A 56,700-nucleotide genomic window follows, 5' to 3' on the forward strand; every position below is an offset into this window, starting at 1 on the left:
GCAAAGAGGCCACACCCGTTCCCATCCCGAACACGGCAGTTAAGCTCTTTTGCGCCGATGGTAGTTGGGGGTCTCCCCCTGTGAGAGTAGGACGTTGCCAGTCTGATTAATTATTCCGAAGTAGCTCAGTGGTAGAGCACCGCACTGTTAATGCGATGGTCGTAGGTTCGAGTCCTACCTTCGGAGCCAATTTTGGAGAGCTGTCCGAGTGGCCGAAGGAGCATGATTGGAAATCATGTAGGCGGGCAACCGTCTCAAGGGTTCGAATCCCTTGCTCTCCGCCAGAAGATAAATTTTCCAAATATATATGGCCCCTTGGTCAAGCGGTTAAGACACCGCCCTTTCACGGCGGTAACACGGGTTCGAATCCCGTAGGGGTCACCAATTTCATGGAGGATTAGCTCAGCTGGGAGAGCATCTGCCTTACAAGCAGAGGGTCGGCGGTTCGATCCCGTCATCCTCCACCATTTTACTCTTACATAGAAACAATGCAGTTAAGAAAATGCAAATGCAAATGTAATTTGTGGAATTTAATAATATTATCGCGGGGTGGAGCAGTTCGGTAGCTCGTTGGGCTCATAACCCAAAGGTCGCAGGTTCAAATCCTGCCCCCGCAACCAAATGGTCCCGTGGTGTAGCGGTTAACATGCCTGCCTGTCACGCAGGAGATCGCCGGTTCGATCCCGGTCGGGACCGCCATTTTTTTCAAAGTTGTGGGTCAGTAGCTCAGTCGGTAGAGCATTAGATTGAAGCTCTAAGTGTCGGCGGTTCGATTCCGTCCTGACCCACCATTTTTTATTAATAATTATCTCCATGCCGGAGTAGCTCAACTGGTAGAGCAACTGACTTGTAATCAGTAGGTTGAGGGTTCAAGTCCTTTCTCCGGCACCATTTTTAAGGTGGGGTAGCGAAGTGGCTAAACGCGGCGGACTGTAAATCCGCTCCTTCGGGTTCGGCAGTTCGAATCTGCCCCCCACCACCAGTTTTTAGGGGCATAGTTTAACGGTAGAACAGAGGTCTCCAACACCTCCGATGTGGGTTCGATTCCTACTGCCCCTGCCATTTTTTAAAATTTTATGATGGCGGTCGTGGCGAAGTGGTTAACGCACCGGATTGTGATTCCGGCACTCGGGGGTTCAATTCCCCTCGTCCGCCCCAAGTTTTCATTCACATGATTAGTAATTATAAAATAGTAAAGTGGCGGTCGTGGCGAAGTGGTTAACGCACCGGATTGTGATTCCGGCACTCGGGGGTTCAATTCCCCTCGTCCGCCCCATCTTATTAATGGGGTATAGCCAAGCGGTAAGGCAACGGGTTTTGATCCCGTCATGCCCTGGTTCGAATCCAGGTACCCCAGCTTTATGCGGAAGTAGTTCAGTGGTAGAACGCCACCTTGCCAAGGTGGAGGTCGCGAGTTCGAACCTCGTCTTCCGCTCCAATTTTTGGCGGCATAGCCAAGTGGTAAGGCATGGGTCTGCAACACCCTTATCACCGGTTCGAGTCCGGTTGCCGCCTCCATAATGTTTTGCCGGCGTGGCGGAATTGGCAGACGCGCGGGACTCAAAATCCCGTTCCTTCACGGGAGTGTCGGTTCGACCCCGACCGCCGGTATCATCAAAGGGCCTGCCTGCCCTTTAAAACCCCTTCACTGTGAGCAATCATAGTGAAGGGGTTTTTCAATGAATAAAAACTAATTTGAGTGCCTGTTCTAGAGTAAGATAAGAAATCCGCAGCTCTTGGCTAAAGTGGAATCCAAAGATCTTGGTTTTAAATTAATAACTGCAAATGCTGCAAAACAATTTTATAGTAATAAAGTATTGGCGAGTGAAATAAGATGTGCTATAATAGTTCTTGTCCGCTAAATCAATACTTGCCGGCGTGGCGGAATTGGCAGACGCGCGGGACTCAAAATCCCGTTCCTTCACCGGAGTGTCGGTTCGACCCCGACCGCCGGTATACGCAATACGCCAGAAAGAAAGGCCTTGACTTAAATGTCAGGGCCTTTTTCTTTTGCTTCATATATTGGAACTGAAGAAAAAACTGTATGCCAGGAAAGGGTGCCTTGTAATTCTGTTTATCAGGCACTTGCTAGCATTCTGAACTAGACAGCTCAGCAGAATAGCCGATGCCGGAAATTTACATTGAATTGGCTTTTAATAAAATAGTCAAAGGCAATAAAAAAACCGGTGTAAAGCGAACTTTACACCGGTGCATTTGTTATCTCATAACATTAAAATCTATTTTGTTATTCAGCATACTGGCAGCTTACACGCTTGTTCTCCGGTGAGAACATTCCGTCTGGATTCTTTTTAAATAACCATGCGTGCAGGTCGTAGTGCTGGCCTGGGGTGCCGTCATGATTATCCATTGGTCCCTGGAATTCCTCCTTGAATAATTTTGGCGTTTTATCAGTTTCTTCTGCTGGTACATACCATTCAGCTGCGACTAGCTTGTAGCTGCCATCTTTCAATGGCTCATAAACCAAGATTTCTGGTTTTTTAATGCGAAGTTTCGCGTCATCTGCTCGGCTCGGTTTGACTAGATGAATTCCCATATTTGGCACACAGGCTCCAGGTACTAATCCAACAAATCCTTCGTCTAATGCAACATCAATGTCCCGGTACTTCTTCAGTGCTTTTTTGCTGATGGCTAACTCCTCCCGTACACTGAACTCATGATCATCTCTGTCGTCATGGTGTGGATGGGCTGCAACACTGGACATGGTGGACAAACTGAGAAATGCGACCATGGTAGCGACGATAAACTTCTTCATTGTAATTCCTCGTTGATATATATTTGATATATGTATCAATAAAATGTTATTTTCGTCATCAATTATAAACCTTTATTTGTAAAATATAATAGATAAAATGAAAAAACAGTCCAATTATTATTTTATATAACTAGACTGCGTTAGTTCAAACTTAATAAATTGACAGCAAGTTCTTTGAAAAAGTCTTTACTCACGAAAGAATCTGCTGAAAGGAACGGGGTTCTTTTAATGAATATTATGTACGCTTCCATAAAAAAAGACATTAAAAGGCAGGCGCAAAGTTAAACTTTGCGTCTGCCTTTTAGTGGATTTAAATGATTCCTTGAAAGCGAAGAATGACTTCGGCAATAACAGCTGACCCGAGGAATGTGCCTAGCAGGACGAACATGCCGATGACAATGGTTTTCCAACCCAATTGCACAAAGTCGAACCACGAACGTCCAATGGATACACCCGCATAGGCTAAGATCGGGGTGGCAATGGCCAATAGGTTAACCTCAGTCGTATACATGACAATCTGCTCGGCTCCCGGCATGCCGGGAATCGTCAAAATTAGGCCGATAATGCCGATATAAGCGATACTGGGCAGCTGGAAGGGAAGCAGGCGGTGAACTATCAATCCGGCAAGGCTGATGCCGATCAGGATGGCTATTCCGGGGAGCGCATTCCAAGGCAGCACATCATAGCCTATCCAATTTCCCGTCAGCATGATGGCACCGATGATTATGAATACCAAAACCCATTCCTTAAGGCTTTTTAACATAGTCTACGCCCCCTTTCGCCGCTTTTTCTTTTTTCTCTTTATTTTTTGAGAGGATTTCATACATCTTGACGGTCAATGGCAAACCGACAAAAATACTCATATATAAGCCGGTCACTGAAGAAATCAAGTTGCTGACTCCTGAAAAGGCGGTTAACGTTTCACTCATCTCAGGAAATGCAGCGACTAGGGGACCAAGGGAAGCGGCCGCCATACTGCCGCTGCCGACGCCTGTCGCCATGGCAAACGAAATCGGATGCAAAGGTGTTACAGTCGCCAAAAATCCTGAAATCAATCCGATGAAAATCGATCCGAAGACGGTCCCGAAAATATACATGGCCATTACGCCGCGCCCTTCAGGAGAAGACAACCCGTATTTATCGGTGATCAAGGCAAGGTTGGCTTCTCGGCCGATGGAATGTGTCATGCCGATGCTTTCTCTTTTAAGCCCAAGAAATACGGCTAAAGGCAATGCCAGGAAAATGGTGCCGAGATTTCCAAATTCCTGAAGCAATAAAGCAGGTCCCGCTTCAATAATCTGTGGCAGTGCAGGTCCGGCCTGGACACCAAACTTGGCGATCAATACAGAAACTGAGAGGAATACCAAGGGTTCGGCATTGATTGATTGTTTATCGTTTACCAATGGAGTGAAATACAAAGCCAAGCCGATTACGACCGCATAAAGCATCGGCAGCAAAAGGATGGTTCCAGGTCCAACGGGAATAGCGAATGTACCAATCGATTCAGTTAATGCAACAATCGCCAAAACGATGACATGCAGGCGCCAATCTTTCCATAACTTAAGAGCTTGTTCGCCCATTTAGCATCTACTCCTTCTGTGTGGAAGAACTGCTCTCCATTAGTAATCAGCTTGCGTTGACAGCAGGCTGGTCTTTTTTCGTGTAGCTTAATGCAGCTGCTCCTAAAACTTTCGCTGCAATCAACAGGGCTCGTTCATCGATATTGAATTTAGGGTGGTGATGCGGATAGGCTTCACTATCTTCGGGGCTTTTAGCGCCGGTAAAGAAAAATGTTCCCTTTTTATGTTGGAGGTAATAGGAAAAATCTTCGCCTCCCATGATCGGTTCTGTTTCTCTGACGTTCTCTACACCAGGAACAGAAGGTGCGAGAGCCGCTACAAACTTTGTTTCTTCTTCATGATTGACCGTGGTCGGGTAGCCGCGAGTATAGGTGTATTCATAATCTGCACCTGAAACAAGGCAAGTTCCTTTAATGATACGGTTGATTTCCTCCTCGATAAAATTGCGGATATCCTCTTTGAATGTCCTCACGGTTCCGACCATTTCAGCGGTGTCTGCGATGACGTTGTAAGGATTTTTTGCTTCAAAACTGCAGATTGAAACGACAGCCGATTCTAAAGGATCGATTCGGCGGCTGACAATCTGCTGAAGGTTGTTGATCAGCTGTCCGCCAATTACAATGCTGTCTTTCGTATCATGCGGACTTGCGCCATGTCCGCCTTTCCCCAGGATTTTGATATCGAAGCGGTCAGGAGCGGCTTGAAGCGGACCTGATCGATACCCAATTTCCCCAAGAGGCATCTGTGCTTGCAGATGCGTGCCAAAAATGACGTCAACACCTTCGAGACAGCCGTCTTCGATCATGGCATTCGCGCCGCCTGGCGGCAATTCTTCTGCGTGCTGGTGCAAAAACACTATCGTACCTTCAATGTCCGCTTGCATGCTGTTCAGTGCTTTTGCCAACCCGAGCAAGCTGGCAGTGTGGCCATCATGTCCGCAGGCATGCATAACGCCTTCATTTTTAGATTTATAAGGGACATCGGTTTGTTCTTGAATGGGCAATGCATCAAAATCTGCCCGCAAAGCGATAGTGGGGCCGGGTTTGCCGCCTTTCAAATAGGCAAGTACACCGTTTCCGCCAACATTTGTTCGAACTTCATGACCTAACTTTTCATGGAAAAGGGCAATGTACTTAGCAGTTTCCACTTCTTCAAAAGACAACTCTGGGTATTCATGAAGATAACGTCGAATATCTACAATCTCTTCATACAATTCATCAAGCTTTTCGAATAGCTGATTCACTGAAATCCCTCCTATGAATTAATATTCTCATACTATCATAAGTATTCAGAATGAACTATAAGAAATATATGGAAAACTAGAAAAATTCAATTAGATTCAGTTGCTGTTGTTTCTATAAAAGAGAACTATTCTCTAATAGGCAGCGCAGAAGATGTTATAGTAATCTGGATACCAAATGCATCCACCATCATTCCATCAGTTGAAAAGAGGGACAATCATGCACGAAAAAAATTGGTATGGAATTGATATGGCTCATCTTCTGGAGATTCTTGATACGGACCCTAGAGACGGACTGAGTGAAGAAGAAGCAATAAAACGGCAGCAGAAATTTGGACCGAACGAGCTGCCAGAACCCAAGAAAGATCCGGCGCTCATCAAGTTTTTCAAGCATTTCAATGACGTCTTGATCTATGTTCTGTTAGCGGCTGGAGTGATCACTTTATTATTGGGACATTATATTGACACGGCCGTGATTTTAATGGTGGTTGTCATCAATGCGATTATCGGTTATATCCAGCAAAGCAAAGCGGAAAAGGCATTGGACAGCATTAGAAAAATGCTGTCATTGAAAGCGACCGCCCTGCGGAGTGGGGTTAGGAGAGAAGTGCTGTCATCTGAATTGGTGCCTGGAGATATTGCGGTGCTTACGGCAGGTGACAGGATTCCTGCTGATATACGGATTCTGGAAGCGGACAATTTGAATGTAGAGGAATCTTCACTGACAGGTGAATCAACAGCGGTCGAAAAAAATTCGGCAGTGCTGCCGGATGATACCGGATTGGGTGACCGTCTGAATATGCTGTTTGCGGGTACGACGGTATCCTCTGGTTCAGGAACGGGTATTGTTGTTGCGATTGGGGCAAATACCGAACTCGGGAAAATCAGCTCTTCAATGGAAGAAGTCGATCAGCTGCAGACGCCGCTATTAAAGCAGACGGCGGCTTTTGGAAAAGTAATTTCCCTGATCATTGTCATCAGTGCAGCTGTAATGTTCGGCATCGGTTATGTGTTCCATGATTACGAAACAGCCGATTTGCTGTTGGCAATTATCGGATTGACTGTAGCAGCGATTCCCGAAGGTCTGCCGGCTGTATTGTCAATAATTTTGGCGCTTGGTGTACAGCGCATGGCGGGAAAAAATGCCATTGTCCGCAATCTGCCATCTGTTGAGACTCTTGGAGCTGTCACCGTAATTTGTTCGGATAAAACAGGGACATTGACGAAAAATGAAATGACTGTCACTTCGGTGATGCTAAAAGATAAAGAATTTTCCGTAACTGGAACCGGTTATTCACCAAAAGGAACGATTCTTCACGACAAAAAATCAGCAATTCTGGAAGATCATCCAGATTTGCTGGAATTTCTAACGGCTGTTAAAACGGTGAATGAAGCACATTTAAGATGTGATGAAGATGGCCATTGGGTGATCAGCGGAGATGCGACAGAAGGATGTCTCATCACACTCGCAGAAAAAGCGGAGGATGATATTGAGCGACTTCCAATTCTGTCGAAGATCCCATTTGATTCAAGCTATAAATACATGGCAGCCTTGGTTGAAAATGGAAATAGCAAATGGATATATGTAAAAGGGGCGCCAGAGCGTTTATTGAAAATGGCCGATTTGGAATCCTCTTCTGGAGAAGGCGCGTTGTGGCATGAAAAGATGTATCAGCATGCTAATAAAGGAGAGCGGCTGATGGGGGCTGCTGTCAAAGGAGTCAGCACTTCCAAACTCTCCATTGATCAGGAAGACATGGAATCCGGATTCAGTTTGATCGGACTGGCGGGAATCATTGATCCGCCGAGGGAAGAAGTTATCGAAGCAATTCAGCAATGCAAGAAGGCTGGGATCATCGTGAAAATGATCACTGGCGATCACAAGGATACAGCGGTGGCAATTGGGGCTCAGATGGGCATAGGTGACGGCAAACGTGTACTTGAGGGCAGAGAGCTGGACCGGATGGATGACCAGCAATTGACGCATGCAGCATTGAATTACGATGTCTTTGCGCGTACCAGCCCCCAAAATAAGCTGCAGTTGGTTAAAGCGCTGCAGGCTGAAAATCATGTTTGTGCGATGACTGGTGATGGCGTCAACGATGCACCGGCTTTAAAACGCGCGGACATTGGTGTGGCAATGGGGATAAAAGGGACGGAAGTATCGAAGGAAGCAGCCGGAATGGTGCTGGTGGATGACAATTTCAGTACGATTGTCAATGCGGTGAAAGAAGGCAGACGTGTCTACGACAATCTGAAAAAGACCATCCTATTCATTCTGCCGACGAATGTTTCGGAAGGCGCCTTAATTTTTGTCAGTATTTTGTTCGGAACCGCTTTGCCATTGACCGCGGTGCAGATTTTATGGATAAATATGATTTCTGCGATTACCATCTCGCTGGCAATTGCCTTTGAAAAATTGGAATCGGGTGCCATGGAGCGGTCGCCAAGAAAAGCAAATGCTAAATTGTTGGGACCCTATTATATTTTCCGTGTCGCTTTTGTTTCATTCGTCATCTGTGGTGGAATCCTATTAATGAATATGCTTTTGGCCGACCAGCAGGTGGATCCGGCGATCATCAATACGATGACGCTGCAGGCATTGGTGATGTCGCAATTGATGTATTTATTCAATTGCCGGAGCGAAACAGAGTTTGCGTTAAACCGAGATTTTTTCTCGAATAAAATTGCGTTCTTGGTGTCGGGAATCTTAGTTGCTGTGCAGCTGGCTGTTACCTATGTGCCATTTATGAATATCCTGCTTGGGACAGTTCCGTTGGAAGCTCAGTATTGGATCTGGCCGATTGTAATCGGAATTTCAGTATTTATCATCGTGGAACTGGAAAAATGGATTGTCCGTCAGTACAGAAAATCTGAAAAAACCCTTAAAACTGATACATAGCCACTGCAGTTATAAACAGAAAGAAGGAGAAGAATGTGGACAGCAAAATTCAAAAAATCACACCGAATTTATGGTTTGATATGAATGCTGAGGGAGCGGTCAATTTTTACACAAGGGTCTTCAAAAATTCAAAAGTCGGGCGCACGGCCTACTACACCCATGCGGGCAAGGAAATTCATGGCATAGACGCAGGGAAAGTTTTGACAATCGAGTTTCAGATTGAAGGACAGGACTTTCTGGCGTTAAACGGCAGTCCGGCGTTTCCATATACCGAAGCGGTTTCGTTCATCGTCAATTGTGAGTCTCAGGACGAAATAGATTATTACTGGGGCAAACTGACTGAAGGCGGGGACGAAAAAGCGCAAGTCTGCGGCTGGCTGAAGGATCAATTTGGTGTTTCCTGGCAAGTGGTGCCGACCGAATTGAATAGCATGATTGTCGATGCAGACACGGAAAAAGTAGAGCGGGTGATGGAAGCATTAATGCCAATGAAGAAGCTGGATTTGAACGTATTGCGGCGCGCCTACGAAGGATAACAACGAAGTGCAGTGGCTGTTCCTGTCTTATGAGTTCATAAGGCAGGATTTTTTGTGTTGTGGCTCCCGGGATCTTCAGAACGGAGCTTTTGAGTTTCTCCCTGGAAATGTGTATGCTGAAACATAATCGGTAATTCTGCAGAATAAAGGAGAATTTGATGAAATCTATACATAGTGACATTTTAGAGTTTCGGGGAAGCCATTACGATTTTGGGTTTAGGCAAGGGGAACTGTTAAAAGACAGCATCACCCTGGACAATCGCACAAAGCAATGGAAGGCAAAAAGGCCGAGGTTTGAAATAAATGTACAGGATACGCAAAATGCCTACCGCAAGTTCGCGCCGGGAATCTGGGATGAACTGACGGGTCTTCAGGAAAGCCTTGAGCTGCCAATGGAAGACGTACTGCGTGATTTCGGGGGCTACCGGATCGACGCGATGCCTTCCGGCTGTTCGATTGTTACCGGAACGGATTTTATGGTCCGCAATTATGATTTTCATCCGCAAACCTACGAAGGGCGGTTTAGCCTGTTTCAGCCAAACGACCAGGGGTACGCTACCATCGGGCCAACTTCCCGCATTACCGGACGAATGGACGGCATGAATGAAAAAGGGCTGGCCATGGGCTATAACTTTACAAACCGGAAAAACCCGGGAGATGGATTTGTCTGTTACCTGATTGGGCGCATCATTCTGGAAACTTGCGCCACCATTGAGGAAGCTGTGGCATTGCTAGAAGAGATTCCTCATCGTGGATCGTTCAGCTATATTGTGACCGACCCAAGCGGTGAAACGCGCATCATTGAAGCGAGCCCCCGTTCGGTCGACGTTCGGGTCAGCAATGTATGCACTAATCATTTTGAAATTCAGCAGCACGAAAACCGCAATTACTTGAAGGACTCGTATGACCGCGAGGAAGCCATACGCAATCAGCAAAGCCAGACAGAAGATGCGATGCAGGCATTCCGTCTGTTCAACGATACGGACAAAGGCGTGTTCTCCCAGTTGTATAAAAGCTGGGCAGGGACCATACACACATCCCTTTATTTACCGAAAGAAAAGAGCGTTTGGTTCGCGCTTGGCGGAAATCAGCAGCCGACGGTTTTCAACTTCGACCGCTGGCTGCGGGGAGAAGATTTGAATATCCAAAAAATACATGGAGCAGTCGATACAGATATCGGTTTCGCACATGTAGACAAGCAATTTTTACCTAAACAAAAAAAAGGCGCCGGCATATAAATTGCTGGCGCCTTTCGTTTTACAGTTCCACCATATGGGCAAATGGCAAGTGCGTATCGATTTTTCCGTTAATGCGTTTGGCGTATAAGCGCTCGCCCTGCAACCATTTCTCGAAATCGAGCATAAGCGGCAGACGGTCCGGGCCGATGGCAAATCCGACTTCCAGGCTGTGCTGGAAATAAGACGCGGTGTGCAAGGTGCCGGATGCCGTACTGTATTTTTTTGAAAAGACGCCTTTATCGGAGTCATTCAAAAGCCGAAATGCACTGTACGCATCGATTTGGTTTTGCTGCTGCACAAGCATGGCTTGCTCTCTTCTGCGTGAGTCGTCTGTCTGGTAGCGGTTTTCCTCCACCAGCAGTTCAAAATGGTTGGTGGAAACAGCTGATTCACGAACCACCACTGAACGCGGCGAAGCTTCGACAACGACCGATTTTCCAGTGCGGTCCAATAGCACATAGCTGAAGGAACGGCGATGCGGCAGTTCTTCTAGCAACGCCACTGCATCATCAATAGTGGCACAGTTTTCCAAAATCAGGCGGCCGATCATATTGCAGATAAAACCGTCTTCAGAATTTCGGCGATTGATGAAATTATAGCCCATCACCAAGCCTTTTTCGTTCATGCCGTCGGTGCGGCCGGTGATTTGCATGGTCGGTCCGATGGTCGCAAACCCGCCGTCTGTCGGCTGATACAAGGCAAATCGCCCTTCATAGCCTTCGGGGGAACTGTCGTAGTTGCGGACCATAAAGTCGGACTCGGTGTAGATCGAACAGCCGCTCCTTGTGTATTCCAGGTAATAGCCGCCGAACTCACGAATGGCATCATGCATCGGCCAATCCAGGGCATCGGCCAGACCATTTATTTCTTCCCAAACTCGTGGTGCTAAAGTTATCAATATGTTTTGTGCGCGTTGTTCATCTATGATCAAATGGCGGCTGGAAGCTTTGCGCTGCTTTTTGCGGTTGGGGAGAATCAATGACTCTTTCAGCAATTCTCCCTGCATCCGGCCAAAATCGTAATGGCTTCCCCGAAACTGGACAATGTCGCTGTGCACTCGTTTCATGTATGGATCCCTCTTTTATTCGTCAATGTAAGAAGAGTTTACTGCATCGCAGTGGGAATAGAAAAGAATATGCCTGCAGGATGGAGTTTACTATAGCGGGCAAGTTATTAGATGGTGCTTAGCCCCTGTACGCGCCGATGCCAGGAAATTTATAGGATGAAAACGAGCTGAAATTAACTGCGAAGAGAGAGTGAAGAAATTCCATTCAAACAATACCAAAAACTGGTTGGATAAATAAAAGGCCGACGCTCTGTTTTCATAGAGCGTCAGCCATTCTATATCTTAACGTTAAACTACGTAAAACTCCGCCTCTCCACCGTTGATGCCAGTGAACATATTGGATGCAGCGGTCAGCAGCTGCAAAGCGGTATCTCTTTCCGTGGAAGGGCGCAGATAAAAGATATGTAATGCATTTTTTGTCTGTTCGGTGACAGCTGTCCGTTTGGAATCAACATAAGGACTGCCGAATGCACCTTCCGCATCTTTGGATACGAGAATACCGGTCAAGGTATTGACGCGGTTATTCAATCCTTCGTAGCGGTCAGCGCTGGTCGCGACGGAAATTTCAACATCGCCTCCAATTTTATCGGCATCGTACAGCCCGAGCGGAATTTCGTATTGCAGGGACAGGAAGCTGTTCATGTCGATGGCGGAATTGATCGTAGACAAGTAATTTTGTTTTTTGATCCGCCGGTAAAGCGCTTCTGCGGATGGGCGGTAACGGCTAGGGTCAGCGCCTAATGCTTTCCAGACCAATTGCCATTCGAGCAGTCCAGGGAAATCCGTCAGGTCTTTATCTTCCAAATCAAAATACAGCTGCTCCTGAAAAAGCTGGAGGCGGCCTTTTAACATTTGAGGTGACTCGGAAACGGTGATATTGTTATAATGAATGATGCCAATTTTAAAATCGCTGAGCGTTTCATTTATTTGAGGATCGATTGTCAGTTTCATTGCAATCTTCCTTTCGCGTAAGGGTTTTTATTATCGTATCATAGAATTGAGTGAGGGGTTACGACATGAATCTTGATCAATTTCAAAAAGAGCTTGTTGAGTATGCCTCGGAGATCGGTATTGATAAAATCGGTTTTGCTTCAGCAGAACCTTTTTATAGCTTAAAGCATCAATTGATTCGCCAGCAGCAGTTGAATTACCAGTCGGGGTTTGAAGAAGCAGATGTAGAAAAACGGACGCGGCCCGAGCTTCTGCTGAATGAAGCAGTTAGTATCATCGCCATTGCCATCGCCTACCCGTCACGAATGGCGGATGCACCGCAGGGTGTGAAAGGTGCGCGGCGAGGAATTTTTTCCCGGTCGTCCTGGGGCAAGGATTACCATGCGGCCCTTAAAGAGCGGCTCACGCTGCTGGAAGCATTCATTGCGGCGCATTACCCGGAAGCGCGTATGCGGTCAATGGTGGATACAGGAGAGCTGTCTGACCGGGCAGTGGCAGAACGCGCCGGCATTGGTTGGAGCGCGAAGAATACCAACATCATTACGCCGGAATTCGGTTCCTACGTTTATCTTGGCGAAATGATCACCAACATCCCGTTCCGTTTTGATGAGGCCATGGAAGACCAATGCGGCGACTGCCGGTTGTGCATCGATACGTGTCCGACAGATGCAATTGTTGAAGGCGGACAGTTGAACGCCCAGCGCTGCATTTCGTTTTTGACGCAGACAAAAGGCTTTCTGCCGGATGAATTTCGCGGCAAGATTGGCAATCGGCTGTATGGCTGCGACACGTGCCAGACCGTGTGTCCGAAGAACAAACGCAAAACAAATGGGATACATCCAGAATTCGAACCGGATCCGGAAATCGCCAAGCCGCTGCTTGAGCCTTTATTGACCATTTCCAATCGGGAGTTCAAGGAAAAGTTCGGATATGTGTCCGGTTCGTGGCGGGGCAAAAAGCCGATTCAGCGAAATGCCATTTTGGCGCTGGCGCATTTCAAGGAAGAGTCTGCAGTGCCCGCGCTGATCAATTTATTGGCAAGTGATGAGCGGCCGGTTATTCGGGGAACCGCGGCATGGGCAATCGGCAAGATTGGAACAGCCGAAGGCCTAGAGGCGCTAAAACGTGCACAGCAGGAAGAAAAAGATAGAGAAGTTCAAGAAGAAATTCAAAAAGGATTGGCATTTTTTGCTGAAAGATTGAAAGGATAAGTGACAGATTTGGCTATTCATATTGTGTTGTACCAGCCGCTGATTCCAGCGAATACAGGAAATATCGCGCGCTCATGCGCAGGGACGGGAGTAAAGCTGCACCTGATCCGTCCGCTCGGATTCTCCACGGACGATAAGATGCTGAAACGTGCCGGACTCGATTACTGGGAGCATGTCGATATTCATTATTATGATGGTCTGCAGGAGCTCTTTGACCGCTACCAAGACGGGGAGTTTTACTATATTACGAAGTTTGGGGCAAAGCCGCATACCTCGTTCGATTTTTCGGACAGAGAACGGGACCATTTCTTTGTTTTTGGACAAGAAACAAAAGGGCTGCCGAAGGAATTGCTCGAACAGAACCCGGATCATTGCCTGCGCATTCCGATGAATGACAATATCCGTTCGCTTAATTTGTCGAATACGGCTGCCATTCTGATGTATGAAGCTTTGCGCCAGCAGGATTATCCTGACCTGGAATAGAAAAAAGGACAGCGGATTCCGCTGTCCTTTTGTACTATTCTCTTTCGTTTGTTCCAGGCTTGTCATCGTATCCAGCAGTGAAAATAGCTACCAGGAACGAAACACAAATACCCAAAATAAGGATTAAGTTCATAATAATGACCTCCTTGAAATGTGCATCTTTGTTTAGTATAGCCTACCACAGGGAAAAATGAAATATGCAACATCCACCGAAATGTGGATAAATTCTGTCGGTCCAAAAGTTAGTCGACGGAAAGAAAATGAAACTTTTTCGAAGTTCGTCCGTATATTGTAGATAAGAAAGTTAAAGAAGGGATGATAATGAATGAAAATGAAAATTTCTGTCGCTTTGCTGTGGATCACGGGTCTGGCTGAAGCGTTTCTAGCGATTCCATTAATAGGCGGAGGCTTTGTCATCAGCACCGGCTATTCGGCTTTAGGTGTCATGTTTGTACTTCATGCGATTACATTGTTCTTCTGTTTCCGGGAATACTCACCGAAATCAGGATCGATTCTTGGGATCATCACCAGCTTGATTGCCTGGATTCCAGGTATTGGCTGGGTGTTCCATTTGATTACAGCAGCCGTCTTGCTCATTACAGCAGCAATGACAGGCAACAGAGCTCGCATCTAAACAAAAAACCGCCAAAAGGCGGTTTTTTTAATGCAGCAATTAATGTGGGGCAATGAGCAATTGAATGACAAACAGCACAGCAAATATATAGAGGATCGGATGAACCGATTTGCCTTTCCCTTTAAACACTTTCATCAACGGATATGAAATAAACCCGAAAGCAATACCGGTTGCGATGCTTGAAGTTAGCGGCATCGCCAGCACAATGAGAAATGCAGGGAAAGCTTCGTCGAATTTTTCCCACTCAATGTGTTTTACTGCGCCAATCATTAAACTTCCGACGATGATCAATGCCGGTGCTGTTATCGCGGCCACATTTGAAAGGGCGCCGACTAATGGTCCGAAAAAAGCGGCGATGATAAACAGGATGGCGACCGTCAAACTGGTCAGCCCGGTGCGTCCACCCGCAGCAACGCCCGCTGATGATTCAACATAAGCCGATGTCGGGCTTGTCCCGACCATGGCGCCTGCTGTAGCCGCGACAGAGTCAGCGAGCAATGCCTGGCGCATTCTCGGCATTTTATTGCCTTTCATCAAGCCCGCCTGCTTGGCTACACCGATCATTGTGCCGGTCGTATCAAACAAGGTCACCAATAGGAACGAAAAGACGACTCCATACAGGCCGAATTCAATTACTAATTGAAGCGCTTCGATCGGGTTCCAGATGAGGATGCCTTCTGGCAATGAGGGCCACTGCATCAAGCCGCCTTCAAATTTTAATTGGCCAGTGAAAAAGGCGACGATTCCAGTGACGATCATTCCGTAAAAAATGCCGCCATGAATGTTTAAGGACATAAAAATGACGGTAATCAGTAAACCGAGCAGCGTCAATGCAACCGGCGGGGAAGTCAAATCTCCCAAGCCAACCAGGTTGGCTTCATTGGCGACAATCAAGCCGCTCAGCCGCATGCCGATAAAAGCAATAAACAGGCCGATCCCAGCTGTGATGGCATGCTTCAGGTTTTCAGGAATTGCCTCGATCAGCACTTTTCGCATTGAAGTCAACGACAGCAATACAAAAATAAGCCCGGCCACAAACACTGCTGCAAATGCGGTGACATAGTCGATAGCACCGTCTGAACCCAGCACCATGGACGTAAAATAGGCATTCAAGCCCATGCCCGGCGCAATGGCGATCGGGTAATTGGCGGCCAACGCCATCCATAGAGTACCAATGGCAGCCGCAATGATGGTCGCCAAAAACACTTGGTCAAACGGAACGCCCGCAGCGCCTAAAATAACAGGATTGACTATCACAATATACGCCATGGTCAGGAAAGTCGTCATTCCCGCAGTAATTTCAGTCTTTATAGTAGTATTATTTTCTTTTAAATGAAACATAAAGGGCTCCTCCTAAAACACGAACAATTTTAAACAACAAAACATATATTATTCGTTTTATTAACAGAAAGCAAGGGTCTTACAAAAAATCCTTAAAGTCGAATTTATCTAATATTATTTGTACAATAAAATAGAGAGGATGATGAATAATGAAATTAGCAATTGACTCAACAAAAACATTACATAATGGTGTAGAAATGCCGCGCTTCGGTTTAGGTGTATACAAAATGACCGATAAGGAAGCGGCCGTAGAAGCGATGATCACGGCGATTAATGCAGGCTATGGAGCAATTGACACAGCCACGATTTACGACAATGAGGCGGAAGTGGGTGAAGCGGTGCGGAATTCCGGCGTTAAGCGGGAAGAGCTGTTCATCACATCTAAAGTCTGGAACACTGACCAGGGATATGATGAAACGCTTCGTGCATTCGAAGCTTCCTTGAAGCGCCTTGGCTTTGATTATTTGGATCTTTATTTGACGCATTGGGCGATTGAAGGCAAGTACGTGGATACTTACCGCGCCATCCAGCGCCTTTATGATGAAAAGCTGGTTCGGTCAATCGGCGTGTCCAACCACCAACAGCATCATTTGGAGAAACTTTTGGCAACGGCCAATACCAAACCGATGGTCAATCAAATTGAATTGCACCCTCAACTGACGCAGGTTCCACTTCGCAGCTTTTGTGCCAATCAGGACATTGCGGTAACGTCCTGGTCTCCATTGGCGCGAGGCCGGCTATTGGAAGATCCGGTGCTTTTGGAAATCGCCAACACTTATGGCAAGACAATTGCGCAAGTGATCATCCGTTGGCACCTGCAAAGCGACCTGACCGTCATTCCGAAATCCGTAACACCTTCGCGCATTAAAGAAAATGCGGAGGTATTCGATTTTTCATTGACGGAAGAAGAAATAGAACTTATTGATGGACTGAACCAAGACTGGCGCAGCGGCACACATCCGGATGATATTAAAGCATAAGAAAAAGCAAGTTCCCCGAAAAGGAACTTGCTTTTTTATTATCTTGCCGAATCTTCCACGACCACTTTTTGATTGGTGAATGGGTGGATAAACGACATGCGGAACGCGTGAAGATGGTAGGCACCGTCCTGAGTGGACGGTCCTTCGTATAACGTATCTCCGACAATCGGATGGCCGATATGGGCAAGATGGGTACGGATTTGATGCGTACGTCCTGTTTCAAGCGTCAGGTGAAGCAAGGATTTTCCTTCCATCTGTTTCAACACGCGGTAATGCGTCACTGCACTTTGGCCCGTTTGGGAAACCATGCGGCGAGTCGGGTGATGGCGGTCGCGGCCGATCGGGAAATCAATGGTGCCGGATTTATTGTGGACTTTGCCTTTGACAACAGCTTCGTAATCCCGGACCAACTGTTTTTGTTCCAGCATGCGGTCCAATACGTTTTTTGCAACAGGATGTTTTGCGACCATTAACAGGCCGGATGTTCCTTGATCGAGGCGGTGGACGTGCTCGCCGTACGATCCGCCATTGCGGATGATGTGGCCAAGGATGGCGTTGATGAAGGTATCGGTTTGGCCGACTTCGTTTGGATGCGTCGCCATGCCTTTCGGTTTGCGGGCAACGATAAAGTGGTCGTCTTCAAAAAGGACCGGCAGCTCGACATCGTGTTTCGGCTCATACGGCGAGTCAGCAGGCGGCAAGTCGAACTGCAAGACAGTTCCTGCCGGCAATGGCTCTTTCCAGACCACTTCCTGGAATTTTTCATTTTTGACGCTTTTGGCCATACGCATTTGATGGACCACTTTCTTGCCAAGTCCCCATTCGGTTCTCAGCAATTCTTCGACGGTCATGCCGTCGTCTTTGATTTCGTAACTCCAAGTCATGTGGTTTCCTCCATAAAAAAGGATCATGCGACAGGCACATGATCCTTTTGTCAGTTATTTTTTAACTACATCAGTGAAAAATTGTTCAATATTCTCTTCTGGCTGAGCGCCGACCCAACGTGAAACTTCTTCGCCATTTTCGTAATGGACCAGTGTTGGTGTTGCTTCGATGGAGTATTGCTGCCAGCCCTGTTCATACTCTAACAGATTATACTGCAAAACGTCTACATCCATATCTTCAGCCACCGGCATCAAAACAGGGGTGGTCTGCTGGCAGTATTCGCAAGTCGGGCTGAAAAAATACACCGTGGTCGGCTCGCCGCTGGCAATCTGTTCTTCCAGTTCAGAAGGAACAACAATGTTTTGGTAATTTTCATCGTCCAATTGATCGATCGTTGCCTGTTCGAGATCTTCTGTATCGTACGGGTTATCCGCCATTTTTTCATCGTTCGCCTGGCTTGTCAAAAAGATGATTCCGGCGAAAATGACAACGACAATTCCCGCGATGATTAAAAGTTTTTTCATTTTTGCTTTTCCTCCTTAAGGGACTTCAGTAAATACAAACTCATTCCGGCAATCCCGATAAATGCGGTCAATGCCAAAAACGGAATGGTAATAAAGCCGAGAAGATTAATGTATTCTCCGGTACATGGAACCTGCCCGCAGGATGGTGCGGAATCTGCCAAAAAATCGAGTTTCTGCAAACCGTAATGGTACAGGGAAATTCCTCCGCCTACAATGGAGAAAATCAGTGTGGTTGTTGCGATCCGCACATTTTTCTGGACATAGGCCACGCCGATGACGATGACAAGCGGATACATGAAAATGCGTTGAATCCAGCAAAGATCGCAGGGGGCGTAACCGCGAATTTCAGAAAAATAAAGCGAACCCGACGTGGCAATGAGTGCCACCACCCACATGGAAAGCAAAACATTTTCCTGGCGTTTCGTCATTTGGTGTTCCCTCTTTTCAAAAAATACTTCCATAGAATTATAATTGTTATCGTGATACAAGTAAAATAATATCAACCTGAGCAACTATGCTATATAATAAAGTTTGAAACTTTTGTGAAGGAGAGCTGTACTGTGGCAGAGCAATTTGATTTATCCCATTTTGAAAAAAGCATGATCATTCGCGAAATGAATTATGCAGATATAAATGCCATCTTGGAAATGCAGCGTTTATGCTTTCCTGGAATGGATCCATGGAAAGAAGAACAATTAAGAAGCCATTTGGGTGTTTTCCCTCAAGGCCAGATGATCGCCGAATTGGACGGCACAGTTATTGGCTCATGTTCGAGTTTGCTGATTAACTTTGATGAATATGATGATCGCCATACCTGGGACGATGTAACAGACGCCGGATATATTACCAACCATAATCCGGACGGCTATAATATGTACGGCATTGAAGTGATGGTGCATCCGGAATACCGCCGTATGAAAGTTGGGCAGCGTTTGTACGAAGCCCGTAAGGAACTCGCACGCGAACTAAACTTGAAATCCATCATTATCGGAGGACGCATCCCGAATTACCACAAACACGCGGATGAAATGTCGCCCCGGGAATACGTTGATTCGGTATCGCGCCATAAAGTATATGATCCTGTATTAACATTCCAGTTGATGAACGGCTTCCAGTTGATGCGCATCAACCCGAACTACCTGCAGGACGATTTGGCATCCGGCAAATATGCAACATTGATGGAATGGAACAATGTCGATTACAAGCCGATATCCAAACGCCATTTCAAAACAAGTTTGCCGGTCCGGATTTGTGTCGTGCAGTATTTGATGCGCGCCATCAAATCATTCGACGACTTGGCAAGCCAAGTTGAATACTTTGTAGATGTCGCTTCAGATGCCCATTCAGATTTCGTGGTATTCCCTGAAATCTTTACATCGCAGCTGATGTCATTCCTCAACGAGCCATCGCCAAGCCAGGCCGTGCGCAAACTGACTGAATACACGCCTCAGTATATTGAGTTGTTTACCGACCTTGCAGTCCGCTACAACGTCAATATCATCGGAGGATCGCATTTCGTCAAAGAAGAAGACGATGAAATCTACAACATTGCGTATCTGTTCCGTCGTGACGGATCTATCGACAAGCAGTACAAAATCCACATCACACCAAACGAACGCAAATGGTGGGGAATTTCTGCCGGAGATTCCGTCCGTGTCTTTGATACGGATTGCGGAAAAATCGCCATCCAGATCTGCTACGACATCGAGTTTCCTGAACTCGCCCGCATCGCAACAGATATGGGGGCCAATATTATTTTCACGCCATTCTGTACGGAAGATCGCCAAGGCTATCTGCGTGTCCGTTATTGTGCACAGGCACGTGCAGTGGAAAACCAAATTTATACCGTCATTTCCGGAACGGTCGGCAACTTGCCGCAAACCGAAAATATGGACATCCAATATGCTCAATCGGGCATTTTCGCTCCATCCGATTTTGAGTTTGCACGTGATGGAATTGTCGGAGAAACCAATCCAAACCTTGAAATGGTGCTGATTGGGGATGTCGATTTGGAAATCCTGCGCCGCCAGCGCCAAAACGGGACGGTCAAGCAATTAAAAGACCGTCGCCACGATGTCTACCGGGTAGAATACAAAAAAGATTAATCACAGCCGCTTCCTTAAATGGGAGCGGTTTTTCTTTGGAATATTTGGTAAAATGGAGATTAACCAAAAGAATTTATCTTTATAGGGCGCATCCGGCATAACTTCCGCAGGAATGTGTGATTCTTTTGTAGAATAGCTACAGGTGAGGATCAATAGTTAAATTTATATCACTATAGATGGGGGAATGTATATGTCATGGAAAGAACGCATCAAACGCTGGCTGGATCACGAAGGATTAGATGATGAAACACGGCAATCGCTGAATGTGCTGAAAGAAGATGAGAAATTGGCGGAAGACGCCTTTTATCAGGATCTGGTTTTCGGTACCGGCGGAATGCGCGGTGAAATCGGACCCGGCACAAACCGGATGAACGTTTATACCGTGCGAAAAGCTTCACAGGGCATTGCGGATTACATAAAACACAACGGCGAGCAGGCGATGGCACGCGGAATTGTCATCGCTTATGATAGCCGCCGCATGTCCCCGGAATTTGCGGAAGAAGCAGCCCGGACTTTTGCTGCAAATGGCATCCATACGTATCTGTACAGTGGAACTCGGACGACTCCGCAGCTTTCCTTCAGTGTTCGCTACTTGAATGCGTTTATGGGCATCGTCATCACAGCCAGCCATAATCCGCCGGAATACAACGGCTATAAAGTCTACGCGGAAGACGGCGCCCAGTTGAACCTAGAAGATGCCGATCGCGTTATCGATTATGTCAGCCGCGTTGAAGACGAGCTGGCCATTGTCAACGAAGGGTTTGACGAGTCGCTGCTAGTGCGGATCGATGAAAAATTGGATGAAGCTTATCTGGCTAACGTATTGACCGTTCAGGAGCATGACGCAAGACCGATTTCTGCAGTCTTTACACCACTTCATGGAGCTTCCGGTGCAACAGTCAAACGGCTGTTGGATCATGCAGGCTATGATCAGATAACGTATGTGGCCGAACAGATGGAGCCAAATGGTGAATTTCCGACGGTCAGCTCTCCAAATCCGGAAGAAGCTGAGGCATTTGAGTTAGCTGAGGAATATGGCAGAAAATCTGAAGCCGACTTGCTGATTGCCATCGATCCGGACGGAGACCGCGTCGGCATTGCAGTGTGGAGCGGACGGCAGTACGAGTTGCTGAGCGGCAATCAGACCGGAGCTATACTCATTGAGTACTTGTTAAGCCAGAAACAAATAAAAGACACATTGCCTGCAAACGGGCGCATCTTTAAAACCATCGTTACATCGGAATTCGGGCGTGTAGTGGCTGAATCTTATGGAATTGGCTGCGAAGATGTCTTAACAGGTTTCAAATTTATCGGGGAAAAATTACGGCATAATGATGCCGATCCGCAATTTGAGTTTTTATTCGGATACGAAGAAAGTTACGGCTATTTGATCAAAGACTTTGCACGGGACAAAGATGCGGTGCAGGCGACTTTATTGCTGGTCGAAGCGGCATCCTTCTATAAGAAACAAGGCAAAACTCTGCATGATATTTTGGTTGAACTCTATAACCGTTTTGGCTGGTACCGGGAATCACTGGTATCCGTCACTAAAAAAGGCATCGAGGGGGCACGTGAAATCACTGCGCTGCTGGAAGACTTGCGGAAAGAGCCGGTTCAGGCGCTTGCCGGCATCCCTGTTGTATCGATTGAAGACTACGAAACTCAGAATCGTAGTTTTGTCGATTTGGGCACTAATGAAAAAATTGAGTTGCCGCAATCGAATGTTATTAAATACTTCCTGGAGGACGGCTCATGGGTGTGTGTTCGCCCAAGCGGCACAGAACCGAAAGTGAAGTATTACTTCGGCATCACGGCTGCAACTCAGCAGGAAAGCGACGAAAAGCTGGAACTTCTGAAAGAATCATTTTTGGAAGAAGTCAATAGCCGTTAATTTAACCAGCTCCCTGAAAAGGGGGCTTTTTATTTCTGATACGGGCACTTCCGCTTTTCTCAGTGTCTAGTTGCAGTGCCTAGCTCTTCGGGATGTAAGCCACTCTGGCTATGCGGCTGAAAACACGCCGCTTCGCCAGATCGTCTTACACCTGTCAGAGCTGAACAGGCACTTCACTTTTCTCGATTGTCCAGACTCCAGCAGCCAGCTCTTCGGGTCATAAGCCATCCCGGCTATGCGGCAAAGAGCACCGCTTCACCGGACTGTCTTATGCCTGTCAGAGCTAAGCGGGCGCTTCCGCTTTTCTCGTACAAAAGTACGAGGGAGGATTTTTTTGAAAACGTGTATGGTTAAATCAGTACGAATGAGGTGAGCATTTATGGCGGTCGGAGAACCTTCCAATATCACGTTATTGAAAGAAATAGCCGAACTGCTTAATGAGGAAACGGACATGGTGCGCATGTTGGAAGGCGCCATCCGAAAGTTATTGAGCGGTTCTACTTTTGAAACAGCCTGGATTTTTTTTATTGATGAAAAGGGCAAGCATCAATTGGTGGCACAGGCTAATTTGCCGGAATCTTTGGAAGGCAATAATTGCCGGCATCTGCAAAAAGGCGGCTGCTGGTGCGTCAAACGCTATCATGATGGCGATCTGGAAAAAGCATCCAACATTATTGCTTGCCAACGAATTGAAAACGCCATGCCGGCAAAATCACGTGAACCCGGAAGCATTACACATCATGCTACGGTTCCGCTGCAGTCAGGCAAGGAGAAGTTCGGTCTGTTGAATATTGCTGCACCGGATACTGTCGGTTTTTCTGCAGACGAGTTGGCTCTTTTGGAGTCGGTCGCTTTTCAAATTGGTTCTGCAATCAAGCGGATTGGCTTGACCAAACAGGAACAGGAGTTGGCTCTTGTGAAGGAGCGCAACCGGTTAGCCCGCGATCTGCATGATTCGGTCAATCAATTGCTGTTTTCGGTAACCTTGACTGCCCGTGGAGGGGTGGAAATGTCCGAAGACCCATCCGTGCAGGAAACGTTTCGTGATATCCAGCACCTGACACAGGAAGCGTTGAATGAAATGCGGGCGTTAATTTGGCAGCTGCGTCCCAAAGGTTTGGAAAGCGGACTGCTTGATGCTATTAAAGGCTATGGTGAAATGCTCGGATTGACAGTGGAAACAAAAATGACCGGTGTTATCCAGCTGCCGTCGCGCATTGAAGAGACCTTGTTTCGGATTGCACAAGAGTCGTTGAACAATGTCCGGAAACACGCAGGGGTCAGCAAAGTCGAACTGTATTTGTCAATCACCGCAACAGATGTTTTGTTGGTGCTTAGGGATGAAGGCCGGGGATTTGTTTTTGACCACGGTGTCAATCTGCCATCCATCGGCATCCAAAGTATACGCGACCGCGCTGAAACAGAAGGCGGCACAGCTGATTGGTCGAGTGAAATTGGCAAGGGAACGGAAATTCTGGTGCGGATTCCGTATTAATAGGGAGTGGAAATCATGGTGAAAGTATTGATAGCCGATGACCATCATGTGGTGCGGCGAGGCTTGCTATTCTTTTTAAAAACACAAAAAGATATTGAAGTGGTGGGCGAAGCAGTAAATGGCAAAGAAGCCGTGGAAATGGCTGCTGTGCTTCAGCCGGATATTGTGTTGATGGATTTGATGATGCCGATCATGGACGGCATCCAGGCCACCCGATTGATCAAGGAGAAATTTCCGGATATGATTGTGCTGATGCTGACCAGTTTTTCAGATCAGGACCATGTAGTTCCGGCAATTGAAGCGGGAGCTGCTGGCTACCAATTGAAAGATATCGAACCCGATGAATTAGTGGCATCGCTGCGCAGTTTGATGCGCGGTGAAAACACGCTTCACCCGAAAGCTTCGTCCGAGCTTATGAAAGCTCCGGCCGAACCTGCGCCGCATACGATCAATCAGTTGACGCCGCGAGAGCAGGAAGTGCTGGCTGAATTGACGAAGGGCAAAAGCAACCGGGAAATTGCGGCTGCACTGTTTGTCACCGAAAAAACGGTAAAAACCCATATTTCCAATATCTTCATCAAGCTGGTTGTTCAGGACCGGACGCAAGCGGCGCTATATGCTGTCAAACATGGGCTGACAGAGCCGGAAAGAAGATAAAAAGAGTGCAACGGAATTTTCCGTCGCACTCTTTTTTACCGTTTTTTAACCGGACGTTTCCGGTAGTCTTTGGTCAATTGCTTCCATTTATTGCGCTCTGCTTTTTGCGCAGCCGCATCACTTTTTCGTTCCATATGGGCGAGCTCGCGCTTCAGCTTCAGGTAGCTCTGGTAACGTCCGGCATCCAGCTCGCCGCTTTGGAGGGCTTCCTGAACGCGGCATCCGGGTTCGTCATGATGGCCACAGTCGCGGAACCGGCAGGCGAGTGCCAACTCTTCCACATCACTGAATCCTGCTTCGACGCCTTCTGAATAATCGCCTAACTGAAATTCACGCATGCCGGGAGTGTCAATCATCAATCCGCCTGCTGGCAGTAAAATCATTTCCCGGTGGGTAGTTGTATGCCGGCCCTTGCTGTCATCTTCACGGATATCCTGCACCGTCATCCGTTCGCTGCCGGACAGGGCATTGATCAATGATGATTTACCGACTCCGGAAGAACCAAGCAAAGCACCGGTTTTGGAACCGGCCAGCTGGTGCTGCAGCTCTTCAATGCCTTCGCCGGTAACTGCCGACACTGCATACACAGGAACACCGAATGCCACGCTCTCGACTTCCCGCAAGTAAGGTTCAATGTCCGGGCATTGGTCTTTCTTGGTCAACACGATTACAGGATTCGATCCCGAATCCCAGGCAGCTAATAAATAACGCTCCAGGCGCCGGACGTTGAAATCATGATTCAATGACATCGCCAAAAAGACATAATCCACATTGACGGCGATCAATTGGATATTGGAAGTTTCACCTGCCGTTTTTCTGGAAAACTGGGAAGTGCGGGGCAGCACTTGATGGATGATGCCTTTTTCTTCACCCGGCATTTGTTCGGCCATAACCCAGTCACCGACGCATGGAAAATCGGTGTGGTTGTGCTGGTGCCTGTATTTGCCGGACAGGGAGCAAAGCCATTCTCCATTTTCCGTGACGACGCGGTATAGATTTTTATGCTCTAACGTGACGCGTCCTGGTATTCCCGGTGCGTTTATTTTTTCCTGCCAGCTGGTATTCCAGCCGTACTGTTCTATCATAGTCAATGTTGTTTCCTCCTATTTATGCAAAATAAAAAACCACGGATGCGCGCAATTCGCAGTCCGTGGTCTCCAGGCATAATGGAAGAAGCGTATCGTCAGCGATACACAGGAGGAGACACTATAGACTGGAATTGCGTATTCAAAAATAAAATAGCCATAATGCCTCACCTCTTTCTTCAAGTTACATTAAAGATAAATGAAATTTCCTTTCCGGTCAAGAAAAAATTTGGAATATTGGAAATGAGGCTTCTTGCATTAAATGGATGATAGCGCTAACATAAAGTGACTATTCCGATTATTCCAGTCAGCTAAACTTATTTGAAACAAAAGAGGTGGAGAAATGGTAGAGCAAAAAGGCATGATCATTACCGTAAGATCAGGAGAAGGGCTTAACAAGAAAGAGCTTGAACAATTTCTGCGCAAAAACATCAAAGACTTGCCTCAAGGAGAGCTTCGTATACACCAGTTTGGCACGGGGCATTCCAATTTAACATACGCTCTGCAAATCGGAAGTTGGGAAGCAGTACTGAGAAGGCCGCCGCTTGGTCCCGTTGCACCTAAAGCACATGATATGGAACGGGAATTCAAGATCCTGTCTGCGCTCTATCCCATTTTTAAGACTGCCCCAAAGCCTTTGGTTTATTCGGAAGACGCATCCATTATCGGGAGCCCCTTTTTTATTATGGAAAGAAGACATGGAATTGTTTTGGACAACGAGTTTCCGGAGGGAATTGAGCCGACCGAAGAACTGGGCAGGAAAATTTCAGAGAAAATGGTCGACACTTTGGTTGAACTTCACTCGCTGGATTACAGAAAAACCGCATTGGCTGATATGGCAAAGCCAGAAGGTTTTATGCAGCGGCAAGTCGAGGGGTGGATCGGCCGTTATGAACGTGCGCAAACAGATAAGATTGAAGGCATAGACCAGCTTATGGGCTGGATGCTTGCGAACATACCCGTCTCGCAGGCACCTGCGATTATCCATTATGACTTTAAGTTGAATAATGCCATGTTTTCGGAGGATTTTTCGGAAATGACAGGATTGTTTGACTGGGAAATGACGACAGTTGGAGATCCGCTCGCAGACTTAGGAGCTGCCATGAGCTACTGGATTCAGGCGGAAGACCCGGATTTATTGAAAAATGGGCTCGGGAAAGCACCCGTAACGGTGTTGAAAGGATTCTATAGCCGTGAAGAGTTTATCGCGAGCTATGGCGAAAAAAGTGGGCGTGACGTCTCGGATATGAACTTTTATTTGACGTTTGCGTATTTTAAACTGGCGGTCATCATCCAGCAGATTTACTATCGGTATAAAAAGGGGCAAACACAAGATCCCCGGTTTGCGCATTTTGATCAATTCGTCAAAAGTTTGATGGCCCATGCGTTAGCGACTGCTTCCAAAAAGTAAGCATATAGGAGAATTTGGTAAATTTGAACGAGGTGAGTCCATTGCGCGCAGGGTATAGAAGAGGGAAAAGGAGGAATGAAAATGACTTCAAATGATTCAGGCTTGTTTACAGACCAATTTACACAGAATCCCTACCCGACCTACAGCAAATTGCGGGAAGAAGATCCGATACACGCAGTACGTTTTCCGGATGGCCAAAGCGGCTGGATGGTGACGCGTTATGAAGAGGCAGAAAAAGTGCTGAAAGATCCACGGTTTACGAAAGATCTTTCAAAAATTTATGGAGGCAGTATGGATCAGATGAGCGTCTTTACACAAAACATGCTGTTCTCAGATCCACCGGACCATAAACGGCTGCGCGGTCTTGCCCAGAAAGCTTTTACGCCTAAAATGATTTTGGGTATGCGCGAGCGGATACAGGAAATAACGGATGAGCTATTGGCGGCAATGGAAGGCCGAGACCAAGTCGATTTGATTGATGAATTTGCTTTTCCATTGCCGATTATCGTCATTTGCGAAATTCTGGGTGTACCTTCAGCAGATCGTGACAAATTCAGGCTGTGGTCGAACTCGATGATCGAAGGCACCAGTGGAGAGCTGGGAGTCACTGTCCAACAGCACATGAATGAATTTGTCCAATACTTAGGCCAGTGGTTTGCCAAAGTCCGCGAGCACCCTGGAGACGACTTGATCAGCAAATTGATCCAGGCAGAGGAAGAAGGCGACCGCTTGAGCGAAAGAGAGCTGTATGGAGTGGTGACTCTATTGATCATCGCTGGCCATGAAACAACGGTGAACTTAATCGGTAATACGGTTTTGTCCCTGTTGGAAAACCCAGAGCAGCGAAAGCTGTTAATGGAGAAACCGGAACTCGTTAATCAGGCAATCGAAGAGTCCTTGCGCTTTAATGGACCGGTGGAGTTCAGCACGTCACGGTGGGCAGCCGAAGATTTTGAATTTCAAGGAAAAGCGTTGAAAAAAGGCGATCTGGTCGTCGCTTCGCTAAATTCTGCCAACCGTGATCCAGACCAATTTGCCGATCCCGAACTGTTCGATATCCAGCGTGAAAAAAGTCCGCATCTGGCATTTGGGAAAGGCATCCATATGTGCCTTGGAGCGCCTCTTGCACGCCTAGAAGGAGAAATTGCCATTGCGAGCCTATTAGATCATTTTCCAAAGATGGGGCTGGCTGTCAAAAGCAGCGATCTTGAATGGCGGCCGGGTATGATTGTCCGTGGCGTCAAGGAATTGCCAATTCGTTTATAAATTTGGAGGACCGGAACTCTAAATCCGGTCTTTTTTAGTTTCTTAAATATTTTTATGGCTTTGGCTGCATCGTTTCAAATGCTAAGGACACCTCAGGCAGCTAAAGGATGCAGGTCAGTCAAGGATAGTGACCCGTAAAAAAAGGATTGGCAGCTGTGGTTTTTCCTAGAAAGCTTGAAAGAGATGATGCCAGCTAAGTGGTGAAATCCAAACAGGAAATGAGGGAAGTAGGCGTGAAACCCATTGCTTATTTATTAAAAGAAAAAGTTTGGATCACTCCGACAATTTATTGTGCGGCAGCCATTCTCCTGTCTTTGGCCAGTTTTTATATAGAGTTGTTCGTAATTAGCCGGTTTGATGTTCACATCCCTTCTATTTTCTTGACAGGAGTAGAAGACGCTCAAACTATATTAGGCATTTTAACAGCTGCCATGCTCACCATGACCACTTTTACGTTTTCAACAATTTTAGTCGTTCTGACAATGTATTCTTCACAATTTTCTCCTCGAGCACCTGAAAATTTCATTCGCAGCCGGACCACCCGACATGTACTCGGAATCTTTCTTGCGGGTTTTATCTACAATATGCTATCTCTTCTATATCTTCAAGAAGATGTTTTTGATCATGAAGTATTGACTACATCTATCGGCATACTCATTGTCTTCTTTTGTATAGGGGCTTTTGCTTATTATGTTCATTTTGTGGCATCCAATGTCCAGGTCAGCACCCTCATCAATAAGCTGATCGAGGATGGAGAAGATGTTATTTCCTATTATGAGAAGCTGCATGAAAAAGACTATGTTTCATTGGATAGCTGGAAACCTCAAGGGGAGCAGCAAACCATTCGAGCAGATAAGGCGGGATACATTCAATTTTTTGATTTGATTGGTTTAGTTAAATTTGCTGAAAAGCAGGAAATTGAAATTGATCTGGCAGTAAAAATTGGTGATTACTTATATGAAGGGAAACCAATGATTCATGTCTATCATAAGAATGGCAAACAACTGGATTTCAAAAAATATTATGCCATTGGTGACGATCGAACAGCTGAACAAGATTTAGGCTATGCGATTCAGAAGGTGATTGAAGTTGCTATACGCGCCATTTCACCAGGAAGGTTGGATCCGAATACATGCAATAATATTTTGATTCGGATAGGGCCGTTGTTAGGCAGAATGGGACACTTGAAAACTGATGGATTAGTATTGACGGATGCTAATGAGAATAATCGGGTTCTGTATCGTTTTTCAGCTTATGAAGATATTTTATATCGAACTTTTCATCAAATTTCCTATCACGGAAAAAACGACATTTCGGTAATTGCATCAATGACCGATTCCTTATTGATTGCTGCCTCACTAGCCCCTGAAGAGCGGTATGAAGCCATCTGGAAAATACAGCTTTACTTGTTGGAAGGGATTAATGAACAGGAGCTGAAATCGATAGATCGTAATTTTTTACAGCAAAAATTAAATGATCTTGCAGGTCTTACGGGTCATCCTGAAATCCGAATTGGTTCACAGAGCAAAAAATAGACAAAAGAATCCGCCCTTTGGAAAGAGCGGATTCTTTTGTCATGGGCTGTTTAGTTTGCTGCATTGAAATTCTTATGGTCAACGAATCAATTAATCTTCTTGACTGTCAGAATACGCATAATCCGGTTCAATATGAACAAGAATAACGCAATGAGGTTTGACTTTCTGAATTTTTCTTTCGATTTCCTCTGTGATCCAATGGCTTTCCACGACATTCAAATAAGGGCCGACACTGACCGTTAAATCGATGAACATGACATTGCCGTGATTGCGTCCTTTAAAGTCGCGCAACGCGATGACGCCAGGAACTCTCCGTACCAAGACAGACAGGGTTTCAACTTCGTCTTCATCAAAGCCGTCCGTTAGCGTGATGACGGACTCTTTAAAGATATCGAGTGCGGTCTTGATGATGATCAGTCCGACAATAAAGGCTGTAACAATATCCAAAATCGGTGCACCAAAGATTGCCCCAATAATACCAATTCCGGCACCGATACTGACCAGAGCATCTGACCGATTGTCATAAGCTGCGGCACGTACAGCAGAACTTTTGATTTCTTTGCTGAGTTTCAAGTTATAGCGATACACTGCATACATTACGATTGCCGAGAAAAAAGCGACCCAGGCCGTAATTAATGAAGGAGCTTCCGCAGCTGGTTCAAAAATTGACCGTACAGCATTGGTCAGAACTTGCAGACCGATGACTGCCATGATGAAAGAAGCCAAAAGCGAGGCAATTGTCTCGGCTCGCAGATGGCCGTAGTGATGGTTTTCATCCGGCGGCTTCTGAGAAATTCTGAGGCCGACCAGCACCGCGATAGAGGCAATGATGTCTGTCAAGTTGTTGAAACCATCCGCTTTCAAGGCTTCAGAAGAACCCCAAAAACCAAAAAAGAGCTTAATCGCGCTGAGAAAAACGTATGCCCCGATGCTGATCCAGGCGCCTTTTTCCCCTTTGCGTAAATTTGTATACAGGTCCATAAAGTTTCCCGCCTCCAAGTCGCTGAAACAAAGTGAAACGACCCTCAAAGGAGGGCCGTTTCACTATCTTTATTTTGTATTTTAGTAAGTAGAATATATAGTTGGGAGCTCATATATGAATGGCGAAGTTCTAGATTGGATGAGTAAAATGGACGGATGCCGTCAAACCGTCTTTTAATAGTATCGATGTCTTCGGGAGCAATGTCAATACCCAACAGCTTCCATTACAGAGCAGTTCATAATTTTTACATAAATTTAATGTTGAAACATATAAGCAAACAGTTATGCTTATAATTAGAATCTTTATTTTAAAGGAGAGAGCTATGGCTAAGAAAAGGAACAACTATTCAGAAATTTTAAAGGCTTCGACTAAATTAGGGCTAACTTCATTTGGAGGGCCTGCTGCGCATATCGGCTATTTCAGAGATGAGTATGTCACCAAAAGAAAGTGGCTGGACGACAAAGCATACGCAGATTTAGTGGCACTTTGCCAGTTTCTTCCTGGACCTGCCAGTTCACAGGTGGGGATTTCCATTGGCATGCTGCGAGGGGGGATCTTCGGCGGATTTTTATCCTGGTTCGGATTCACGATGCCTTCAGTTATCCTGCTTTTGCTATTTGCACTCGTTGTCACCAATGGATCGTTCGACAGCGGATGGATCCAGGGGCTGAAAATTGTCGCCGTCGCTGTTGTAGCACACGCGCTACTGGGGATGGGTAAAAGTTTAGCGCCTGACCGGCAGCGAATCGTGATTGCGGTAGGAGCGGCTATCATCATTTTGTTGATACCGACAACCTGGGCGCAAATCGGAGTCATTGTTTTGGCAGGCATACTTGGCTATGCTATTTACCGAAACGACAAAGCACCTGATCCGGTCAAACTGGTATTGAGTTTTGGAAAAAAGACTGGCTTAGCCGCTTGGGCTATTTTTGCCACCTTGTTGATCGGCTTACCATTGATCCGGCCGTTTATTGAATCCACTTCTTTCGCTATTTTCGATATTTTTTATCGGGTTGGCTCGATTGTTTTTGGTGGCGGCCACGTTGTGCTGCCTATGCTCGAGCGGGAAGTGGTGCCGGAATGGATGGCGCCTGATACGTTCATCGCGGGCTATGGAGCGGCTCAAGCCGTGCCAGGACCACTCTTTACACTGGCTAGTTATTTGGGTCAATTGATGAATGGTGGGTGGGGAGTGGTGATTGCTGTAATTGCCATGTTCTTGCCATCATTCTTGTTGATCATTGGCACTTTGCCTTTCTGGAGCATCATACGTACGAAGTCTGGAGTCCAGGCAGCATTAAAAGGCGTCAATGCCAGCGTGGTCGGGATATTGCTGGCAGCCTTGTATGATCCTGTCTTCACTTCAGGAATCCGTGGACCTGTTGATTTTGCAATTGCGATAACTGCCTTCACAATGTTAGTCTATTTTAAACTGGCTCCGTGGATTGTCGTACTGATTACGGCAGTTCTCGGTGCAATCGCTTATGCGATGTAATGGCTGAAGGAGGATGGAAATGGTGACAAGCAAGGAAAGAGATCAGCAGGATCCGTTAGCGAATTTTAAACAGGAGTTTTTTGTAGAAAAAGATACGGTATATATGGACGGCAACTCACTTGGACTAATGTCGAGGCGGGCAGAAGCAAAACTGCAGGCTTTAATGGACAGCTGGAAGACATTTGGCATTGATGGATGGACCGAGGGAGAGCATCCTTGGTTTACTTTAGCGGAAACGATGAGCGCACGCATTGCACCATTGGTCGGAGCAGAAGTCCACGAAGTAATGGTGACTGGATCGATTACATCGAATATCCATCAAATGCTGTCAACGGTGTTTCAGCCGACAAAAGAACGTTATGCAATCGTCGTGGACGACTTGAATTTCCCTTCCGACATCTATGCGGTGGAGAGTCATCTTCGGCTGCGAGGACTAGACCCGGCACAGGCGATGCGTAAAGTCGGAAGCAAAGACGGCTACACGCTGGAGCTGGATCAAATTATTGAACAGATGAAAGACGATGTGGCTGTTTTGCTGCTGCCGTCTGTGCTGTATAGAAGCGGCCAATTATTGCCGATTCGTGAAATAACACAAGCAGCCCATCAAAAAGGAATTATCGTCGGTTTTGATCTGGCGCATTCAATTGGTGCCATGCCGCATGAATTACATGATGCGGGAGTGGATTTTGCTGTCTGGTGCCATTATAAATACATGAACTCGGGACCGGGTGGAACAGGCGGACTTTATTTGCATGAGCGCCACCATGATTTGCTTCCAGGCAATGCCGGCTGGTTCGGTTCTGATAAGACGCGCCAATTTGATATGGACCACGAATTTTCGAAAGCGAAGGGGGCAGGTGCATATCAAATTGGGACGCCGCATATTTTCAGCATGGCTCCACTATTGGGGAGTCTGGAATTGTTTGAAGAAGCGGGGATTCAAGCGGTTCGCCAAAAGTCGCTCGAGCTGACAAGTCTACTGAGACAATTGGTCGGACAGAAGATTCCTGAATTGGTTGACGTAACACCTATTAATGACGAGGCAAGAGGCGGCCACATCGCTTTTTCCCATCCAGAAGCTGCACGGATCTGCAAAGCATTGAAAGAAGCAAAAATCATTCCCGATTTCCGTGCCCCGAACATCATACGGCTGGCGCCTATCGCATTTTACACATCGTTTAGTGATGTGGAGCAAGTGGCAGAAAAACTGCAGAGCATCATGAAAAACGAAACCTACAAAAACTTCAGCAATGAACGAAATGTGGTGGCTTGAATGGAACCCAAAAATATTATCGATATTTCCATGGAATTGAGCAATGGAACGCCTGAGTGGCCGGGAGATATGCCGTTTAGCTACGAATTGTCTGTCACCAAAGAACAAAGCGGTTCAGTCAATGTTGGAAAACTGCAGTCCAGTACCCACGTCGGCACGCATGTAGATGCACCTTTTCATTACGATGATGATGGGATTAAAATAGATGAGCTGCCTTTGGACATCTATTTGTCGAAAGCGCAGGTTGTGGATGTCAGTGGGCTGAGCACAATCAGTGCAGCAGATTTGGTGTCGCTTGAAGAAGGCGTAACAACTTTATTGCTGAAAACCGTGGCCTGGAAAGACAGGAGCCGGTTCCCCGAAACATGGCCGGTGTTTGATGAGTCGATCGCAAAGTGGATGGAAGATAATGGTGTGAAGTTACTTGGAGTCGATGTGCCTTCGGTAGATCCGGAGACCAGCAAAGAACTGCCGATGCACCAAGCAATGAACCGGCACCAGCGATTTATTCTGGAAGGTATAGTACTGGACGATGTGGCAGAAGGGGTTTATCGTTTAGCAGCGTTACCATTAAAAATCAAAGGCGCAGAAGGCAGCCCAGTACGCGCAATCCTTTATACTTAATAAAAGCGAAAGCAGCCATAAGCAGAAGCTAATTTAATAGCGCGACTTCCTGTCGCAACGGTTAGCTGACCCGCATCCTGCGGCCCTCCGACAAGCGCTGGAAGCCTTACCGGTAATGGCGATCTTTGCCATTGTTGGTAAGGGTGAAGCGACTCGAGGGGCTGGGCGCTGGAGTCTGGACAATAAGAAAAGCGCAAGCGCCCATGTAGGTCCGACGGGCATAAGACGCTCCGGCGAAGCGGCGTTTCTTCAGCCGCACAGCACGAAAAGTGAAAGTGCCTGTTCAGCTCTGACAGGTGTAAGACGCACTGGCGAAGCGGCGTGTTTCAGCCGCACAGCCAGAGTGGCTTACATCCCGAAGAGCTAGGCACTGCAACTGGACATCGGAGTGGCTTATGACCCTAGGGCCTGGGTGCTGGAGTCTAGACAATAAAGAAAAGCGCAAGCGCCCATGTAGGTCCGACGGGCATAAGACGCTCCGGCGAAGCGGCGTTTCTTATGCCCCTAGGACCTAGATTTAAGAGTTTACCCTTTAAATTTAAGACTCCTATATATTAGATTTTCTTTACACGCAAATAAAACCATCACCGATAATTATCGGCGATGGTTTTATACGTAATCTGCACGGAAATACGATTCCATGTTTTTTATGTTCATTGCAATTTCATCGCAAATCTCTTGGTAAAGTGCCCATTGTTCTATGCTGTCGGTGCTCCGCAGCTCGGGGTTGCGGATGTCCCAGCGCAACAGTTTCTGGCTGGGCAAGTCAGATGGAATGTCTCCTTGTTCAAGGTCGCCGTCGTGCAAAGCGATAATCAGATCAGCTTCGCTTACTTCTTCTGAGTCGTAGGCACGTGCTTCAACTTGAGGCAAGTCCAATATAACTTCTTTCATTACTTCCAAAGGCATTTCATTGGTAGAGGATTGTGAATCCTGTGTCCAGGCAGCGCTGCGAATTTCCCAATCAGGAAGCATGAGCCGATTAGCCCAAATTTCAGCCATTAAACCACGATGCTGGTGGGAAGATAAAAAGTAAACTGTATGTCTTGGCATGGGTGATCCCTTCTTCCTGTTGGTCAACGCGTATTTTTGTTACTAGTAATCTTTACCCATCCATTAGGAAAATAAACTACCAATTTTGTGATGAAATTGTGATGTTTTTACGTATTAATGCTCGAAAATCCGATCTGCTGGCAATAAGCGTTTGCCAGCAGACCGGATTTTTTATTTGACTACCAATATCGAACTTGGAGAGTCTTTGATCAGTTTTTTGCTGACCGATCCAACAAAAAATTTCTGCAGTCCAGATTTTCCGCTATTGCCGATCACCAGTAAATCGATATTCTGTTCCTCGATAAAAGCAGAAATCGTTTTGGCAGCATTTCCTTCAAGGGCGAGTACAGAAGCTGTGGTGTTGCGTGCGTCCAGCTGCTGCTGAATAGATGTGTGCATGTGCTTTGAATATTCAACTGTAGAGTTGTCATATTCCTTTGGTGGGCTGAAGCCCTCGTCGCCTATTCCAGGTGGCATAAACTGAGCATAATTGCTGTCAACATTGGCTGAAATGACAGGAGCTGAAGCAGTTCCAGGATCCATATAGCCGATACTTTCCCGAGATTCCTCATTAACGTAGATTACGGAAAGCTTGGCATCTGGCAGGGCTTTCACAAGTTCCACCGCTTTCTCAAGCGCGAACCGGCTTCCTTCAGATCCATCATATGCTACTGCAATGTTTTTATACATTTCCATCACCCCGTCCTTTTCCTTTAAAGGTAAATTACCCTCAAGCCGTAGATTGAAAACATCACTAAGCTTCTCTGAAAAGAAAGTATTGTCGAAAAATCTTGACAATTCAAAAAAGACTTTGGTACTCTTGAATTAACAAATAAAAGGAAATGGAGGTTTTGATAATGAAAAAGCTGAAAAACATAAAGAAGATCAATTTAATATCATTATCGGAACCTCCTGTATTTTTTTCCTGACCTTATTTCGGAAATAGAAATATTCAGGACGGGTCTGTAAAACTGTCCTGTTTTCATGAGCGTGCGCCCATAAACGAGGCGTGCGTTTTTTTGTGGTTTGATCAGTTTCAAAGCTGTTTAAATAAAAATCAACGAGGAGCTGTTGGAGATGAAAATACTTCATAAAGGGAAAATCATGATCAAGGAATCGTTAGAAGGCGATTAGCGGATTTGGAAAAAAGAAAGAAGGCGTAAACAATGTTTGATGTATTGTGGAAATTAAAATGGTTTTTTAAAGAAAATTGGCTGCGTTATACCACAGCGATTGTTCTGCTGTTTTTTGCAAATATTTTAGAAATCATCCCGCCATGGCTGATCGGAATCGCAATCGATTCGATAGCTCAAGGAGAACTGACTGCAGAATTGATGTGGCAGTATATTGCCGTTTTGGCGGCAGCCTTAGTATTGGCCTATTTGATCAATTTTGTTTGGCAATATCAATTATTTGGCGGTGCTTATGTAATCGAGCGACAACTTCGTTCCAGCCTCATGGGGCATTTCCTGAAAATGACTCCGACTTTTTACGAGAAAAATCGGACAGGCGACCTGATGGCACGTGCTACCAATGACTTGAAGGCAATTTCTGAAACAGCCGGCTTTGGCATTTTGACTCTGGTCGATTCCACTTTATACATGGCGACCATCATCATTGCCATGGGCATGCTGGTTTCATGGGAATTGACATTTCTTGCAATGATTCCACTGCCAATCCTGGCGATTGTAGTCCAAATGCTAGGGAAAAAGATTCACACCCGTTACATGGAGGCGCAGGAAGCGTTCGGCGATATGAACGACAGTGTGCTGGAGTCGGTCGGAGGTGTGCGCGTTATTCGGGCATACGTCCAAGAACGGGCGTCGGAGCAGCAATTTGCCGATATGACAGACGATGTTTATGAAAAAAACATGGCAGTAGAGCGGATTGACGCTTTGTTTGCGCCAGTGACCAAAGTTCTGACATCCATCAGCTATATGGTGGGTCTTGGCTATGGAGCATTTTTAGTGGCGGAAGGAACGATGACGCTTGGCGACTTGGTCGCGTTCAACGTTTACCTGGGAATGATCGTCTGGCCGATGTTTGCTATCGGCGAACTGATCAATATTCTGCAGCGGGGAAATGCATCCTTGGATCGGGTTAATGAAACACTGGATTATCCAGAAGATGTGACCGATCCCAAAAATCCTGTTAAAACCGGGCTTCCGGAACAGATTGGCTTCAAGGATTTCAGCTTTACGTATCCACAGTCAAGTTCCATCAATCTTCAAGGCATCAATCTTTCGATGAACAGCGGACAAACACTGGGAGTTGTCGGCAAGACCGGCAGCGGGAAAACGACTTTCGTCAAGCAATTGATGAGAGAGTACCCGACCGGACAAGGATCTATACTAATGAACGGCATCGAATTGAAGAAATTGACGAAAGACCAATTGCGCAGCTGGATCGGCTATGTGCCGCAGGATCATGTACTGTTTTCGCGGACCATCCGGGAAAACATCCTGTTTGGAAAATCGGACGCCAGCGAGAGAGAACTGATCGAAGCGCTTCGCCTGTCTTATTTTGAAAAAGATTTGGCGCTATTGCCAAGCGGGCTGGATACATTGGTCGGTGAAAAAGGAGTAGCCTTGTCCGGTGGCCAGAAGCAGCGTATTTCGATTGCCCGGGCATTGATCAAAAACCCGGAAATTCTGATATTGGACGATTCCTTGTCGGCGGTCGACGCGAAAACGGAAGCACGGATCATTGAAAACATCCAGGCAGAGCGTTCGGGCAAGACAACCATCATCACTACGCACCGGCTTTCTGCGGTAAAACATGCAGATTGGATCGTCGTGCTTGATGACGGGAAGATTATAGAAGAAGGAACTCATGATGATTTGCTGAAAACAAAAGGCTGGTATAACGAACAATTCCTCCGACAGCAAATCGAGGAGGTGTAGACATGGGTACAGGAAAACGTTTAGTACAATATGCAATGAATTTTAAGGGTGTCCTGATTTTGGGGTTAGTTATGCTGGCTATTGCTGTAGCAGCAGATTTGGCAGCACCGCTCATTGCCAAAGAAATCATCGACAACCATATAGCAATGTCAGGCGCTACAGTAGACTTTGAGCCGATCGCTTATTTATTGGCTTTGTTCTTCGTGCTTGCCATCGTGACCGCGATTTTCCGCTACTGGCAATCCATTCTTTTGCAAAAAGGAGCCAACCGGATTATCCGGAAGATGCGCAATGATGTTTATGAACACACACAAACTTTGCCAATCCGTTATTTTGATAATTTGCCGGCAGGAAAAGTAGTGTCGCGCATTACCAATGATACGGAAGCCATCCGCGATTTGTTTGTGACGGTGCTGTCTCAATTTGCAACGAGCTTTATGTATATGGGCGGAATTTATATTGCGCTGTTTTATCTTGACTGGAAAATGGCAGCCATGACATTGGTGCTGATACCGCTGCTGTATATTTGGATGCTGATATACCGCAAATATGCAGCCCGCTACAATCATGTAGTGCGGGAGAAGGTCAGTGAAATGAATGCCATGATCAACGAGTCGATCCAGGGCATGACAATTATTCAGGCATTCCGACGGGAACGCAAGATGAAAGACGAATTTGAGGAAATGAATGATGAGCATTACAAGTACCAGAAGAAATTATTGGTGCTTGAAGGAGCAGCTTCGTATAACTTGGTAGGAGTGCTGCGGTCCATGACCTTTATCCTGTTTGTCTGGTATTTTGGGGGAGCTTCCATGTCCGGCAGCACACTCGTCACAGTCGGGGTGCTGTATGCGTTTATCGATTACATCATCCGGCTGTTCAATCCGATCAGCGGAATCGTCAATCAGTTTGGCCGGCTGGAGCAGGCATTGGTCGCTGCTGAACGGGTATTCCGATTGTTGGATCAAAATGGGGAACCGGTTGTCGATAAAAAACTCGCCCGCTATCAAGGGAATGTCCGTTTTGAAAACGTTTGGTTTGCCTATAAGGAAAAGGAATATGTCTTGAAGGATCTTTCTTTTGAAGCAAGGCAAGGCGAGACAGTGGCTTTGGTCGGCCATACCGGCTCCGGCAAAAGTTCCATCATGAACCTGTTGTTCCGCTTTTATGACGTATCTAAAGGTGCCATTACGATTGACGGAATCAATGTCAATGACATGCCGAGGCAATCGGTTAGGCAGCACATGGGCATTGTTCTGCAGGACCCTTACCTGTTCAGCGGAACAATCGAGTCGAATGTGACGCTTGGCGATGAACGGATCTCCAGGGAAATGGTCATTGATGCGTTGGCAGCGGTTGGAGGCGAGAGGGTACTGGCCCATTTGCCAAAAGGAATCGATGAGCCAGTGGTTGAAAAAGGCAGTACGCTTTCTTCCGGACAGCGGCAATTGGTGTCCTTTGCCCGTGCGTTGGCGTTCGATCCAGCGATATTGATATTGGATGAAGCAACCTCCAATATTGATACAGAGACAGAGGAAATTATCCAGCACGCCATGGACGTATTGAAAAAAGGCAGAACGACGTTCATCATTGCCCATCGGCTGTCGACAATCAAAAATGCCGATCGCATATTGGTACTGGAAAAAGGAGAAATTGCAGAAGCAGGCTCTCATGAAGAATTGATGAAGCTAGGCGGCACCTATTTCCAGATGTATAAAATTCAATCAGGAATGTCCCAAACCCAATCTGTTGGGTAAGGGGCATTCCCTTTTTTTATAGTTCACGAAGCTATCGCTGTTAAATTTGGCCGTCGTTCCCTATAATTGAAAGAGCGGACGAAAAAAAGCGCAGGAAACTTTCCAGCGCTTTAATCGTATACATGGTAGAGCATCAGCTCATGGATCATCGTTTTGATGGTCTCTTCGTCTTGAGGAGACTTTGAGTTCCATATGATGCTGCCATCCGGATGGTACTCTCCGGTAATCCGTTCGTTTTTGTAAAAGAAGGAAATGTTCCATCCCGGCAGTTGATGATTTTCGAACATCGGCTTGAATTTAAAATGCTGAAGCATGCAGATTCCCCCTTGCTTTACTCCTTACATTATAGAGGATAGTGAGCAATAGAAAAAGAATAAAAGAAAAGAGTGGAAAATGTGAACTTACTGGGAACTTTAGCGTTTATGGCAATTATCGGAGCTTTGATTGGTGGAGTAACCAACCACTTGGCCATTAAAATGCTTTTTTGGCCATACGAAGCCAAATATATCGGGAAATGGCGAATGCCTTTCACACCAGGTTTGATTCCAAAACGGCGCAATGAATTGTCAACGCAGCTTGGACGGACGGTGGTTGAACATTTGTTGACACCGGAAACGTTCAAGAAACGCTTTTTCAATGAAGAAATGCATATGAAAATTCAAAAATGGCTAAATCGGCAATTGAGCAAGCATGTGTTTGAATCATCAAAATCATTTAATGACTGGCTCCTTTCAGCTGGACAAACCGGAGTGGACCGTAGGATAGAGGCAAAACTGGACGATTTGGTTGATCTTCAGAAAGATTCGCTTCAGGCATACATCGAAGGAAAGACCATACGTGAATTGATGCCTGAGAATTGGAAAGCTGAAACAGAAACAAAATTATTTGAAGGCGTTCAATATGCTCTCGACCGGGGCACCGATTATTTTGACTCTCCTCATGGCAGACAAACGATCAAATCTTTGCTCGATGAATTTTTTGAGTCGCGCGGACGTTTCGGCCACATGCTTCACTCACTGCTGGGAGAGTCCAAGCCGTTGGTTGACCGCATACAGCCTGAAATCATCAAGTTTTTAAATTCTCCCCGCACTTTTGAACTGGTCGGAACGCTGGCATACAGCGAATGGGAAAAAGTTCAGGACCGCAGAGTTGACGAACTTCTGCAAGAATTTGACTTTGAATCGGCCCTTGCGGCAGTCAAGCAGCACATCAGGGAAAAAGCTGCGGTCTCCAGCCGTTTAAACTCAACACTTGCAGAGACTTGGCCTGGAGGGTTAGAATGGACAAGTATCAATATAACCCCGCTTGTTACTGATTTTGTCTTTGAGCAAGGGGAGTTGAAACTGGAAGAAACTATATCAAAAATTGATATGGAAACGATGGTAAAAGAGCAAGTGGATTCTTTGCCGCTCAGCAGAATTGAAGAATTGATGCTTGGGATATCACGGAGAGAATTTAAAATGATCACGGTATTGGGGGCTCTTCTTGGCGGTATTATCGGAATCGTGCAAGGATTGATCGTCACATTACTGAATTAATCAAAGAGGAGAATGATGAAAATGGCAGTAAACATCTACGACGATATCAACAAATTGGAAAGCACGTTCCGCTCGACAGACGAGTTCAAGAAATTGGAAGAGGCTGTGGCACAAGTGACTTCAGACAACGAAGCAAATGAATTGTTCAAGAGCTTCCGCGATTTGCAGATATCTCTTCAGCAAAAGCAGACACAAGGTGAAGAAATCACTGAAGAAGAAATGATGAACGCTCAAAGCACTGCGCAAGCAGCTCAGCAAAACGAAAAAATCCTGGCAATGCTTGAAGCAGAAATGGGATTGAGCCAAATGATCGAAGAAGTAAATCGCGTCTTGATCAAACCTGTGCAATCTTTATACGAAAGCATGTAATTTTTTCGAAATAAAGGAATTAAAGAGAGGCATCCCGAATATGTAAAGGTGAATGACAATTCATTTTTACGAAGGGGTGTCTTTTTTTATGTATGAGACGATTGAATTGACGAAACAAGGACGAATTGGCCAGTTGGTGTTGAACCGGCCGAAATCGATGAACGCCATGAATGGAACGATGATGAAAGAATTGGCGGATTGCTTTGAATCCCTGCTTCAGGACAGCACAGTACAAGTGTTGATCATCCGCGGGGAAGGACGAGCGTTTTCTGCCGGCGGAGACATCAAGGAAATGATGGATCCGGAAAATCCAATGAATATCGAATTGGTCATGCAAGACGTCAGCCGGTTGGCAAAAGCGCTTTACACGCTGCCTCAAATCACAATTGCAGCAATTCACGGGGCATCGGCAGGTTTGGGTTTCAGCATGGCGCTGGCTTGCGATCATGTTATTGCCGAAGAAAACAGCAAGTTGGCGATGAATTTCATCGGCATCGGACTGGTGCCGGATGGTGGCGGCCATTTCTTCATGAAAGAACGTGTTGGTGTGCCAAAAGCCCAGCAGATTATCTGGGCAGGACAGACCTTAAAAGCGCATGATGCACTCGCTAAAGGCCTAATCGAAGAAGTGACCGCTGAAGGGCGCGGCCTTGAACAAGCAGAAGCTTACGCCGCAGAAACGATCGCGTCACCGGTCAGTGCCAAACTGGCATCCAAGCATATCCTTCATCAGTTGAAGATCCATGAATTGGAGCAGGTGCTGGAGATGGAAGCGGCAGCGCAAGCAGCGATGCGGAAATCGGCCGATCATTTGGAAGGCATACAGGCATTTGTCGAGAAGCGCAAACCTGAATTCAAAGGGAATTAAAAAGCATGGCGGGAAATTTTTCCGCCATGCTTTTTTTTGCTCTTATGAATGGAAAAGCAGAAGTTTACCGGCAGGTGACGCCAGGCGATGCGTTTGTTTAAGCAATTCTTTTTCTTCCAGGATGGCTTGCCCTTTGCCGCGTGCCTCTTCGTCTGTTTCGGCCGTAAATGTTTCGTCCAATATCTGTTTCCCCGTTTTTTCGAATGCGGTCAGTTTGTAGGTTCTCATGGAGATTCAATCCCTTCTGAATGGATATTCATTTTAAGTATAAAGGGTTTCTTTTGAAAAGTCCTGCAATTTTTGAAACATTTTGGCAGATGCATCGTAGTAAGTAGAAAGAGAGGGGCGAGCGGAAATGGCGTTGCATGTTGAACAAGTAACAAAAAAGTTTGGTGATTTTACTGCGGTGGACAATCTTTCCATGTCGATCGAAGAAGGCGGGATGCACGGATTTCTTGGGGCGAATGGCGCCGGCAAGACAACGACGTTCCGAATGATCCTGGGACTGCTGGATCCGACTCATGGGACGGTACGTTGGAAAGGCAAGCCCATTACCTATTCTAATAGTCCGGAAATTGGCTATCTGCCGGAAGAGCGCGGCCTTTATCCGAAAATGAAAGTGGAAGAACAGCTGGTGTATTTGGCTCAGTTGCGCAAGATGTCGAAGGCGGACGCCAAACGCGAAACGGCTGCCTGGCTGGAGCGCTTTGAAGTCCCGCATTACGGACAGAAAAAAGTGGAGGAGTTGTCAAAAGGCAATCAGCAAAAAATTCAATTGATTGCATCGCTGTTGCATAAACCCTCACTGCTCATATTGGATGAACCTTTTTCGGGGCTCGATCCGGTCAATGTGGAAATGCTGAAACGAGCCATTCTGGATTTTCAGAAGCAAGGGGCCACCATCGTCTTTTCCAGTCACCGGATGGATCATGTCGAAGAATTATGCGACGACATGAGCATTTTAGACCGCGGCAAAGTAGTGGCCGGCGGTTCAATCAAAAAAGTGAAGCGGTCATTCGGCAAGCTGAAAGTCCGTTTGAACATGGACGCCGACCTCAGCGGTTTGAGTAAGATCTCAGGTGTCGAAAATTTTACCAAAACCAAAGACGGCGCCTTGTTCCAGATTGCCGATGAAGACGTGGCACAAGTCTTGTTGGCTAACGCGATGAATCTCGGGACGCTTCGCCATTTTGCAGTAGAAGAACCTTCTTTGGAAGAAATTTTCATTGCGAAAGTGGGTAAAAATCATGCATAGTTTCTGGATTATTTTCAAGCAAGCATTTTTGACTAAGGCAAGAACAAAATCATTTATTATCACAACACTGGTTGTGGTTGCCTCCTTTTTTCTGTTGGCGAACATACCGAACATCATTGCTGCTTTTGAAGGCGATGAAGCTGAAGAAAATGTGCTGCATGTGTTGGATGAAACTGCAGGGCTTGTGCCGGAACTGCAAACCCAATTTGATTTGATGGACAGCGGCATTGAAGTTGTACCTACCTACTTGACTGAAGAAGAACTTCAGGAAAGTATTTCAGAAGGGACAATTGATGATTATTTGGTGTTAACACAAAATGGACAACTGGGAGCCCGCTACATTTCAGAGTCTGCCAATGAAATGGGAAGCGGCATCGAAATTGAAACTGCGGTTCAGGCCCTACATACAGCATTAACAGCGGAATCGCTTGGTTTGGATGATAGCCAGGTTGGCCAATTATTTATGCCAGTGGAATTTGAACGGCAGGCCATTTCCGAATCTTCAAAATCTCAGGAAGAGCTGAGCCAGGCAAGAGGGCTTGTCTATGTGCTCATCATGCTCATCTATGTGGCCGTGATTTACTATCCGAACATGATTGCAATGGAAGTGGCAACCGAGAAATCTTCCCGCGTCATGGAGATTCTGATCTCCAGTGTGTCTCCGGTTAAGCACATGTTCGCAAAAATTTTAGGCATTGGCACCTTGGGGATTTTGCAGATGATGATTTTCGGTTTGGGTGGCTATTTTGCCATTCAAACGGCTGGAACGGATCTGACAGAAGGCTTTTTCAGCGTCATGGGCTTTTCTGAAGTGAAAATCAGCCTATTCCTATTTGCCATTCTCTTTTTCCTGTTGGACTATTTTCTCTATGCGGTGCTGGCAGCATTGCTCGGGTCATTGGTCAGCCGGACGGAAGATGTGCAGCAATTGATGCTGCCGATGATGATTTTGATCATTATCGGATCGCTTATTGCATTTTCCGGAATCTCGATACCGGAAGCCGGCTATGTTACGGTGTCATCCTTTATTCCGTTTTTTGCCCCGTTAGTAATGTTCCTGCGTGTCGGCATGCTGGATCTGCCGCTGTGGGAACCGTTATTGTCTATCGGAATCATGCTGGTGACCATTGGCATATTGGGATGGTTCGGTGCACGCGTCTACCGCGGCGGCGTGCTGATGTACGGCTCGTCCCAGTCGCTGAAGGATATCCGCAAGGCGATTCGGTTAGGGAATAATAAGTAGTTGAGAGTTTGTACCGATATAAGAAACCTACTCTTTTATGGATCACTCGCTTAGCATAGGCGCATCCGGCAGTTATGCCCAAAGCAAACAAAGCGATTTATAAAGATGGACTTTTTGGTAGAACATAAGAGAACTGTATGCAGGAAGTTTCTTGCAAACAGTTTTTTTTATGGGATTTCCATGGTAAAATAAGAACAAATATTCGGTCTTTAAAAGGGGTTAATTATGGAATCGATTCGATTTATCCACACTGCAGATTTGCATTTGGGAAGTCCATTTATCGGCATGAAGGGCTTGAGGAAAGAACATTGGAAAAAGCTCAAAGACAGCACTTTGGATGCTTTTGATCGGCTCGTTCAGTATGCGCTCGATGAGAAGCCTGATTTTGTGCTGATTGTCGGAGACATCTACGATGGAGAAGACCGCAGCATCCGAGCGCAAGCCCGTTTTCAGCAGGGGATGCAGCAGCTTTGGGAGCAAAGGATCCCAGTGATAATAAGCTACGGCAACCACGACCACTTGGGCGGCAAGTGGACGCGCTTTGAACTGCCGAAGAATGTCCATGCGTTTGATGATTCAGTTTCTCAGTTTAAACTGGAAACTGCCGGCGGTCCGGTTGTTTTTACCGGCTTCAGCTATGGCAAACGCCATGTCAGCGAATCGATGGTTGAACAGTATCCGACAGCGCAAAGTGCAGAAGGATATCAGATTGGCTTGTTGCACGGCAGCCTGGAAGGCGATTCGACACACGCCGTCTACGCGCCGTTCAAAAGGGAACAGCTGCTCAGCAAACAGTATGATTATTGGGCGCTTGGCCATATTCATAAACGCCAGGAACTCCATCGGGAGCCGTCAATTATCTACCCGGGCAATATTCAAGGCCGCCACCGAAAGGAATCGGGTGCAAAAGGCTTTTATGATGTGACCTTATCAAAGCGGGAGACTCTCCTGGAATTCATACCGACATCAGTCGTCCAATTTGATCAAGTAGCGATTGCCATCAAGGGAATTCTCCATATGAATGAATTGCTTGATGCCTGCCGAAGGGAGCTTGGCCGTTTAGGGCAAGCAACAGGGATGGCGATAGTTGACATAGTGTTTACCGAACTGGATGCGGAAAGTTTCCAGCTCTTAGCCGAAATTCCGGAAAGTGAACTGCTGGAAACGCTGCAGGAAGAGATGGATGCGCTGGATCATTTTATCTGGATCCAGCACATAGACTTTCAGCGGGCAGACACTGGGGCGGAGCTTTCTCCGCTCGGGGCAGCGCTGGTTCAGACAATGGATGGCTGGAGCACAGAAGAATGGAAGGCGGTACTGAAGGATTTATACAGGCATCCGAAAAGCAGCCGCTTTTTAGAATCTTTGGAAGACCATTCTGTCGCCGATCTTCAGCTGGCAGCCGCCGAAAAAATTCAACGCAGCATGCAGGCAGGGGAGTGACGGAATGAAAATCGAAAAACTGGTCATTTACGGTTTTGGCAGGCATGAAAATCGGACAATCGATCTGACAGACCAAATGGCACTGTTTTATGGTCCGAATGAAGCCGGGAAAACAACCATGCAGCAATTTATCATTCAAATTCTGTTTGGCTTTCCGTCGCGCAACCAAACTCAATTATTGCGTTATGAACCGAAAACTGGCGGGAAATATGGCGGCCAACTCCATATTTCCGATCCGGTTTATGGAAAACTGGTGGTGGAGCGGGTAAAAGGGAAATCTTCTGGAGATGTCACAATCTTTTTCGAAGACGGCAGAAGAGGATCAGAAACTGATCTGAAGCAGCTGCTCCGCAATTATGACCGCGCCTCTTTCGAAGCTGTTTTTTCATTTTCCATTCATGAACTGCAGGGGCTGGAAGGGTTGAGTGAAACAGAGCTGAGCCGCACCCTTCTCGCTTCCGGAACGACCGGCATTGATGCCGTGACACGTCTGGAAAGCCGGCTGGAAAAGGAAATGGCGGTGCTCTTCAAAAAAAACGGCCGCAATCCGGAAATTAATGTTTTGGCTGATGAACTCCGCGCCATTGAAGGTGAATTGAAAGAGTACCGGCAGCGGACCGAGTTATATGGCCCTTATCTAGAACGGCTGCGGGAAATTGAACAGCGTTTAACCGCAATTGAAGCTGAAGAAACGGCAACAGACCAAAAACTGAAACAACTTGGCAAATGGCAGCAGGCGGCACCATTACTGGCTGACAAAAAGACGGTGACAGAGCAGATTAAAGCAATAGGGCTTGTTCAATTTCCGTTGGATGGCAAAAGGCAGATGGACCGGTTGGTGGATAAGCTGTCAGAAACAAAAGCCAGTGCGGAGCATTTGCTCAACCAGCAAAACAGTTTGCCTGAATTAGACGCTGGAGGATCTGTTGCGGCTTTTGAGAACCTGTTGAACCGCGAATCGGACTGGCATCAGCTGAGGCTGCAGCTGGAACAGAAGCGCAATGAGCATGCAGAGCTGTCAGAGGATCGCCAAACGACCTTATCGCTGCTTGGGCTGTCTGAACAGCAAGCGCTGGCTATGGATGTCTCATTGAGCAATGAAGAGCAGTTGGTTAACAAGCTGAAGGACTTGGACGTGGAAGAAGAAGAACAGCGCTTCCGACTGCGCAAGCTGCAGGAAGAAAAAAACAAACTGGCCCAAACAGAAATGCAATTGACATCATTTCTGGCTGGTGAGCCTTCCGGGAAAGAACGCTTGGCTGCGGAACAGTGGCCGGCCATTTCGGCTAAGTTGGCAGAAGCTAAAGCAGCGTCGAAGTTTCAGACTGCGAACAGTGGAAACAGCCAGCTCGTTAACACTATCTTGATTGCTATGGGTGTGTTCGTGGCAGCTTATGGATTTATTCAATCCTTCGTCTTATTGATGGTGCTGGGGGCTGCAGCAATCGGAACGGGCGTCTGGCTGTTCTTGAAAATGCCAAAACCCGCAGAGCTGTCAGCGGAATACCAGAGGACCTTAAAAGAGTACGCTGGAAAAGAAAGCAGCTACGACGCGATATCGAAAAAAGTCGCAGAGTTTGACCATCAGTTGGACAGCTTGATGGCTCAGCGGGATGCCATTAAAAAGAACATTGCCATTTATTCATTTGAAAAACCTGCTCTTCCCGCAAAAGCCGCCTATCAGCAGCAGCTGCAGAAGATTGGCCTTCAGCCAGAATCAAGCCGGACAATGGTTTTGGAGCTGTTTGAAAAACTTCGGAAAGTGCAAAGCATCCATTCACGGCTGGAGCGGATCTTCAGTGAAATTCGGGTGTTGGAAGATCGGCAGAAAGATTGGCTTGTTAAAGCGCAAGCGGCATGCGGCAAGGAACTGGCAGCCGGTGAGCTGATGCCGGCTTTACGTACAGAACTGTCACAGCGCAAACGACAGCAGGAACAATGGCAGAAAATGAAGGAAAAAAGAGCAGGGCTGCTGCAGGAAAGTGGGCGTTTGGCTGTTTACCGGGATCAGCTTGAAAAAGAGCAGCTAGCGCTGGTGGAGCATGCCGGTGCGGAAGATGTCTTTGCCTTTTATCAGACAGCGGATGAATGGGAGCGCAAACAGCAGCTGGAAAGAAAGCTTGCACTCATTGACGGACAATTGGAATCTATCGGAGAGATTGGCCTGCCGGAGAGCTGGCAGCTTGATGATGCTGAGCAGGCAGTAGAGAGCTGCTTGCTCCAATTGGCCCGCTGCAAGACAGAGCGAAATGGACTGCTGGCTGAACAGGCGGACAAGCAGCAGCTGACCCGTTTGTTACTGTCGGATACTTCTTACGAAGAAAAACAGCAGGAGTTTGAAGAGAAAAAAGCGGAGTTCACGGAGTTGGCCCGCCAATGGTCTGTCAGCAAAGCCATTGTGGAAGCAATCAACCAGACAATGAATGAATTGAAGGACAAGAAATTGCCCGCAGTACTGGACAATGCACAGCTTTATTTCAACCGATTGACAGGCGGTGCCTACAAAGGGTTGGCCATGAGTATGGACGGCTATTTTGAAGCGGAAAGGCAGGACGGCAGCTATTTCCGAATTGCTGAACTCAGTCAGGCGACGAAAGAACAGGCTTATCTGGCATTGAGGCTGTCTTTGGCCAAATCGATGAGGAACAGCCATCCATTTCCCATTATTATAGATGATGCTTTTGTCCATTTTGATCGCAGTCGGCTGCAGCAAATGATAAACTTAGTGACAGAGCTGCAAAAAGAGCATCAGTTCATTTATTTCACTTGCCACGAAAGCATGCAGCAGGCTTGGCCTAATGCGCAGATCATCAAGGTGGCCAATACCGAAAGGAGCGTTCATTCATGACTAAAGGCATCACACAGCGTGCAGTTGGAGAAACCGTCGATGAATTCCTGCTGATCAAGCAGTCGGTCAAAGGCGTGACAACTACCGGAAACCCGTTTATATCATTGGTGTTGCAGGACAAGAGCGGCGACATCGAAGCAAAATTATGGGATACAAAAGACGAGCAGGAAAAAATATTTGCAGCAGAAACAATTGTCCGTGTTGGTGGAGAAATCCACAACTACAGAGGTAAAAACCAATTGCGCATCAAAAGCATCCGGCCGGCAAAACCTGAAGAAAACCAATCCATTTCAGATTTGATGCCATCGTCAGAAAAATCAACGGATGAATTGCTCGAAGAAGTGATGAAATATCTATTTGAAATGGAAAATCCGCAAATTCAACGTATTACCCGTTTCATGCTGAAAAAATATCAGCAGCAATTCCTGACATTTCCGGCAGCGACGCGCAATCACCATGATTATGTATCAGGTTTAGCCGATCATGTCGTGTCCATGCTTAAGTTAGGCAAGGCACTGGTCGAAATCTATCCTGGATTGAACAAGGATTTGCTGTTTGCAGGAATCATCCTGCACGACATCGGCAAAGTGATCGAACTTTCGGGACCGATTGCCACTACGTACACCGTAGAGGGCAATTTGATCGGCCATATTTCCATTATGGTAACGGAAGTGGCGAAAGCTGCGGAAGAGCTGGAGATTGAAGGGGAAGAAGTAATGCTGCTGCAGCATATCATCCTTTCGCATCATGGCAAGGAAGAGTGGGGCAGCCCTAAAAAGCCAATGCTCAAAGAAGCCGAAATTCTGCACTATATCGACAACATCGATGCCAAAATGATGATGTTGGACCGCGTCCTTGGAAAAACCAAGGAAGGCGAGTTTTCAGAACGTGTCTTCGCGTTGGATAATCGCTCATTCTACAAACCGAAAATTTGATGAAAAACCCCCGCTTCCAAGAAAGGAAGCGGGGGTTTTTGCATTTATTTATTATTCTGCAGGAGCAGCTTCTGGAGCAGCTTCCGGATTTAAAATTTCATCCAATGCGCCTTCAAGATCTTCGTCTTGAATCTCTACATTTGCTTCTTCCATCAATTCAGCAACTTTCGGAAGCAAAGTGGTTTGATCGGCTTTTGATAGTGCCAGTTCAGAACGAATATCTTCTTCCTGGTCTTCCAGTGCCGGTTGGTCTTCCACTGGGCGTGTCTCAAGAACCTGGATAATGTGGAATCCGAATTCAGAAGCTACAGGCTCACTGATTTCATCTACTTCAAGGCCGTAGGCAACTTCTTCGAATTCAGGAACCATCGCTCCTGGGCCGAACCAGTCAAGATTGCCGCCGTTTGCAGCAGAAGCTGTGTCAGTCGAGTTTTCTTCAGCTAAAGCAGCAAAGTCGCCGCCGTTATCCAATTCTTCTTTAAGGGAGTTGGCTGTTTCTTCATCAGCCACAAGAATATGGCGAGCGTTCAATTCTGTACCTTGGCGGTCGTACTGTGCTTGAATTTCTTCATCTGTTACTTCGACGCCCTCAGTCAATGCTTTTTCCTGCAATAAATTCAAACGGATAACTTTTTTGTAGCTTTCTTCTGTTTGGTTGTTTTGAGTCAGAAACTGCTCAAAGCTTTCTCCAAGCTCTTCTTTATTGCCGTCGAATTCGGCATTTACCTCTTCGTCGGTCACTTCGTAGTTTTCAGCAAGAACTTTTTCAATCATGAGAATTTGCACCGCTTGTTCACCGATTGATGTTTTCATTTCTTCGTAAAGCTCGTCTTTAGTGACATCTCCAGCATCCGAAGTAATAATAACTTCACTTTCACCATTGTCGCTGCATGCGGCCAAAGCCAGTACAGATGCTGCCAAAGTAATTGTTAAAAAAGATTTTTTCATTAAAATTCGCTCCCTACTTCTATCTAGATGCATTAGTTACCAATATTATAAACGTTTTGACATTTAAAAAGTTCCTAAAAAAAGACACTTGCCAAAAGGCAAGTGGATTTAAGGTGTAAATTCTACGCCTACATACAACGATACCAGTAATATTGTAATTAATATATTTATCGTACGGAATATTTTTTGATGATTTTCTTCCGGAATTTCCCGAGAAGTGACAAGTGCCAATGTCATCCGGTTGATCTGGAACAGATAAAACACGGAGAACATAACAATGAATGCGATAATCATGGATTTCCTCCCCTCTGACTTTACTTCCTAGTATAACAAAGACGGGAAGAAAAAACAGGAATCAGCCAACGACAGGAGGGACAAGTATTTCAAAACCGGTTTCTGTTTCTTCTATAAACGCATGCTTTGGAGAACGCATCAAGTTGCGAAGATAGATGATGTCTGTTAAACACAGGGCGCAGTGGTATGCCAAGAGCATAGCGAAATAATGGCTGAATGCCGGCATTGTTAAGCTGCTTATCACAATTGCTGTATTCAACACGAGAAACGGCGTCGCCAACGATAATAAGAATCGGAATTTAGAAACAGGTTCATTAACATGAAGCAAAATCGATGGGCAGACCTTCATGTGCTTGCGGATAATGAGTTTTAATGATTTATGGCAGCCGATCATCGGCAAAAAATGCAAGATTTTGTGAAGCGGATAGATGGCCAGTAAAGCCAGAATGAAAAACAGGAAATACTGATCGGATAACGGAGTGGCATAAGTCATCGCCAACCCAATATAGGATGCCATAAAAACTGCGATTCCAAAAAGTGCCGATATCATAAAAAGTCGATCAAATCCGTATTGTTTTTTCACGTTGATTGTTTTCCAGCAGTGCATGCATGCATCTCCTAATTACTAAATTCATTTTCGAGTCGATACATACAATACAACGATTTATAGGGAAATGCAACCAAAAATTCAATTTAGCCATTTGCTGATTATTGCTTGCTTTCCTGACGTGTAATAACGTGGTTTTCTTCACTGAATTTATTCTCGATATTTTTAAAAGATGCTTCAAAAATTTCCATGAAATCGTCTCCGTAAATATTGCGGATTACAGCCATGATATCCATGAATTCAGGGAACTTCCCATACATTTCACGTAGTGGAAGAGAACCGTCGATGACAGAGTGAGGAGTTTCATGATAGTTTTCAATCATTTCCTGCATCAATTTCTCGCCTTTTTCAGTCAACTGGACATAAGTATTGCGTTTATCTGTGTCACGTTTCGAAAAAGACAGCAATTCACGCTCTTCCAATTTTTTTGAGAAATTAAAGGCCGTTGAGACGTGCATCACCCCAAATTTGGCGACATCTGAGATGGAAGCACCCTTTAAGTGGTAGGAGATCCAAAGAATGTGATGCTCATTGATATTCAAGTCATAAGGTTTTATCCACATTTGCCAATCTTTTTCTACTGCTTTCCAAAGTGCTTTCGACAATTGCCCGATGCGTTGGCTAAACAGCATAGCCTCTTTCATGGTATATTCCTTCTCGTTCACACAAGCACCAACTTTCTTCCGAAATATTTTCTTTATTATAGCAGTAAAGCAAACGTAATTAAAGTAAGAATAGTAAAATAATTTACAATAAATTTCGGAAAGCGAAGAAAGCTTTTGAATAGTTGCTAGAAAAACTGAAAATCCTTTTCTACTGGATGCATTCTTGCAAATTGGCTACTTCAATTTTCCAGGAGAAATGACGTTTCCATACGAATGTCTATTTTGCATTCAATATATGTTGTTCGATTATTAAGTTAAAGTTTTTCAACAAAATAAAAACAGCCGCCAGAGGCAGCTGTTTATGCGCTTTGTGTATCGTCGTCGACTTTTTCTTTTTTCGGTTTATCATCATCTTTGTCTTTTTTATCTTTGCTGATCGTATTCTGCAACTCTTCAATAGCATTTTGGATAGCCATGATTTCGAGCTGAAGATGTTCTTTAGCGGGAGCAGTGCTCTCCGTCCAAGTTTCGAGTGAAGCTTTCAAGCCGTCTACTGCTTCAGGCAGCTGCGCCTTAGCTTCTTCTGTCAGATGGTTGATTGACTCTTTCAAGCCGTTTACTTTTTCTTTTAATTCATTTAAGTATTCTTTCCACTCAGACGATGTGGATTTCATCGTCGTGCGGAACTCTTGTCCTGATTGTGGTGCCGAGAATAAGGCTGTTGCAGCTCCAGCTGCCAACCCTGTAGCAAGTCCTAAGAAAAATCTTGATGCTTTCATGTATAAAACGCCCCTTTCTTCCTATAAACTCTTTTCCTTTATTTTACCTAATTAAAACATAAAGATGAATGACTATTCAATAAAAAAAGCTTTTTGCCATTATTTTTGGCAAAAAGCTTTTTTACTTAGGCGGTTTGAGAAACTGCCGTATCGAATTTTGAACGCTTGACCAATGTGATGACAATCGGATAAATAAAGGCGAAAGCGACTCCATTCATCAATACAGCAGGCAAGACCACTGTTGCGAGCAACAGGCCGAAAGGAATATTAGCGCCAATCACGAAAATGGCTGCAGAAAGGAAAATCGTTCCGGACAATAGCGTGCCGACCGCACAAAGGGCAATAGTGACTGGCAATTTAGAAACAAATTTCTTCAGGATCATCACTAAAGCAAGAAACACAAAAGCAGTGATGAATTTATCAATGATATTCGGGAAAAACCCGCCTGGGAAAGTCGAAAACAACCCCGATAGGACACCCGTTGTTACCGCCAATAAAAATACACTTTTTACATTAGGGAATAAAAGAATGCCGACAAACATCATCGTCAACATAAAGTCGGGTTTCATTCCACCGTTGATGCCTGGAATCACCACATAAAGTGTTGCTCCAACGCTGACCAGCAGCGCCATTAAAACTAAATTCTTCGTATTCATTTCTCATCTCTCCTCAGCTATTTGCTAGTTCTTTTTCCCGGTCGTGTCCTCATGACCGCCGGCGAAAAACTTATTTCTGATTCTATCTTGTCCGCTTCACAAAATCAAGCATCAGCGTTTAACTTTTGCTTTACGCTTTCCGCCAGTTCCTGAATATGTTCTGAAGTGAATTCTTTTTCTTTGGTCACCCATTTGGCACCAAAGCCGTCAGTTTGCCCGAAGCGGGGGATAAAGTGCAAATGGAAATGGAAAACACTTTGTCCGGCTTTCGCTCCATTGTTGTTCAACAGGTTCATGCCTTCTGGCTGAAACGTTTCGTTGATGGCTTTGGCGATTTTTGGCGCTACAGAAAACAAGTTTCCTGCTTCTTCCGGTGTCATGTCATAGACAAACTCGCGATGCGTTTTGGGGATCAGCAAAGTATGTCCTTTTGACAAAGGCATGATATCCATAAATGCAAATACATGCTCATCTTCATAAACTTTCACGCTCGGGATCTCGCCAGCAATGATTTTGCAGAAAATACAATTTGTCATCAGTATCATCCTTTCTATTTTTCTCATTTTAACATATTTGCCATATCGGAAAAGAATTTGCCAGCTGGTTTTGATACAATAGGTAAATGTATAAGTTAAAGCGTTTATGGGGTACGCAATAATGTTGGTTTCACGACTCCTATATAGAAAAGGCGTCCAGCTGGAGTGATTTTTTTCAGTTTGATTGATTTAGAAAGAAAGAGGTGTTGTATATGGCTATTTTGGAAGTAGAAGCGTTGACCGGCGGGTATACACGCAAGCCGGTTCTGCAGGAAGTAACGTTTTCGATCGGCAAAGGGGAACTTGTTGGGCTGATCGGTTTAAACGGTGCGGGCAAAAGTACCACAATCAAGCACATTATCGGATTGATGGAACCGAAATCAGGGCAGATCCGTTTGAACGGCAAAACCTTTGAAGAAGATATGGATGCGTATCGTTCATCTTTTTCGTACATTCCGGAAACTCCGGTCCTATATGAAGAACTGACGCTCCGGGAGCATCTAGAACTGACTGCAATGGCTTATAATTTAGAACCTAAACAGTTTGAAAAACGCTCGGCCGAACTTCTTAAGGAATTTCGGATGGAAAAGCGTCTAAAGTGGTTTCCATCACATTTTTCGAAAGGAATGCGCCAAAAAGTGATGATCATGAGTGCATTTCTCGTAAATCCCGCTCTTTACATCATTGACGAACCTTTTGTGGGGCTGGATCCGCTGGGTATCAAGTCCTTATTGGATCAAATGGAAAAGCAAAAGAAAAAAGGGGCATCGGTGCTGATGTCGACCCATATCCTATCTACTGCAGAGCGCTATTGCGACCGAATTATCCTGCTTCACAATGGACAGGTGCGTGCCAGCGGAACGATGGACGATTTGCGGAAAGCCTTCGATATGCCGGAAGCATCTCTGGACGATTTATATATTGCGATGACCGAGGATGAGCTAAATGAAGAGTTTGCATGATGTTTGGTCGAAGCGGCTTCATAAGTATACAGTCGAAGTCCAAAATTATCTGAAGTATATATTTACCGGACATATTGCAGTCGTCCTGCTGTTTGCGATTGGGGCGGCGGGATTTGCCTACAGTGAGTGGATTCAGAACATACCGCCAGAGTTTCCGGGAGCGTTGGTGCTTGCAGTGATTTTTGGCTTGCTGCTGGCGATCAGCCCACCGTCCACGTTGTTGAAGGAAGCGGATTCGGTGTACTTTTTGCCGTTGGAAAGCAAGTTGGATGAATTTCTAAAGCCGGCGTTGAAATGGTCGTTCTTTTCTCAGCTCTATTTGCCGGTCATCGTCTTTATCGTGTCATTGCCGATGGTTAATGCGCTCTACGGCTTGCCATCGTCTTTCTTGATCGGTTTTCCGATTTTATTGCTGCTGATCAAATGGTGGAATGTCCAGACGGAATTCGCTTTTCGCAGGCAAGGCGCTGGAGAACGTGTCTGGCTGGACCGGCTGGTACGCTTCTTTTTAGTTGGACTGTTCGTCTATTTTTATGTGCAAGAGCAGTTAATCGTCGCTGTTGTTGTCCTGTTTGCCATCATTTTTTATGGCAAATGGATTGCCCGCAAAGCGGTAGGCAAACCTTTTGCTTATGATCATTTTATCGGTCTGGAAGAAAATCGCATGCTGCGTTTTTATCAGTTTGCCAATTACTTTACCGATGTCCCGCACCTGAAAGGGAAAATCAAGGCCAGAACTTGGCTGAATTGGGTTTACCGGTTTATTAAGCCGGGTCCGAAGAACGCTCACTTGTATCTGGTTTGGCGAACTTTTGTCCGGTCGGATGAATTATTTTATCTATGGGTACGTCTGACGGCCATTATTATGGTAGGGGCGTGGTTTATTCCATTCCAGATTGGGGTGGCGTTGTTTGCCGGAGCATTGGCATTCGCGACAG

Annotated in this window: 52 protein-coding genes, 17 tRNA genes and 1 rRNA gene (1 of these 70 only partly in view); 47 read left to right on the forward strand and 23 right to left on the reverse strand. The window is 46.0% G+C overall.

Going from position 1 to position 56,700, the window contains the following annotated elements:
• The 18 genes from rrf to QOZ98_RS14970 all read left to right on the forward strand — a co-directional run.
• Positions 1–103: ribosomal RNA gene (rrf, locus tag QOZ98_RS14885) — 5S ribosomal RNA — on the forward strand; the annotation flags it as partial.
• An 11-nt stretch (positions 104–114) separates the two neighbouring features.
• Positions 115–189: transfer RNA gene (locus QOZ98_RS14890), tRNA-Asn, on the forward strand.
• Positions 190–194: 5 nt separating this feature from the next.
• Positions 195–284: transfer RNA gene (locus QOZ98_RS14895), tRNA-Ser, on the forward strand.
• Positions 285–309: 25 nt separating this feature from the next.
• Positions 310–384 (forward strand) — tRNA-Glu (locus tag QOZ98_RS14900).
• A 7-nt stretch (positions 385–391) separates the two neighbouring features.
• Positions 392–467, forward strand: a tRNA-Val gene (locus QOZ98_RS14905).
• Positions 468–543: 76 nt separating this feature from the next.
• Positions 544–620, forward strand: a tRNA-Met gene (locus QOZ98_RS14910).
• A gap of 3 nt (positions 621–623) precedes the next feature.
• A tRNA-Asp gene (locus tag QOZ98_RS14915) sits at positions 624–699 on the forward strand.
• 16 nt (positions 700–715) lie between these two features.
• Positions 716–791: transfer RNA gene (locus QOZ98_RS14920), tRNA-Phe, on the forward strand.
• Positions 792–815: 24 nt separating this feature from the next.
• A tRNA-Thr gene (locus QOZ98_RS14925) sits at positions 816–891 on the forward strand.
• A gap of 7 nt (positions 892–898) precedes the next feature.
• A tRNA-Tyr gene (locus QOZ98_RS14930) sits at positions 899–982 on the forward strand.
• Positions 983–988: 6 nt separating this feature from the next.
• Positions 989–1,062 (forward strand) — tRNA-Trp (locus QOZ98_RS14935).
• 20 nt (positions 1,063–1,082) lie between these two features.
• Positions 1,083–1,158 (forward strand) — tRNA-His (locus QOZ98_RS14940).
• 42 nt (positions 1,159–1,200) lie between these two features.
• A tRNA-His gene (locus QOZ98_RS14945) sits at positions 1,201–1,276 on the forward strand.
• Between the two features lie 9 nt (positions 1,277–1,285).
• Positions 1,286–1,357 (forward strand) — tRNA-Gln (locus QOZ98_RS14950).
• A gap of 6 nt (positions 1,358–1,363) precedes the next feature.
• Positions 1,364–1,438: transfer RNA gene (locus tag QOZ98_RS14955), tRNA-Gly, on the forward strand.
• A gap of 6 nt (positions 1,439–1,444) precedes the next feature.
• Positions 1,445–1,518: transfer RNA gene (locus tag QOZ98_RS14960), tRNA-Cys, on the forward strand.
• A gap of 9 nt (positions 1,519–1,527) precedes the next feature.
• A tRNA-Leu gene (locus QOZ98_RS14965) sits at positions 1,528–1,611 on the forward strand.
• A 261-nt stretch (positions 1,612–1,872) separates the two neighbouring features.
• Positions 1,873–1,956, forward strand: a tRNA-Leu gene (locus tag QOZ98_RS14970).
• Between the two features lie 289 nt (positions 1,957–2,245).
• On the opposite strand, the gene QOZ98_RS14975 is transcribed toward QOZ98_RS14970, so the two are convergent.
• The 4 genes from QOZ98_RS14975 to QOZ98_RS14990 all read right to left on the reverse strand — a co-directional run bounded on the left by QOZ98_RS14975 (position 2,246) and on the right by QOZ98_RS14990 (position 5,596).
• Positions 2,246–2,773 carry a hypothetical protein gene (locus tag QOZ98_RS14975; RefSeq protein WP_308788173.1) on the reverse strand — a complete coding sequence of 176 codons (528 nt, stop codon included), beginning with the start codon at positions 2,771–2,773 and terminating at the stop codon, positions 2,246–2,248.
• Positions 2,774–3,083: 310 nt separating this feature from the next.
• On the reverse strand, positions 3,084–3,536 hold the full coding sequence (locus QOZ98_RS14980) for a hypothetical protein (RefSeq protein WP_142828671.1): 453 nt from the start codon (positions 3,534–3,536) through the stop codon (positions 3,084–3,086).
• Positions 3,520–4,353 (reverse strand): DUF3100 domain-containing protein, encoded by an 834-nt coding sequence (locus QOZ98_RS14985; RefSeq protein WP_308788174.1) that lies wholly within the window; start codon positions 4,351–4,353, stop codon positions 3,520–3,522. Before QOZ98_RS14985 ends, QOZ98_RS14980 begins: the two co-directional genes overlap by 17 nt.
• Positions 4,354–4,399: 46 nt before the next feature.
• Entirely contained in the window at positions 4,400–5,596 is a 1,197-nt protein-coding gene (locus QOZ98_RS14990) for a M20 family metallopeptidase (protein WP_308788175.1), read from the reverse strand.
• Positions 5,597–5,813: 217 nt separating this feature from the next.
• Here QOZ98_RS14990 and QOZ98_RS14995 point away from each other — a divergent pair, with 217 nt between their 5' ends.
• The 3 genes from QOZ98_RS14995 to QOZ98_RS15005 all read left to right on the forward strand — a co-directional run bounded on the left by QOZ98_RS14995 (position 5,814) and on the right by QOZ98_RS15005 (position 10,269).
• Positions 5,814–8,495, forward strand: coding sequence for a cation-transporting P-type ATPase (locus QOZ98_RS14995; protein ID WP_308788176.1), 2,682 nt, complete (start codon positions 5,814–5,816; stop codon positions 8,493–8,495).
• A 35-nt stretch (positions 8,496–8,530) separates the two neighbouring features.
• Positions 8,531–9,031: a VOC family protein gene (locus QOZ98_RS15000; RefSeq protein WP_308788177.1), complete on the forward strand. Its 501-nt coding sequence runs from the start codon at positions 8,531–8,533 to the stop codon at positions 9,029–9,031.
• A gap of 158 nt (positions 9,032–9,189) precedes the next feature.
• On the forward strand, positions 9,190–10,269 hold the full coding sequence (locus QOZ98_RS15005; protein ID WP_308788178.1) for a C45 family peptidase: 1,080 nt from the start codon (positions 9,190–9,192) through the stop codon (positions 10,267–10,269).
• A 19-nt stretch (positions 10,270–10,288) separates the two neighbouring features.
• Here QOZ98_RS15005 and QOZ98_RS15010 read toward each other — a convergent pair whose 3' ends face one another.
• Both QOZ98_RS15010 and QOZ98_RS15015 read right to left on the reverse strand, forming a co-directional pair.
• Positions 10,289–11,335, reverse strand: a complete 1,047-nt coding sequence (locus tag QOZ98_RS15010; RefSeq protein WP_308788179.1) for a C45 family peptidase — start codon at positions 11,333–11,335, stop codon at positions 10,289–10,291.
• Positions 11,336–11,623: 288 nt separating this feature from the next.
• Positions 11,624–12,286: a B3/B4 domain-containing protein gene (locus QOZ98_RS15015; protein ID WP_308788180.1), complete on the reverse strand. Its 663-nt coding sequence runs from the start codon at positions 12,284–12,286 to the stop codon at positions 11,624–11,626.
• Between the two features lie 65 nt (positions 12,287–12,351).
• Between QOZ98_RS15015 and queG the strand changes: the two genes are divergently transcribed.
• From queG to QOZ98_RS15030, 3 genes are all read left to right on the forward strand, one after another.
• Complete coding sequence (gene queG, locus QOZ98_RS15020) at positions 12,352–13,497, forward strand: tRNA epoxyqueuosine(34) reductase QueG (RefSeq protein ID WP_308788181.1); 1,146 nt, start codon at positions 12,352–12,354, stop codon at positions 13,495–13,497.
• A 9-nt stretch (positions 13,498–13,506) separates the two neighbouring features.
• Complete coding sequence (gene trmL / locus QOZ98_RS15025; RefSeq protein ID WP_308788182.1) at positions 13,507–13,980, forward strand: tRNA (uridine(34)/cytosine(34)/5-carboxymethylaminomethyluridine(34)-2'-O)-methyltransferase TrmL; 474 nt, start codon at positions 13,507–13,509, stop codon at positions 13,978–13,980.
• 325 nt (positions 13,981–14,305) lie between these two features.
• Entirely contained in the window at positions 14,306–14,614 is a 309-nt protein-coding gene (locus QOZ98_RS15030; RefSeq protein WP_407676714.1) for a hypothetical protein, read from the forward strand.
• A 39-nt stretch (positions 14,615–14,653) separates the two neighbouring features.
• Here QOZ98_RS15030 and QOZ98_RS15035 read toward each other — a convergent pair whose 3' ends face one another.
• A complete protein-coding gene (locus tag QOZ98_RS15035; protein ID WP_308788183.1) occupies positions 14,654–15,955 on the reverse strand; it encodes an NCS2 family permease in 1,302 nt (433 codons plus the stop codon).
• Between the two features lie 149 nt (positions 15,956–16,104).
• Between QOZ98_RS15035 and QOZ98_RS15040 the strand changes: the two genes are divergently transcribed.
• Positions 16,105–16,935 carry an aldo/keto reductase gene (locus QOZ98_RS15040; protein WP_308788184.1) on the forward strand — a complete coding sequence of 277 codons (831 nt, stop codon included), beginning with the start codon at positions 16,105–16,107 and terminating at the stop codon, positions 16,933–16,935.
• Between the two features lie 38 nt (positions 16,936–16,973).
• Here QOZ98_RS15040 and QOZ98_RS15045 read toward each other — a convergent pair whose 3' ends face one another.
• From QOZ98_RS15045 to QOZ98_RS15055, 3 genes are read right to left on the reverse strand one after another with little or no spacing between them, the layout of a single operon-like run.
• Positions 16,974–17,819, reverse strand: coding sequence for an RluA family pseudouridine synthase (locus QOZ98_RS15045; RefSeq protein WP_308788185.1), 846 nt, complete (start codon positions 17,817–17,819; stop codon positions 16,974–16,976).
• Between the two features lie 54 nt (positions 17,820–17,873).
• The gene (locus tag QOZ98_RS15050; protein ID WP_142828696.1) at positions 17,874–18,344 is read right to left on the reverse strand and encodes a thioredoxin family protein; all 471 of its coding nucleotides are present in this window, start codon (positions 18,342–18,344) and stop codon (positions 17,874–17,876) included.
• Positions 18,341–18,772 (reverse strand): disulfide oxidoreductase, encoded by a 432-nt coding sequence (locus QOZ98_RS15055; RefSeq protein WP_308788186.1) that lies wholly within the window; start codon positions 18,770–18,772, stop codon positions 18,341–18,343. The genes QOZ98_RS15050 and QOZ98_RS15055 overlap by 4 nt, the downstream gene beginning before the upstream one ends.
• Positions 18,773–18,904: 132 nt before the next feature.
• On the opposite strand from QOZ98_RS15055, the gene QOZ98_RS15060 reads away from it, so the two are divergent.
• From QOZ98_RS15060 to QOZ98_RS15075, 4 genes are all read left to right on the forward strand, one after another.
• Positions 18,905–20,449, forward strand: coding sequence for a carbon-nitrogen hydrolase family protein (locus QOZ98_RS15060; RefSeq protein WP_142828700.1), 1,545 nt, complete (start codon positions 18,905–18,907; stop codon positions 20,447–20,449).
• Positions 20,450–20,639: 190 nt separating this feature from the next.
• Positions 20,640–22,340, forward strand: a complete 1,701-nt coding sequence (locus tag QOZ98_RS15065) for a phospho-sugar mutase (protein WP_308788187.1) — start codon at positions 20,640–20,642, stop codon at positions 22,338–22,340.
• 379 nt (positions 22,341–22,719) lie between these two features.
• Positions 22,720–23,835: a GAF domain-containing sensor histidine kinase gene (locus QOZ98_RS15070; RefSeq protein WP_308788188.1), complete on the forward strand. Its 1,116-nt coding sequence runs from the start codon at positions 22,720–22,722 to the stop codon at positions 23,833–23,835.
• A 15-nt stretch (positions 23,836–23,850) separates the two neighbouring features.
• Positions 23,851–24,492 carry a response regulator transcription factor gene (locus tag QOZ98_RS15075; RefSeq protein ID WP_308788189.1) on the forward strand — a complete coding sequence of 214 codons (642 nt, stop codon included), beginning with the start codon at positions 23,851–23,853 and terminating at the stop codon, positions 24,490–24,492.
• 35 nt (positions 24,493–24,527) lie between these two features.
• Here QOZ98_RS15075 and rsgA read toward each other — a convergent pair whose 3' ends face one another.
• A complete protein-coding gene (gene rsgA / locus QOZ98_RS15080; protein WP_308788190.1) occupies positions 24,528–25,583 on the reverse strand; it encodes a ribosome small subunit-dependent GTPase A in 1,056 nt (351 codons plus the stop codon).
• A gap of 337 nt (positions 25,584–25,920) precedes the next feature.
• On the opposite strand from rsgA, the gene QOZ98_RS15085 reads away from it, so the two are divergent.
• The 3 genes from QOZ98_RS15085 to QOZ98_RS15095 all read left to right on the forward strand — a co-directional run bounded on the left by QOZ98_RS15085 (position 25,921) and on the right by QOZ98_RS15095 (position 29,789).
• The gene (locus tag QOZ98_RS15085) at positions 25,921–26,988 is read left to right on the forward strand and encodes a phosphotransferase family protein (protein ID WP_308788191.1); all 1,068 of its coding nucleotides are present in this window, start codon (positions 25,921–25,923) and stop codon (positions 26,986–26,988) included.
• Between the two features lie 81 nt (positions 26,989–27,069).
• Positions 27,070–28,254: a cytochrome P450 family protein gene (locus QOZ98_RS15090; protein ID WP_308788192.1), complete on the forward strand. Its 1,185-nt coding sequence runs from the start codon at positions 27,070–27,072 to the stop codon at positions 28,252–28,254.
• A 197-nt stretch (positions 28,255–28,451) separates the two neighbouring features.
• Entirely contained in the window at positions 28,452–29,789 is a 1,338-nt protein-coding gene (locus QOZ98_RS15095; protein ID WP_308788193.1) for a DUF2254 domain-containing protein, read from the forward strand.
• 90 nt (positions 29,790–29,879) lie between these two features.
• On the opposite strand, the gene QOZ98_RS15100 is transcribed toward QOZ98_RS15095, so the two are convergent.
• Positions 29,880–30,770, reverse strand: coding sequence for a cation diffusion facilitator family transporter (locus QOZ98_RS15100; protein WP_308788194.1), 891 nt, complete (start codon positions 30,768–30,770; stop codon positions 29,880–29,882).
• Between the two features lie 323 nt (positions 30,771–31,093).
• Here QOZ98_RS15100 and chrA point away from each other — a divergent pair, with 323 nt between their 5' ends.
• From chrA to kynB, 3 genes are read left to right on the forward strand one after another with little or no spacing between them, the layout of a single operon-like run.
• On the forward strand, positions 31,094–32,266 hold the full coding sequence (gene chrA / locus QOZ98_RS15105; protein ID WP_308788195.1) for a chromate efflux transporter: 1,173 nt from the start codon (positions 31,094–31,096) through the stop codon (positions 32,264–32,266).
• Positions 32,267–32,285: 19 nt separating this feature from the next.
• Positions 32,286–33,539: a kynureninase gene (kynU, locus tag QOZ98_RS15110; RefSeq protein ID WP_308788196.1), complete on the forward strand. Its 1,254-nt coding sequence runs from the start codon at positions 32,286–32,288 to the stop codon at positions 33,537–33,539.
• A complete protein-coding gene (gene kynB, locus QOZ98_RS15115; RefSeq protein ID WP_308788197.1) occupies positions 33,540–34,163 on the forward strand; it encodes an arylformamidase in 624 nt (207 codons plus the stop codon).
• A gap of 609 nt (positions 34,164–34,772) precedes the next feature.
• Here kynB and QOZ98_RS15120 read toward each other — a convergent pair.
• Both QOZ98_RS15120 and QOZ98_RS15125 read right to left on the reverse strand, forming a co-directional pair.
• A complete protein-coding gene (locus QOZ98_RS15120; protein WP_308788198.1) occupies positions 34,773–35,216 on the reverse strand; it encodes an arsenate-mycothiol transferase ArsC in 444 nt (147 codons plus the stop codon).
• 171 nt (positions 35,217–35,387) lie between these two features.
• Positions 35,388–35,906, reverse strand: coding sequence for a universal stress protein (locus QOZ98_RS15125; RefSeq protein ID WP_308788199.1), 519 nt, complete (start codon positions 35,904–35,906; stop codon positions 35,388–35,390).
• Between the two features lie 476 nt (positions 35,907–36,382).
• Here QOZ98_RS15125 and QOZ98_RS15130 point away from each other — a divergent pair, with 476 nt between their 5' ends.
• Both QOZ98_RS15130 and QOZ98_RS15135 read left to right on the forward strand, forming a co-directional pair.
• The gene (locus tag QOZ98_RS15130; RefSeq protein WP_308788200.1) at positions 36,383–38,119 is read left to right on the forward strand and encodes an ABC transporter ATP-binding protein; all 1,737 of its coding nucleotides are present in this window, start codon (positions 36,383–36,385) and stop codon (positions 38,117–38,119) included.
• Positions 38,120–38,121: 2 nt separating this feature from the next.
• On the forward strand, positions 38,122–39,876 hold the full coding sequence (locus QOZ98_RS15135) for an ABC transporter ATP-binding protein (RefSeq protein ID WP_308788201.1): 1,755 nt from the start codon (positions 38,122–38,124) through the stop codon (positions 39,874–39,876).
• A 110-nt stretch (positions 39,877–39,986) separates the two neighbouring features.
• On the opposite strand, the gene QOZ98_RS15140 is transcribed toward QOZ98_RS15135, so the two are convergent.
• Positions 39,987–40,190, reverse strand: coding sequence for a YheE family protein (locus tag QOZ98_RS15140; protein WP_142828734.1), 204 nt, complete (start codon positions 40,188–40,190; stop codon positions 39,987–39,989).
• Between the two features lie 81 nt (positions 40,191–40,271).
• Between QOZ98_RS15140 and QOZ98_RS15145 the strand changes: the two genes are divergently transcribed.
• The 3 genes from QOZ98_RS15145 (at position 40,272) to QOZ98_RS15155 (ending at position 42,651) form a co-directional block, all read left to right on the forward strand.
• Positions 40,272–41,414 (forward strand): DUF445 domain-containing protein, encoded by a 1,143-nt coding sequence (locus tag QOZ98_RS15145; RefSeq protein ID WP_308788202.1) that lies wholly within the window; start codon positions 40,272–40,274, stop codon positions 41,412–41,414.
• A gap of 21 nt (positions 41,415–41,435) precedes the next feature.
• Positions 41,436–41,783, forward strand: a complete 348-nt coding sequence (locus QOZ98_RS15150) for a YlbF family regulator (protein WP_142828736.1) — start codon at positions 41,436–41,438, stop codon at positions 41,781–41,783.
• 88 nt (positions 41,784–41,871) lie between these two features.
• Positions 41,872–42,651 carry an enoyl-CoA hydratase gene (locus tag QOZ98_RS15155; RefSeq protein WP_308788203.1) on the forward strand — a complete coding sequence of 260 codons (780 nt, stop codon included), beginning with the start codon at positions 41,872–41,874 and terminating at the stop codon, positions 42,649–42,651.
• A 42-nt stretch (positions 42,652–42,693) separates the two neighbouring features.
• On the opposite strand, the gene QOZ98_RS15160 is transcribed toward QOZ98_RS15155, so the two are convergent.
• Positions 42,694–42,879, reverse strand: a complete 186-nt coding sequence (locus tag QOZ98_RS15160; protein ID WP_142828740.1) for a YhzD family protein — start codon at positions 42,877–42,879, stop codon at positions 42,694–42,696.
• Between the two features lie 127 nt (positions 42,880–43,006).
• On the opposite strand from QOZ98_RS15160, the gene QOZ98_RS15165 reads away from it, so the two are divergent.
• The 5 genes from QOZ98_RS15165 to yhaM all read left to right on the forward strand — a co-directional run bounded on the left by QOZ98_RS15165 (position 43,007) and on the right by yhaM (position 50,375).
• Entirely contained in the window at positions 43,007–43,906 is a 900-nt protein-coding gene (locus QOZ98_RS15165) for an ABC transporter ATP-binding protein (RefSeq protein ID WP_308788204.1), read from the forward strand.
• Complete coding sequence (locus QOZ98_RS15170; protein WP_308788205.1) at positions 43,899–45,149, forward strand: ABC transporter permease; 1,251 nt, start codon at positions 43,899–43,901, stop codon at positions 45,147–45,149. The genes QOZ98_RS15165 and QOZ98_RS15170 overlap by 8 nt, the downstream gene beginning before the upstream one ends.
• Positions 45,150–45,374: 225 nt before the next feature.
• Positions 45,375–46,592, forward strand: a complete 1,218-nt coding sequence (locus QOZ98_RS15175) for a metallophosphoesterase family protein (protein WP_308788206.1) — start codon at positions 45,375–45,377, stop codon at positions 46,590–46,592.
• Between the two features lie 4 nt (positions 46,593–46,596).
• Entirely contained in the window at positions 46,597–49,440 is a 2,844-nt protein-coding gene (locus tag QOZ98_RS15180) for an ATP-binding protein (protein ID WP_308788207.1), read from the forward strand.
• On the forward strand, positions 49,437–50,375 hold the full coding sequence (gene yhaM, locus QOZ98_RS15185) for a 3'-5' exoribonuclease YhaM (protein WP_308788208.1): 939 nt from the start codon (positions 49,437–49,439) through the stop codon (positions 50,373–50,375). Before QOZ98_RS15180 ends, yhaM begins: the two co-directional genes overlap by 4 nt.
• A gap of 51 nt (positions 50,376–50,426) precedes the next feature.
• On the opposite strand, the gene QOZ98_RS15190 is transcribed toward yhaM, so the two are convergent.
• The 7 genes from QOZ98_RS15190 to QOZ98_RS15220 form a co-directional block, all read right to left on the reverse strand.
• Entirely contained in the window at positions 50,427–51,323 is an 897-nt protein-coding gene (locus QOZ98_RS15190; RefSeq protein WP_308788209.1) for a peptidylprolyl isomerase, read from the reverse strand.
• A gap of 108 nt (positions 51,324–51,431) precedes the next feature.
• On the reverse strand, positions 51,432–51,617 hold the full coding sequence (locus QOZ98_RS15195; RefSeq protein ID WP_006828367.1) for a hypothetical protein: 186 nt from the start codon (positions 51,615–51,617) through the stop codon (positions 51,432–51,434).
• A 61-nt stretch (positions 51,618–51,678) separates the two neighbouring features.
• A complete protein-coding gene (locus QOZ98_RS15200; protein ID WP_308788210.1) occupies positions 51,679–52,224 on the reverse strand; it encodes a DUF3267 domain-containing protein in 546 nt (181 codons plus the stop codon).
• Between the two features lie 101 nt (positions 52,225–52,325).
• Positions 52,326–52,889: an HTH-type transcriptional regulator Hpr gene (locus QOZ98_RS15205; RefSeq protein ID WP_308788211.1), complete on the reverse strand. Its 564-nt coding sequence runs from the start codon at positions 52,887–52,889 to the stop codon at positions 52,326–52,328.
• Positions 52,890–53,188: 299 nt separating this feature from the next.
• Positions 53,189–53,608 carry a YtxH domain-containing protein gene (locus QOZ98_RS15210; RefSeq protein WP_308788212.1) on the reverse strand — a complete coding sequence of 140 codons (420 nt, stop codon included), beginning with the start codon at positions 53,606–53,608 and terminating at the stop codon, positions 53,189–53,191.
• Between the two features lie 125 nt (positions 53,609–53,733).
• Positions 53,734–54,264, reverse strand: coding sequence for a tryptophan transporter (locus QOZ98_RS15215; protein ID WP_308788213.1), 531 nt, complete (start codon positions 54,262–54,264; stop codon positions 53,734–53,736).
• Positions 54,265–54,368: 104 nt separating this feature from the next.
• Entirely contained in the window at positions 54,369–54,800 is a 432-nt protein-coding gene (locus tag QOZ98_RS15220; protein WP_308788214.1) for an HIT family protein, read from the reverse strand.
• A 212-nt stretch (positions 54,801–55,012) separates the two neighbouring features.
• Here QOZ98_RS15220 and QOZ98_RS15225 point away from each other — a divergent pair, with 212 nt between their 5' ends.
• Both QOZ98_RS15225 and QOZ98_RS15230 read left to right on the forward strand, forming a co-directional pair.
• Positions 55,013–55,762 (forward strand): ABC transporter ATP-binding protein, encoded by a 750-nt coding sequence (locus QOZ98_RS15225; RefSeq protein ID WP_308788215.1) that lies wholly within the window; start codon positions 55,013–55,015, stop codon positions 55,760–55,762.
• A protein-coding gene (locus tag QOZ98_RS15230) for an ABC transporter permease (RefSeq protein WP_308788216.1) crosses the window boundary here: on the forward strand, positions 55,746–56,700 show its 5' portion. 248 nt of this gene lie beyond the right edge of the window; the window shows 955 of its 1,203 coding nt (coding positions 1–955); the start codon lies at positions 55,746–55,748; its stop codon lies off the right edge, out of view. The genes QOZ98_RS15225 and QOZ98_RS15230 overlap by 17 nt, the downstream gene beginning before the upstream one ends.

The organism is Planomicrobium stackebrandtii (assembly GCF_030814955.1).
GTDB classification, from domain to species: domain Bacteria; phylum Bacillota; class Bacilli; order Bacillales_A; family Planococcaceae; genus Planococcus; species Planococcus stackebrandtii.

Bases quoted from the DNA above. Each gene is read 5' to 3' on its own strand.
- QOZ98_RS15040 (WP_308788184.1), top strand. From the start codon at position 16,105: ATGAAATTAGCAATTGACTCAACAAAAACATTACATAATGGTGTAGAA.
- queG (WP_308788181.1), top strand. From the start codon at position 12,352: ATGAATCTTGATCAATTTCAAAAAGAGCTTGTTGAGTATGCCTCGGAG.
- QOZ98_RS14975 (WP_308788173.1), bottom strand. From the start codon at position 2,773: ATGAAGAAGTTTATCGTCGCTACCATGGTCGCATTTCTCAGTTTGTCC.
- QOZ98_RS15005 (WP_308788178.1), top strand. From the start codon at position 9,190: ATGAAATCTATACATAGTGACATTTTAGAGTTTCGGGGAAGCCATTAC.
- kynU (WP_308788196.1), top strand. From the start codon at position 32,286: ATGGTGACAAGCAAGGAAAGAGATCAGCAGGATCCGTTAGCGAATTTT.
- QOZ98_RS15150 (WP_142828736.1), top strand. From the start codon at position 41,436: ATGGCAGTAAACATCTACGACGATATCAACAAATTGGAAAGCACGTTC.
- QOZ98_RS15055 (WP_308788186.1), bottom strand. From the start codon at position 18,772: ATGACGAAACGCCAGGAAAATGTTTTGCTTTCCATGTGGGTGGTGGCA.
- QOZ98_RS15225 (WP_308788215.1), top strand. From the start codon at position 55,013: ATGGCTATTTTGGAAGTAGAAGCGTTGACCGGCGGGTATACACGCAAG.
- QOZ98_RS15045 (WP_308788185.1), bottom strand. From the start codon at position 17,819: ATGACTTGGAGTTACGAAATCAAAGACGACGGCATGACCGTCGAAGAA.
- QOZ98_RS15195 (WP_006828367.1), bottom strand. From the start codon at position 51,617: ATGATTATCGCATTCATTGTTATGTTCTCCGTGTTTTATCTGTTCCAG.
- QOZ98_RS14995 (WP_308788176.1), top strand. From the start codon at position 5,814: ATGCACGAAAAAAATTGGTATGGAATTGATATGGCTCATCTTCTGGAG.
- QOZ98_RS15160 (WP_142828740.1), bottom strand. From the start codon at position 42,879: ATGAGAACCTACAAACTGACCGCATTCGAAAAAACGGGGAAACAGATA.
- chrA (WP_308788195.1), top strand. From the start codon at position 31,094: ATGGCTAAGAAAAGGAACAACTATTCAGAAATTTTAAAGGCTTCGACT.
- QOZ98_RS15010 (WP_308788179.1), bottom strand. From the start codon at position 11,335: ATGAAACGAGTGCACAGCGACATTGTCCAGTTTCGGGGAAGCCATTAC.
- QOZ98_RS15175 (WP_308788206.1), top strand. From the start codon at position 45,375: ATGGAATCGATTCGATTTATCCACACTGCAGATTTGCATTTGGGAAGT.
- yhaM (WP_308788208.1), top strand. From the start codon at position 49,437: ATGACTAAAGGCATCACACAGCGTGCAGTTGGAGAAACCGTCGATGAA.
- QOZ98_RS15030 (WP_407676714.1), top strand. From the start codon at position 14,306: ATGAAAATGAAAATTTCTGTCGCTTTGCTGTGGATCACGGGTCTGGCT.
- QOZ98_RS15200 (WP_308788210.1), bottom strand. From the start codon at position 52,224: ATGCACTGCTGGAAAACAATCAACGTGAAAAAACAATACGGATTTGAT.
- QOZ98_RS15070 (WP_308788188.1), top strand. From the start codon at position 22,720: ATGGCGGTCGGAGAACCTTCCAATATCACGTTATTGAAAGAAATAGCC.
- kynB (WP_308788197.1), top strand. From the start codon at position 33,540: ATGGAACCCAAAAATATTATCGATATTTCCATGGAATTGAGCAATGGA.
- QOZ98_RS15165 (WP_308788204.1), top strand. From the start codon at position 43,007: ATGGCGTTGCATGTTGAACAAGTAACAAAAAAGTTTGGTGATTTTACT.
- QOZ98_RS15050 (WP_142828696.1), bottom strand. From the start codon at position 18,344: ATGAAAAAACTTTTAATCATCGCGGGAATTGTCGTTGTCATTTTCGCC.
- QOZ98_RS15190 (WP_308788209.1), bottom strand. From the start codon at position 51,323: ATGAAAAAATCTTTTTTAACAATTACTTTGGCAGCATCTGTACTGGCT.
- QOZ98_RS15170 (WP_308788205.1), top strand. From the start codon at position 43,899: ATGCATAGTTTCTGGATTATTTTCAAGCAAGCATTTTTGACTAAGGCA.
- QOZ98_RS15090 (WP_308788192.1), top strand. From the start codon at position 27,070: ATGACTTCAAATGATTCAGGCTTGTTTACAGACCAATTTACACAGAAT.
- QOZ98_RS15215 (WP_308788213.1), bottom strand. From the start codon at position 54,264: ATGAATACGAAGAATTTAGTTTTAATGGCGCTGCTGGTCAGCGTTGGA.
- QOZ98_RS14985 (WP_308788174.1), bottom strand. From the start codon at position 4,353: ATGGGCGAACAAGCTCTTAAGTTATGGAAAGATTGGCGCCTGCATGTC.
- QOZ98_RS15180 (WP_308788207.1), top strand. From the start codon at position 46,597: ATGAAAATCGAAAAACTGGTCATTTACGGTTTTGGCAGGCATGAAAAT.
- QOZ98_RS15065 (WP_308788187.1), top strand. From the start codon at position 20,640: ATGTCATGGAAAGAACGCATCAAACGCTGGCTGGATCACGAAGGATTA.
- QOZ98_RS15135 (WP_308788201.1), top strand. From the start codon at position 38,122: ATGGGTACAGGAAAACGTTTAGTACAATATGCAATGAATTTTAAGGGT.
- QOZ98_RS15155 (WP_308788203.1), top strand. From the start codon at position 41,872: ATGTATGAGACGATTGAATTGACGAAACAAGGACGAATTGGCCAGTTG.
- QOZ98_RS15130 (WP_308788200.1), top strand. From the start codon at position 36,383: ATGTTTGATGTATTGTGGAAATTAAAATGGTTTTTTAAAGAAAATTGG.
- QOZ98_RS15075 (WP_308788189.1), top strand. From the start codon at position 23,851: ATGGTGAAAGTATTGATAGCCGATGACCATCATGTGGTGCGGCGAGGC.
- QOZ98_RS15085 (WP_308788191.1), top strand. From the start codon at position 25,921: ATGGTAGAGCAAAAAGGCATGATCATTACCGTAAGATCAGGAGAAGGG.
- QOZ98_RS15015 (WP_308788180.1), bottom strand. From the start codon at position 12,286: ATGAAACTGACAATCGATCCTCAAATAAATGAAACGCTCAGCGATTTT.
- QOZ98_RS15140 (WP_142828734.1), bottom strand. From the start codon at position 40,190: ATGCTTCAGCATTTTAAATTCAAGCCGATGTTCGAAAATCATCAACTG.
- QOZ98_RS15100 (WP_308788194.1), bottom strand. From the start codon at position 30,770: ATGGACCTGTATACAAATTTACGCAAAGGGGAAAAAGGCGCCTGGATC.
- QOZ98_RS15210 (WP_308788212.1), bottom strand. From the start codon at position 53,608: ATGAAAGCATCAAGATTTTTCTTAGGACTTGCTACAGGGTTGGCAGCT.
- QOZ98_RS15220 (WP_308788214.1), bottom strand. From the start codon at position 54,800: ATGACAAATTGTATTTTCTGCAAAATCATTGCTGGCGAGATCCCGAGC.
- QOZ98_RS15125 (WP_308788199.1), bottom strand. From the start codon at position 35,906: ATGTATAAAAACATTGCAGTAGCATATGATGGATCTGAAGGAAGCCGG.
- QOZ98_RS15120 (WP_308788198.1), bottom strand. From the start codon at position 35,216: ATGCCAAGACATACAGTTTACTTTTTATCTTCCCACCAGCATCGTGGT.
- QOZ98_RS14980 (WP_142828671.1), bottom strand. From the start codon at position 3,536: ATGTTAAAAAGCCTTAAGGAATGGGTTTTGGTATTCATAATCATCGGT.
- QOZ98_RS15035 (WP_308788183.1), bottom strand. From the start codon at position 15,955: ATGTTTCATTTAAAAGAAAATAATACTACTATAAAGACTGAAATTACT.